Here is a 56,490-nt window from a genome sequence, read left to right on the forward strand (position 1 = left end):
CAGCCGGGCATTACCGTGGGACACGAGAACCTCCGGTTGGGCGTGGGCCTTAGACAAGCCACATCCCACTCGGAGGTTCTCGCTCGTTCAACCAGGCTCGCTGCTACCAACGTCCTGGCCGGGTACAACTAGGTCAGAAGCGCTGAGGGGAGGCGTGGTCGAGCAGGCCGAGTCGCATGGCCGTCACCAGGGCCTGGGCGCGGTTGGCAGCCCCCAGCTTCTGGTAGATGTGCGTGATGTGTGTCTTGGCCGTGGACTCGCTCATGTAGAGCGACGAGGCGATCTCGCCGGTGCCGAGACCGTCGGCGAGAAGGGCGAGCACCTCGGCCTCGCGGCCGGACAGCCTGGGCGGCGCAGGTGAGGTGGCGCGACGCATCACTGCCTGGCTGAGACCGGCACACAGGAAGGTCCGCGGCGCCACAGCAGCGTGCTTCGCGGCGCTCACCACCTCGGTCGCCCGGGTGTCCTTGCCGACGAACGCAGAGGCGCCGGCCTCCATCGCGGCGAAGATGTGGTCGTCTCCTGCGTGCATCGTGAGCACAACGACTCCGGTGGCGTCGCCAGCGGCGCGTATGGCGCGCACGACGTCCAGGCCGTGCCCGTCAGGGAGCTGGAGGTCCGTGACGACGACGTCGGGCTGCAACTGCTCCCAAGCGGCGACTCCGTCGGCGACCGTTCCGGCCTGCCCGACGACTGTCATGTCGGCGTCGCGCTCGAAGGCGCGCGCGAGTCCTTGGCGGATCAGCTCGTGGTCGTCAACCAGTAGCACGGTGGTGCCCATGGGCGGTCTCTCCTTCTGGGGTCACGGTCGACGTCGACCGGAGGCTGACGACGGTGCCACCGTCGCGTCGGGGGATGACCTCGAGTCGCGCGCCGACTCCTTCGGCCCTTTCACGCATGGTCTGGAGGCCCCAGTGGTGTTCGCGCGGCCCCGCGTTGCCGACTCCGTCGTCCGTCACCTCGAGTCGGAGGGCGGTGCCGTCGGAGTCGAAGGTGACCCACAGGTTCTTTGCCCTGGCGTGCTTCCTGACGTTGCCGATCGCCTCCTGAGCGACGCGGAGCACTTCCGTCGCCGTCCTGGGGGGGAGCGGTGGGCCGGACTCCGCCAAGGAGAGATGCACTTGCAGCCCAGAGGCATGGGAAACCTCTCGGGCGTAGTCGGCGAGCGAGCTCGACACCCGGCCGTCGGTGACCTGGTGGCGCAGATCGAAGATGGAGAACCTGATTTCGGACACCAGCCGAGTGATCTCTGCCCGCAAGGTCGACGCGAGCTCGCGAGTCTGCTCCTGGTCGCTGATCGACTCGATCTCATCCACGATGTAGCCGAGTCCGACGATCTCCTGTGCCACGCCATCGTGCATGTCCCGCGCGATGCGGTTGCGCTCCTCGGACGTGGCGAGGGAGCGCACGTCCTCGAAGAGTACGGCCGTGTCCAGCCGGAGGGCGAAGTCGTCGGCCACCTCCCGAGCGCGCTCGTCGAGCTCGTCGGTCCATCGAGGCACCCCGACGACGACGCAGTAGCCGAGCACCTGCTGGGCACCTCTTAGGGGCACGACCGCGGCGCCGGGGGTTCGATCGGACTGCTGGACGACGATCTCTTGCTGGAGGCGCTCCACGTCGGTGCCAGGATTCAGCGCTCTCAGGTCGTGGTCATGATCGACGACGAAGACCGTGCAACGGGCACCTGCAGTTGCCTTGAGCATGGCCGCCTCGAGCTCCGTCGCCAGCGACGCACTGTCGAGCCCGACGGTCCCGGACGTTGCGAGCTGGTGGATCCGCGCCATCAACTGGTGTGCAGCGGCGTAGGGCGCCTGCCGTGCAGCAAGGTCTCGGCTTCCGCGTGACTGCCAGCTCGCAAGGAGGCCAACGCCGAGTCCGATGGCGAGCCATGGCAGCACACTGACCGCCTGCTCCGCAGCATCGCCGTCGGGGTTGGCGGCCAGGGTCGCCGCCGTGGCCAGACCGGCCACCAGAGTCACATTGAGCGTGGTCACCAATCCGTGCCTTACCCCGGCCACGACGGCTGGGAAGGCCAGACAGGCCCCGAGACCCACGGTGGATTCTGTAGCGACGACGACGGTGGGAACGACGATGGCCTCGGCAACGGCATACCAGTGGGTCGGCAGGTCGCGCGACTTCCACTCGAGCAGGGACATCACCATTGCGACGAGGAAGACCACGACGAGCACCGGCGCCGAGGCGACGACGGTGCCGTCGCTGATCGTGGCCCCGATTGACAGCGCGACAGCGAAGACCCTCACCGCAGTCGTTGCCCGCCACGTGCTGACAGCCGTGCTGACCGGTGTCGACTCGTCGGCGTCACGCATGCGGGATCTGCTCATCAACGCGAACTGAAGCTCTCGGCGATGGAGATTCCAGCAGGCCCGAGGATGACGAGGAAGAGGCACGGCAGGATGAACAGCACCAGCGGGATCATCATCCGAACGGGAACCTGCTGCGCCTTCTCCTCAGCACGCTGGCGGCGCTTCGTGCGCATCTCCTGGCTCTGGATGCGCAGGACCCGTGCGATCGGGATGCCGAGACTGTCAGCCTGGACCATGGCGAGGCAGAAGGACTTGAGGTCGGGCAGAGAGGTCCGCTCGGCCATCGCCCTCATAGCATCCGCCCGGCCCCTGCCGATCTGCATCTCCTGGAGCAGGCGTGCAAACTCGTTTGCCAGCGGGCCGTCGCTGTTCTTGGCAACCCGGCTGACGGCCGCGTCGAATCCGAGGCCGGCCTCGACCGAGATCGTGAGCAGGTCCATGGCGTCGGGCAGGCCGTTGCGCATCTGGGCGGCCCGCTTGGTGCCGGCGTTGTACAGCAGGACGTTAGGGAGGACGTATCCGAAGGTCGCCACCAAGCCCGTCACCACGACCACGCGATAGAACGGCCATCCGAGTCCGAGCAGGTAGAGGAACCCGAGCACACCGAAGACGCCGAGTCCGAGGACCTTGAGCCCCAGGATGCGGTTCACGTCCCAGGCAGGCGGGTTGCCTGCCACGTTGAGCCGGTACTGGATCTTCCTTGCGGTGTCCGCCCGCACCAAGCGACGTCCCGTGACTACGAGCCGATCGCCCAGAGGTGCGATGACCCGTTCGGCGAAGGGCCGTTCGATCTCGCCCTTCAGCTCCGCGGGCGCACTGTCGATCGCCTGGATAGCCGCGACCGAGCGCGCGACACCCCGGCGCTCCGACGTCGCCACGCCAATGATGGAGAGGGCCAGGGTCAGTCCGGCACACAGCAGTGCCGCACCGGCCAGCATGATTGTCGCTCCCATGTCAGACCTCCACCTTCGCGAGCTTGGCCATGGCGAAGCCGCCGAGACCGAGCAAGAACACCGAGACGCCGAGCAGGATCCATCCCACCACAGTGGTGTAGAGCACTTCGACGTACTCAGGGTTGGCGAAGAGCATGTAGCCGAACAAGCCTGGCGGCAGGGCGGTGAGAATGTATCCGGAGAGTCGTCCTTCCGCGCTGAGGGCTCGCACCTGACGGCGGAGGTAGTCCCGCTCGCGCAGCGTGTCTGCGACCGTGTGCAGGATCTCGGCCAGATTGCCGCCCACCTCGCGCTGGATGCGGATGGCCATCACGATCCACGAGAAGTCCTCGCTCTGCATGCGCTCTCCAACGCCCTCCAGCGCATCCGTGATGTCGACGCCGAGTCGCTGCTCGACCAGTGCTCGCCGCAACTCACCGGCCATCGGCTCGTTGCCCTCACGTACGACGCTGTCAACAGCCTGGGGGAGTGAGAGCCCCGCCTGCAGGCCGCCGGCCATGAGCCCCAGGGTCTCAGCGAGCTGACCGTTGAAGGCGTTCAGCCGACGCGAGTGTCGAACCTTGAGGTAGAGCCACGGGCCCACTAGGCCCAGGACAAGTCCTAGTGCGCCCATCGGGGGGCCGGCTAGCAGGAAGGCGACTAATGCAGAGCCCACAGCGATGGCGGCGTGGAGCAGCAACCACTCCGAGGCTGTCAGCGCCGAACCGGCTCCGGCGAGCCGCTGCGAGATGCGACCTTCGAGGTCCTTGGAGACCATCTTGTCGGTCATGGCGACTGCTGATCCCCGGAGGTCGGCGCTGGCGTTGCCGCGTCGCTTGGCGCCGCCGCTCTCACCGAAGTAGGCCTCCAGTCGACGGTCCGCCGAAGAACGGTTCGGGCCTGCGATGGCCACTGCGAGGATCCCGGCCAGACCGAGTGCCAACGCCAGGGCGCCACCGAGCATGCCGGGCGTGCCCACGAGTGAGCGTCCGGACGACACGAGGTCCGGGGCGGAGGAAGCCGCGCCGAGCGAAATGAAGGCAGAGTCGGTGTACGACGAGCCGTCGGCGTCGACCGTGACGCCGAGGTTCACCTCATCGGCTGCGTCATCCGGGCGCTGGAAGGTCACCAGGAGCTGCTGTGCCAGGGCGTCCGCCTGGGCGGAGAACACGGACTCCAGAGCTCCCTGCTCCGCCGGGATCACCTGGCCGCCGGTGCCCTCGGCCAGGGACGACATGGTCTCGGCGTTCTTGGGATTGGCCAGGGAGACGACGTCGACCACGACACCGCCGTCCTGCGCGTCCTTGGCGACCACCTCGAGCGTGGTGGCGCTGTTGGTGTCACCACCGTCTGACAGCACCAGCAGCGAGCGCGACCCGTCGGTCCCGACCTGGGCGAGACCCTCGGCCATCGCGTCGTAGACCCCGGTGCCCTTGCGCAGGGTGATCTCCGCGAGCGCCGCGCGGACCGACGCGTGGTCGGTGGTGGGCTCGATCACGTCACCGAGGTCGCCCGCGAACGGCACCAGGCCGATGCGTACGTCGTCGGGGGCGGCCGCGAGGAACGCGTCGACGGCTGCTGTCGCCGACGCGAACTTGTCACCCTGCCGCATGCTGTTGCTGGCGTCGAGGACCAGGACGGTCGTGCGAGTCACGTCTCCGGCCGCGATGCTCTTGGCAGACGACTCGACCGCGCGTCCGTCCACCTCGACCCGGACCGACGCGGGGTCAACCGCCGCGTCGCCTGGGATACCGTCCACGGCGACCACCATCGACACCGTCCCGTCGACGGACTCGACGTGGTCGATGTTCACCTCGTCGGCCGCATGGGCGGGTGCCGTCGCGAACAGGACGAACAGCCCACTGGTGAGCAGCCCTGCCGCCCGTCGCGGTGCTCGCGAGCCGTGACGCAGGTTCATCGCAGGGTTCCGCCCGTGGCGAAGATGGCGGGATCGACGTGCACGCCGTGGTCGGTGAGCCGCTCGAGGAACCGCGGTCGCAGTCCCATCGACTGCAGGCCGCCCTTGAACTTGCCGTTCTCGTCGAGACCGGCCGCGTAGTCGAAGAGGAAGACGTCCTGTGTGGTGATGATGTCGCCCTCCATGCCGACGATCTCGGTGATCGCGGTGATCCGCCTGGTGCCGTCCTTGAGGCGGGTCTGCTGGATGATGAGGTCGACGGCGCTGGCGACCTGCTCGCGAATGGCGCGGACCGGCAAGTCCATGCCGGCCATCAGCACCATGGTCTCGAGTCGGGCGAGGGCGTCGCGCGGGGTGTTGGCGTGCAGCGTCGAGATGGACCCGTCGTGGCCCGTGTTCATGGCCTGGAGCATGTCGAGCGCCGCGGCATCACGGATCTCACCGACCACCACGCGGTCCGGTCGCATGCGGAGCGAGTTCTTGACGAGGTCGCGGATGGTGACGGCGCCCTTGCCCTCGATGTTGGCCGGACGCGACTCCAGCCGCAGGACGTGGTCCTGCACGAGCCGGAGCTCGGCGGCGTCCTCGATGGTGACGATGCGCTCATCGTCGGGGATGAACGAGGACAGCACGTTGAGCGTCGTCGTCTTCCCGGCGCCCGTACCTCCGGAGACCAGGATGTTGAGCCGGCCGCGGACGCAGCCCTCGAGGAGATTCGCCGCTGGGCGGGTGAGGGTGCCGAAGCCGATCAGGTCCTCGACCGTGTAGGGGTCCTCGGAGAACTTGCGGATGGTGAGCTTCGAGCCGTCGAGCGCCAGCGGCGGGATGATGGCGTTCACGCGGCTACCGTCAGGGAGGCGCGCGTCGACCATCGGGCTGGTCTCGTCGACGCGCCGGCCGATCTTGCTGACGATCTTGTCGATGGTGCGGCGCAGGTGGGCCTCGTCAGTGAACGACGTGTCGACCTTGACCAGCTTGCCGCTGCGCTCGACGAAGATGTCCTGGAACGAGTTGACCATGACCTCGGACAGAGTGGGGTCGCGGAGCAGCGGCTCGATCGGGCCGTAGCCGAGGATGTCGTCCGCGATCTCCTGCGACACGCGCGTGCGGTCGGCCGACGACATCGGGATGTCGGCGTCGGCGATGGCCGTTTGGAGGGCGAGCCGAACCTGTTGCTCGAGCTCGGACTGCGTCATGTGAGCGTCGTACAGCTTCGGGCCGAGCGCCTCGACCAGGCGCTGGTGGACGATGCGCTTCAGGTCCTGGAAGGGGTCGCCCTTGGTAGCAGCCCGCTTCCTGGCTTCGCCCGCTGCGGGTCGTGCGACGGTAGTCGTCGGGCTCGGTGCGCCGGACGCCGCTCCGGGAGCGGTGTCGGGCGACTCCGTGGTGCGGTTGCGCGCAGCCGCGAGACGGTCGGTGAGGCTCACGTCATGCCCTCCTCAGGCGGAGCCGGGAGCCACTGGACTTCCGGCCGGACGGGGTTCCCTCGTCGGTGTCGCCAGGACCGGCGACGGCTGACGCGACGCTGTCGGAGAACGCGACGAGGGCCTTCGAGTTGGGGTGGTTGGGGTATGCATTCACCAGCGCCTCGCCTCGGTTGACAGCTGCGAGGACCTCGCGGCTCGACACCAGCGAGCTGTCGGCCTTGAGTCCGAGGGTCTTCTCGAACTCGTCGACCGTGAGGCCGACCTTGCTGTCGGCCCGGTTGAGCACGAACCGCCAGGTGGACTTGGGGAAGTTGAGGACCTCGAGCGTGCTGGTCGCAAGCTTGAGCGCCTTCAGCGAGGGGATGTCGAGGGTGCCGACCAGGACGATGAGGTCGGAGCGATCCAGTGCGCAGAGCGCGTGGTCGTCGAAGACGCCCGAGGTGTCGACCACGACGAAGTCGACCATGCGGCGCAGCGCGTCGAGGAGCTTTCCGATGTCTTCCACCGACGCCTGGTCCGGCGAGTCGAGGCGCACCGGAGCGGCGACGACCGACAGGTTGTCGGAGTGCCGGGTGAGGATTGACTCGATCCCCTCGGCGTCGATGACCCCACTGAAAGTGGCCAGGTCGTTGATGGTCCGATTGGGGGTCAGCTGCAGCATGATGGCGACGTCGCCGCTGTTGACGTCCAGGTCGACCAGGCAGACGGAGCGCCCCTTGCCGGCCAGGGCCACGCCGAGGTTGGTCGCAACGAGGCTCTTGCCCACGCCACCCTTGGTGGAGAACACGGTGACGATCCGTCCTCGCGGCGCGTCGGCCTCGGCCTGCGCGACCGCGGCCGCGTGGGCGGCTTGGGCAGCGACCTCGGCCCGGGCGGACTCGGCCGCTGCCTGGGCCTCGTCCATCATCGTCTGGCCGATCGCGTTGGCGACGCTGCGTGCTCGCTGAACCGCTGTCGTGATCCCGGCCAGGTCACGTGCGGCCACCACTTCGCGCATGCCGCTGCGCAGGGCCAGGGCAAGCGCGTTGCTGTCCACCTCGTGGCGGAGCAGGATCACCCCGAGGTCGGGCCGGTGGACGCGCGCCCACTGCGCCAGGTCTGCAGCAGCGTCGCTCGGGACGGATGGGCCGATGACGACGGCGAACTCATTGGCCGTGGTGCGGATGTGCGCGTCGAGGCCCTCCGGGTCGGCGAACGCCACTGATCCGTGGAGCATGGCCTGCAGTACGGCGCGTTGTGCGCCGTCGGGCTCGAGGACGGCGGTCACGGCTGCGGGCTCCGGAACAGCTCGGGGTAGACGTCGCGGAGGTAGGCGCCCTCGTTGTCCTCCGACGCGGAGTCGTCGGTGAGGAGTGCGAAGTTGAGCTCGGAGGTCCGGTCGGCCTGGATGAGCTTCTCCGCCTGCTCCTGCGTCACCGCGACGGAAAGGATCGTGCGAGCGACTTCCTCGGTCTCCGTGCCTCCGTCCTCGGCCTGGGTGGTGCGCGACGTGACGCTGGTGGTGCCCACGCCCAGCACCAGGCTGCGGGTGAGGACGATGCGGGTGTAGCTGCCCAGCTTCTGCTCCTTGCCGTCCGGAAGGAGGCGGATCGGATCGAGGGCGGTGGCGAAGATGGCGACCTCGTTGCCAGGGTTGACGAAGCCGGCCACGCGCTCGAAGTCGGTCAGCTCGACTGAGACTGCCATCATGTCGTCCGGAATCACGAGGGTCTGGGTGTCCCCGAGGCTACCGAACTTCTTGGCGATGAGCTGCTCGCCGGAGTAGATCGTGCCGATCGCGACGAGGTCCGAGATCGACGACGTGGACGAGAGGCTGCCTTCGACCACGTCCGCCCGTCGGATCTCGGCGGTGTCGATCTTGCCGGCCTCCTGAGCCTCTGAGACCGACTCGCCGGTCTCGATCGTCTCGGTCGCGACGAGAACCTCGACGAGCTCCTGGTCCTTCGTGGCGCGGGCGTCGATGCCCTGGACGTACAGCACGATCATGGCCGTGCCGGCGAGTGCGATGAGGGCGGCGACGAGGAGGAGAACTGATCGGCGAGCCATGGTGGGTCCTTCGCGAGTCGTGGGATCCCCACGGCGAGGGTCCCGGGCGCGCAGGAGGTCTCAGGGTCGTGGTGCGAGAACCGGGCCCCGAAGCCCTCCCAGCGGTGAAAATCTAGGGGCGCGTGACGGGGCTCGCGGGCTAAACCGAGCAAACCACCCGAAAGTAGTCCGGACGCCACCCGAAGTGACTATGTGGGCCTAGTCACTGGTGCCGGTGGTGCACCTGGTTCTGGTGCGTCGTACGGACCAGGTGCGGCTCAGCCGAGGTAGAGCGCCTCGATCTCTTCGCGGGACTCCCGCATGACGACGCGTCGCTTCAGCTTCAGGCTGGGGGTGAGCTGCCCGCCCTCCTCGGTCCACTCGCCGGGGAGGATCGTGAACTTCCGGATCGCCTCGGCCTTGGAGACGGCCTTGTTGGCCTCGTCGACGGCCTCCTGGACGGCGGAGACGAGGTCGGGGTCCTCGACCATGCGAGCCAGGTCGTCGCCCTTGCCGTGCTGCTCGGCCCAGGCGGGGAAGGTCTCGCGGTCGATCGTCACGAGGGCGCCGATGAAGGGCTGTCCGTCGCCGACCACGAGGCACTGGTCCACCAGAGGGTGGGCACGCAGGCGGTCCTCGAGGACCGCCGGGGCGACGTTCTTGCCGCCCGCCGTCACGATGATCTCCTTCTTGCGGCCGGTGATCCGGACGAAGCCCTCGTCGTCGACCTCGCCCACGTCTCCGGTGTGCAACCAGCCGTTGCGGTCGAGCGCCTCGGCCGTGGCGGCCTCGTTGCCCCAGTAGCCGGCGAAGACCTGGCCGCCGCGGAAGAGGAGCTCTCCGTCGTCGGCGACCCGTACGCTCGTGCCGGGGATCGGGCGGCCGACCGTCCCGATCTTCTGCGCGTCGGGAAGGTTGACGCAGAGCGCGGCGGTCGTCTCGGTGAGGCCGTAGCCCTCGAGCACCGTCAGACCGATGCCGCGGTAGAAGTGGCCGAGCCGGTCGCCCAGCGGAGCGCCGCCCGAGACGGCGTACGTGCAGCTGCCGCCGAGCGCCTGACGGAGCTTGCCGTAGACGAGCCTGTCGAACAGCGCGTGCTGTGCGCGCAGGCGCACCGGGACCCGCTTGCCGTCCAGGGCCCGCGAGTAAGCGATCGCGATGTCCGCGGCGCGGTCGAAGATCCGGCCGCGGCCGTCGGCGGTCGCGCGCTGGGAGGCGGTGTTGAAGACCTTCTCGAAGACCCTGGGAACGGCGAGGATGAACGTCGGCTTGAACTCGCCGAGGTCGGCGACGAGGTTCTTGATGTCGGCGCTGTGCCCGAGCCGAGCGCGGCTCTTCACCGCCCCGATCTGGATGATCCTCGCGAAGACGTGGGCCAGGGGGAGGAACAGCAGGGTCGACGCCTCGTCGGTGTCGAAGAGCTCGGAGAGCTCGTCGACGGCCACACCGAGCTCGAACATGAAGTTGCCGTGGGTGATCATGCAGCCCTTGGGCTTGCCCGTGGTGCCGCTCGTGTAGATGAGGGTGGCGAGGTCGAGGGGAGTGGCGCTGGTGCGGCGCTCCTCGAGCAGCTCGTCGGAGATGTCGGAGCCGAGGCGGCCGAGGACGTCGACCGCGTTGTCCTGGACCGACCACACGTGCTGGAGCTCGGTGAGGTCACTGGCCCGGCGGGCCTCACGGATCCGCGCGAGGTGGTCAGGCCCCTCGGCCACCACGGCCCGTGCGCCCGAGTCCTGGAGGATCCAGCCGATCTGCTCGGCGGAGGACGTCTCGTAGATCGGCACGGTCACGGCGCCTGCGAACCAGATGGCGTAGTCGAGGAGTGTCCACTCGTAACGGGTCTTCGACAGCAGCGCGACGCGGTCCCCGGCCTCGACCCCGGCGGCGACCAGCCCCTTGGCGACGGCCCGGACCTCGTCGTGGAACTCCCCGGCCGTGACGTCGGCCCAGCCGTCGGGTGTGGCCCGGCTGAAGACAGCGGTGTCCGCGTGGTCGTGCGCGTTGGCGACGACGTCGTCGGTGAGGTTCCCGGTCGTCGGGATCGAGATGGAGAGCGGCGTGGAGAACTCCCGCACGATGGAACCTCCTGGGTGTCGTCGTGTGCGGACCGCAGGTTATCGTTCGGGTCCTGTGGCCGAGCACGCCCGGTGCCGTGGGCTAGGCTCCGGCCATGGCCGAACAGACCTCCTCGTCGATCACGATCGACGCTCCTCCGGCCGACGTGATGGCCGTCATCGCCGACTTCGAGTCCTACCCCGAGTGGGCCAAGGGCGTGCAGACCGCGGAGGTCACCGCGCCCGGGTCCGGCGACCGCGCCGAGCAGGTCTACTTCTCCCTCGACGTCTCGCCGATCAAGGACGAGTACACCCTCGCCTACGACTGGGACGGCGACCGCGAGGTCACCTGGACCCTCGTCGAGGGCAACATGCTCAAGGCACTCGACGGGGCCTACACACTGGTCGACCGGGGTGACGGCACCACAGAGGTGACCTACCGACTGGCCCTCGACGTCAGCATCCCGCTGATCGGCATGCTCAAGCGCAAGGGCGAGAAGATCCTCATCGACACCGCGCTGAAGGGCCTCAAGAAGCGCGTCGAGTCGCTCTGACACCCGGGTCCGGCATGCGGATCCTCCTGTTCACCGGCAAGGGCGGTGTCGGCAAGTCCACCCTCGCCGCAGCCACGGCCTGCGCGAGCGCTGCCGCTGGGCACAAGACCTTGGTGCTGTCCACCGACGCGGCCCACTCGCTGGCCGATGCGCTCGACGTGGCCGCCACCGCGGAGCCGACCGAGGCGGCACCGAGCCTCTGGGTGCAGCACGTCGACGCACAGCAGCGCTTCGAACGCTCCTGGGCCGACATCCAGGGTTACCTGATGAGCGTCCTCGACGTCGCCGGTGTCGACCCGGTCGCGGCTGAGGAGCTCACGGTCATCCCGGGGGCCGAGGAGGTGCTGGCGCTGCTCGAGGTACGGGCGCAGGCGCGGTCGGGGGAGTGGGACGTCCTCGTGGTCGACTGCGCACCGACGGCCGAGACCCTGCGTCTGCTCGCGCTTCCCGAGGCGCTCGGGTGGTACATGACGCGCGTCCTCCCCGTGGAGCGTCGGGTGGTCAAGGCCCTGAAGCCCGTCCTCACCCGCGCCGCCGGGGTGCCGATGCCCGAGGACTCCGTCTTCGACGCGATCGAGCGCCTGCACGTCGAGCTCGACGACGTACGGACCGTGCTCACCGGGCCGGACACCTCGATCCGGCTCGTCCTGACTCCCGAGTCGGTGGTGCTCGCCGAGGCCCGGCGGGCATACACGTTCCTGACCCTCTTCGGCTACAGCGTCGACGCGGCCGTCGTGAACCGGGTCTTCCCGGACGGCGGCGCGGACGAGTGGCGTGCGACGTGGGTGGCGGCGCAGCGCGCGGTGCTCGAGGAGGCGGCGGACTCCTTCGCCGGCCTGGACCTCCGGACGTCGGTCTACCGTCCCACCGAGCCGGTCGGGCGCGCGGCCCTGCTGGATCTGGCCACGGACGTGTACGACGGCTCCGACCCGCTGGCGAAGGGATCCGGTGCCGCGGGCATGTCGGTCCGTACGACGGGCAGCGGCCGGGTGCTGTCGGTGCCCCTCCCGCTCGCCGCGCAGGACGACGTACGTCTCGCACGGAAGGGCGACGAGCTCGTCGTGTCAGTGGCGTCGTATCGTCGCCTCCTGACGCTCCCGTCCGGGCTGGCGCGACACCGCGTGGCGGGGGCGCGCGTGCACGACGGAGAGCTGCAGGTCCGGTTCACCGATCCGGCCTCGACCACGACGACCCAGACCACCGAGACGCCGGAGGAGACCCTGTGACCGACGCGGGTGACGCGCACGAAGTCGGGTCGCTGGGCGAGGAGGCCGCCAAGCTCCTCGGCGCCCTTTCAGGCTGGGCGCGGGAGCATGCTGGCGACGCGGGCGAGGGGCTGTCCGGTCTGGCTGCGCAGGCAGCCGCATCAGCCCATGACCTGAACGAGCACCTCGCCACCGGTTCGGCCGAGTGCACCGTGTGCCCGGTGTGCCGGACGGTCCACGCAGTGCGTCAGCTGAGCCCCGAGGTCACCGCGCACCTGGGTGCAGCGATGACCTCGCTGGCCCAGGCCGCGGCGGCGGTCATGGCGACGACGCACGCAGGCGCGTCCCAGGACGGCGGGGTGGAGCACATCGACGTCACCGACGACTGGCCCGAGGGCGACTGAAGCCGGGTCGAGCTACTCGCCGCCGCCGGTGAGGCGGCTTCGGCGGAGCAGGCCGTCGCACTCGGCGCCCAGCGCGCACTCCGAGTCCTCGTTCGAGGCCGAGGTGCGCTCGTTGACGTACTTCAGCAGCATGAAGTTGACGTCGTTGCCGGCCTCCCACTCGTCGCTGGTGTACATCGACGGCATCCCGGCGCACTCTCCCGTGGTCGAGACGTAGCGCTCGGTCTTGCTGAAGTGGAACCCGCAGATGACCGCCGCGACCATCTTGAAGACGGGGTAGACCGCATTGGTGCCGCTGCCCTCGATGGTGGAGGCGTCGCACTGCGGCACGGCACAGAAGACGGGGAAGATCGCTGTCTCCTGGTTCCGGACCAGGATCTCCCACTTGTCAGCCGTGTGACCGGAATCGATGTTGCCGGTGTCGCCGCTCAGGCAGTTCTCGTCGTCGTCCTTCGGCGCGCACTCCCCACCGATGGCGAGGGTGAGCTCTCCCGGGGTGAGGTCGTCCTCCTGTCCGGGGATCACGGAGACTGGGTTGTCACACCCGAACTCGATCTGCTCCTCCGTGCTCTCGCCCGGCGCTTCGTCGGGGCAGTCCACGACCCACCAGTTGCCGCTGCCGGTCTTGGCAGGGCAGGTCGTCGGCAGCTTGGTGGCGTTCTTGGGTGCGTCGACCCGGACGAACGGGTACGTGCTGGGGCGGGGCACCACCTGTACCTGTGCGGAACACAAGGCGAGCGGTCGCACGCTCTCTCCAGCACCCGGAGCGACGTCGACGGTTGCTTCAGCGCGGCGCTGAGTCGTGATCGTGTCAGGCGCCTCAAGCAGCCGCGAGGTGGAAGTGTCAGTGTCGCCGGCGAGTCCGTACTTCACGATCAGGACGCCCGGGGTGCGGTCGCAGTCGATGTCGAACTCGAGCTCCGTCGACTCGTACTGTGTCTTGGTGCCGTCGTAATTGAGTTCGCCGAACCGCTGTGCGGCGGCGTGCGCCTCGGCGAAGGCCGCCGAGTTGTCCCGCACGGTAGGACAGTCGCCCGCGTACTGGGTCAGCACCTGGGCTGCCGCCAACGCGCCGGCGTCGGATGCCTTCTGCAGGTTGCGCTTGCTGACGTAGGCAGATCCCAGATCGATGGTGAACCCGGAGATGCCGATCAGAACGAGCGCGAGAACCGCCACCAGAACGGCGGTGGCACCGCGGTCGTCGTGCTCGTGACGCCGACTCATGAGAACTCGCACTGGAACTCCGCCTGACTCTCGAGAGTGATCTCCCCGGGCAGCACCGCTTCCGGAAGCGGCCAGGGGAAGAGGAACTCGCTGGTCACCTCGGCATGCACCTGCAGGCTGTCGCCCAAATCGGTGCCTTCACAGGTCGCTCGGACCGGCAGGGTCACAGTGGGGTCCGGATCCGAGGTGATCGGCCGGTACTCGTCGGCGACAATGGTCGCCGGGGTGAGACCCCGGTTGGAGTCCACCACGGTCGCACGGGCCGCCTGCCGGACCGCGTTGTCCAGCGAGATCTGGTTGGCGAAGGCCACGCCGAAGTTGACGATGCCGCCGACCACGAGCAGCAAGGGGATCACGACCAGGGCGAACTCGACCGCGGCAGCACCCCGCTCGGTGCGACCGTTCGTGCGTGTGCGCAAGCGCATGAGATCCCCTTGCCCCTTGATGTTCACCTGTCACCGTAGGAGTCGGTGTCCTCGGCTGTCGCTTCTTTGACGGCACTTTCGACCGTCCATGACGAAAGATGGCTCGTTGTGACTAGACCGCTGGTCCGATCGGCCCATGTCCCCGCGCGTGCGCAAGGATTGCGCTCGTGATCAGCGGGACGAGCAACGACACGGCGAGGGGGGTCGTGGTCGGAGTCGACATCGGCGGGACGAAGGTACTGGCCGGAGTCGTCGAGCTCGACGGCCGAGTGGGACGTACGGCCCGTCGCACCACTCCGGGCCGGAGAGTGGTGACCAGCCGTGTCGAGGACGCATTGGTGGCTGCCGTGCTGGAGGCCGCGGACGGCCGGCCGTTGGCGGGCGTCGGGGTCGCCGCGGCCGGCTTCGTCGACTCTGCCGGCGAGCGCGTCATGTTCGCCCCGCACCTGCCGTGGCAGGGCGAGCCCCTGCGTGACCTCCTCGCCGACCGACTCGGGTGTCCAGTGGGTCTCGACAACGACGCCAACTGCGCCGCGCGCGCGGAGGCCCACCACGGCGCCGCGCGAGGCGCGGCCTCGGCGCTGATGATCACCATGGGCACCGGCATCGGCGGCGCCGTGTTGCTCGACGGCCACGTGGTTCGCGGTGCCAACGGGATGGCGGGGGAGTTTGGGCACATGCAGGTCGTGCCTGATGGTCAAGCGTGCGAGTGCGGGCGACGCGGCTGCTGGGAGCAGTACTCGTCGGGCAACGCGCTCGTGCGCGAGGCCCGCGCCCTCATGGCCGACCAGCCGTCCGTGCTCGTGGAGATGAGCGGCGGGGCGCCGGAGCAGGTCACCGGTCCGATGGTCACCTCGGCCGCGGAGCAGGGCGACCTCGTGGCCCGGCAGGCTTTCGCCTCCGTCGGTGGCTGGCTCGGAGTCGGTACCGCCAACCTGGTTGCCGCGTTCGACCCGGAGGTCGTGGTGGTCGGGGGCGGCGTCTCGGCCGCGGGGGACCGGCTGCTCGACCCGGCACGCGCTGCGCTGCGTCGTACGCTCGTCGGCGCCGGGCACCGGGTCGTGCCCCTGCTGGTCGCCGCTCGGCTGGGACCGCAGGCCGGGATGGTCGGAGCGGCGCTGCTCGTGTCAGGCGATCAGGTCCGCCGGTAGTCCGCCACGAGCTCCAGCGCCAGCTGCTCGAGGAAGAGCCCCACGTCGGAGACGATGCCCCGGCCGGGATTGGTCCCGTGGTAGGTGAGCCTGGTGACCACGGCCGGGTTGATGTCCACGCACACCACGGGGACGGTCGCCGGCAGGATGTTGCCGGTGGCGACCGAGTAGAGCTGCGTCGCCATCATCAGGCAGTAGCCGACGTCGCCGATCTCGGCGCGCATCGCTCGCTGGCCCTCGACCACGTCGGTGTGGACGTCGGGCAGCGGACCCTCGTCGCGGACCGAGCCGACCAGCACGAAGCGACGTCCGCAGGTGGCGAGCGCGTGCATGAGCCCGCCGGTCAGGACCCCCTGGGCCACCGCCGCCTCGATCGAACCGGCTCGGCGGATCGTGTTGACCGCGCGGACCTCGTGCTCGTGCCCGTGCTCGAGGCCCTCCGCGGACTCGTCGGGGTTGCGGCGCCTGCCGTAGAGCGCGGCCTCGATGTCGTAGGTCGCCAAGGCGTTGCCGGCGAACAGGACGTCGACCCACCCGGCCCGGACGAGCGCCACCATCGCCGGCACGGAGCCCGCGTGCACCACCCCGGGGCCGGCGACCCAGAGCAGGCGCTTCCCGTCCGTGCGGGCCTGCCGCATGCCGTCGGCGACCTGGCGTACAAGCACGGCCTGGGGACGGTCGCGCACGACCTCGCCGTCACCGAACGCGAGCGGGGCCGCCTCGGAGTCCTGCTGCGGCACCGACACCCGTACGCCGGTCGCGCCGACGACGATCCGCATGCCGGCCCGCACGTCGGTCAGGGGGACCGTACGGACCCGTGCCGCGCCGGACGGGGCGTCGACGACGAGGCCGCAGTCCATCTCGGGGTTCTCCACGTCGTGCCACTCACCGTCGAGCTGCACGCGCGTCTCGAGGTTGGTCGTGGCGTAGAAGCCCTCGGGCAGCACTCCGTCCAGCTCGGCGGTCGCGAGGACCGCGTCGCCGTCGGAGACCTGGTTGACCCCGCGCGTCTGGAGGCGCATGAGCAGTCGCTGGAGGGAGGAGTCGTCCGCCGCCTCGACCGTGATCCGGGCGCTGCTCGGGTCGTGGGCGTCGTGGCCGACGTCGAGCTGCTCGATGACGTAGTCGCCGCCGAAGTCGCGGATGTCATCGAGGACGCGCGACAGGATGCCGCTGTCCATCAAGTGCCCCGTGACCTCGACGGTCTCATGTGGCCCCACCCCGGTGACACTACGCCCAGGCGGTGTCAGACGCGGGAGCCGTCGTCCCACGGGTCGCGGGGCGACCTCGGCATCTCGCGCACCAGGTAGGCGAAGCCACCGACGAACCACGCGACGAGCGCCCAGCCGAGCAGCGGCGTGACGTACAGCGAGAACAGGCCCAGCACGAGGGCGAGCAGGGGTGCCACGGAGAGGCCGGACCACGCCACGCCGCGCTGCCACGTCCGGGGCGCGGGGAGCGGCGGAGCCGGGGGTGGGCGGAACCGCTCGGCCTCGGCGATCGCCTGCTCGCGCCGCTCGACCGGGTCGTCGTCCTCGAGGTGCTTGGGCAGGTCGGGCGCGTCTGGGGTGTCGGACTGCTCCGCGGTCGCCGGTTCCTCCGCCGCGGGGGTCTCGTCGTCCAGCGCCGGACGCTCGCCGTAGTGCTCGACGATCTCGCGCCACGCCAGCTCGGTGCGGCTCTCGTCCTCCGGTCGGCTCACGCCGCCAACGGTAGCCCGCTTGTGGTTTCGAGGCTCGCTCCGCTCGCACCTCGACCACCGATGCATCCGGGGCGCGGTGGTGCACACTGTGCCCGTGAAGATCCCGTTCCGCGGCGCCCAGGCCGCGCCCCTCGACCCCACCCTGGTCGCGCCGATGTCGACGGCGGCGCAGCCCGAGCTCACCGGCGGGCGTCGCATCGGCGTCCTCGTGCAGCACGGCTTCACCGGCAACCCGTGCTCGATGCGTCCGTGGGCCGAGGACCTGGCGGCCCGCGGGTACGCCGTGGAGATGCCGCTGCTCCCGGGCCACGGCACCCGCTGGCAGGACCTCAACAAGGTCACCTGGGCCGACTGGGTGGCCACCGTCGAGGGCGCACTCGACAAGCTCAGCGCCGAGAACGACGCGGTGGTGGCGGTCGGCCTCTCGATGGGCGGCGCGCTGTGCCTGCGGCTCGCGGCCGACCACGGCGAGGACCTCGCGGGAGTGGTGGTGGTCAACGCCGCCGTCGACACCCTGCGCAAGGACGTCAAGCTGCTCCCGGTGCTCAAGCACCTGGTGCCCGGCATGCCCGGCATCGCCAACGACATCAAGAAGCCCGGCGCCGACGAGCACGGCTACCCGACCACGCCGCTGAAGGCCGCCGCGTCGATGTTCGCCGGCTACGCCGAGCTGCGCCGCGACCTGCCGAAGATCACCATCCCGGTCCTGTTCTTCCGCTCCGCCGAGGACCACGTCGTCGACATCTCCAGCTCGCGCGCCATCAACGCCGGCCTGTCCTCGAAGGACTTCGAGGAGCGCGTGCTGGAGGACAGCTACCACGTCGCCACGCTCGACAACGACGCCCCGCGGATCTTCGCCGAGTCCGCGGAGTTCATCGAGCGGGTCACCTCGGCCGAGCGGGGATAGGCTCGGTCCGTGCTCTATTGGTTCCTGAAGTGGATCGCCCTCGGGCCGGTGCTCCGCCTCGTCTTCCGGCCCAAGGCCTACGGTGTCGACCACGTGCCGGAGGAGGGTCCCGCGATCCTCGCGAGCAACCACCTCTCGTACGCCGACTGGCTCTTCATGCCGCTCACCCTCAACCGCCGGGTCACCTTCGTCGCCAAGGCGGAGTACTTCACCACCCCCGGCATCAAGGGCTGGTTCCAGAAGAAGTTCTTCACCGGCGCCGGACAGGTGCCCATCGACCGCTCAGGCGCCAACGCGGCCGAGGGCGCGATGAAGTCGGCGATGAAGATCCTCGCCGAGGGTGACCTGTTCGGGATCTACCCCGAGGGCACCCGCTCGCACGACGGCAAGCTCTACCGCGGCAAGACCGGTGTCGCACGCCTGGCGCTCGAGTCCGGCGCCCCGGTCATCCCGTGCGCGGTCGTGGGCACCGACGTCGTGGCGCCCACCGGCAAGGTCTACGGCACCTGGACGCGCCCGGTCGTGCGCTTCGGCAAGCCGCTCGACTTCTCGCGCTACGCCGGCATGGAGAACGACCGCTACATCCTGCGCTCGATCACCGACGAGATCATGTACGAGATCATGCGGCTCTCGGGGCAGGAGTACGTCGACCTCTACGCCAGCAAGGCCAAGGAGCTCGACAAGGAGAAGGCCCGGCAGGCCGAGCGTGACAAGGCCGAGCGGGAGAAGGCCGAGCGCGAGAAGGCCGCCGCGGACGGGCCGGAGCAGAAGGCGTCCTGAACGCCCACCCACGCCCGCTGGTCACCGGGCCGCGTGCCGACTCCGCACTCGCCGTCGAGGACCGGCTCTACTCGGCGCTGGCCATCGTCCGGGTGGTCGTGACGATCAACATGGTGGGCCTCAACGCCTACCGCCGCGACAACTTCGAGCACCCCACGGTCGGCCTGCTCGTCGTCGTCGCGCTCGCCGTCTGGACGGCCGCCGCGATCTGGCTCTACCGCGACCGGGCGCGGCGCACTCCCGTCCTGCTGGTCGCCGACCTCGCGGTGGTGCTCGCGGCCCTGGCCGTCACGCCCTGGGTGAAGTCGCCCGACTTCAACGCGACGATCCCCGGCTTCTACGTGATGGGAGCGTTCTTCGCCTGGGCCATCCACTGGCACTGGCGCGGCGGCCTGGTCGCCTCCGTGCTGATCGCAGCGTTCGACCTCCTGCCGCGGTCCGAGGTCGACCAGGGCAACTACGGCAACACCTTCCTCGTCCTCATCGGCGGACCGATCGTCGGCTACCTGTGCGAGTCCCTGCAGCGGATGGCGCGCGAGCGTGACGCGGCCGAACGCGCGGCAGCCGCGGCGGACGAACGTACGCGGCTCGCCCGTGCGGTCCACGACGGCGTGCTGCAGGTGCTGGCGATGGTCCAACGCCAGGGCTCTGCAGCCGGAGGGGAGTGGGCCGAGCTCGGGCGCCTCGCGGGGGAGCAGGAGCGCGGACTGCGCTCGCTGATCCGGCAGCAGGACGCAGTTCCGACGGAGCCCGGGGGACTGGTGGACCTGACGGGTGCCCTCGAGGCGATGGCGACGGCCCACCCCGTACGCGTCGAGGTCGCGACCCCCGGCGGTGCCGTGCTCGTCGACGAGCACCTCGCCGCTGAGACCGTCGCCGCGGTCCGGGCGTGCCTGGACAACGTCCTGGCCCACATCGGACCCGACGCCAATGCGTGGGTCCTCGCCCAGGCCGCCCCCGAGGCGGTCACGATCTCGGTGCGCGACGACGGCCCCGGCATCCCGCCGGGCCGGCTGGACGCGGCCGCCTCCGAGGGACGGCTCGGTGTCGCCTCCTCCATTCGCGGGCGCATCGAGGAGCTCGGCGGCACCGCCACGGTCGAGAGCGGGGAGTGGGGCACGGAGTGGGAGCTCACGGTCCCGCTAGCGTGACCTCGCCGTTCTTGTCCGGATCCGCATTCATGGAGGACCGACAGGCGCTACCGTCGGCGAGCGTGAGACGTCGATTGTGAGGTGGTCGAAGTGGCTGGCGAGGTGGTGTCCGCCCAGCGGTCCAGGACCACGTGGGTCCTTGCGGCGATCGTGTGCCTCCAGGTGGCCGTGCCGGTGTGGGCCACGTGGGAGGGCGTTCCACACAAGTTCGGCTTCCACATGTTCACTGGCTACGACCCGCTCGACGTGCAGGTCGTCGACGGCGACGGCTCCCTGGTGGACGTCGAGCTCTCCAGGTGGATCGTTGTCCCCCGGGAGGACATCGACTGGACCGTGCGCCTGCCTCCGCTGATCTGCGCGGACGTCGCCGAGGCCGCGACGGTCACGGTGCGGCAGTGGGGAACAGATCGGAAGCAGTCGTGCTGAGGCTGGACGACGTCGTCGACGGACGCGCGCTGGCCGTCGCGCGCATCGGGATCGGCCTGTCCGGGCTCCTGAACTGTGCCGAGTCGTGGGTCGTCTTCCTGAAGGTCGAGGAACGCGGCGCCGTGGCGGTGCGGACCTGGGACTGGCTCCCCGAGGTGTCGCCGGTGGCCGCAGCCTCGATGGCGGCCGTGGGTGCGCTGGCAGCCGTGTTCGTGCTGGCCGGCTTGGGGAGCAGGATCGCGGGGGTCGTGCTGGCGGCGACGCTGGCGACGATGATGTTGCTGGAGCAGCAGACCTACAGCAACCACGTGGCACTGTCCATGTGGTGCGCCCTCTGGTTGGCCTTCTCGCACGCGGACGCGCGGTGGTCGCTGCGGAGCCGCATCGAGGGGCCGCGGGACGTCCGCGTCGCCGACCAGCTGCTCCTCATGACCCAGGTGAGCGTCGTGTACGCGTTCACAGGCCTGTTGAAGATCAACCCGGAGTTCCTGAGCGGCCGCGTGATCCAGGAGAACTCCCACCTCGCGATCTCGGACCCGCTGGCGCAGGCGATGGCGGTCGCGGCAGTGGTGACCGAAGTCGGCCTCTGCGTCGGGTTGTGGATCCCGCGGCTGCGCTGGCTCGTCGCCCTCGCCGGCGTGGGCCTGCACGCGTCCATCCCGATCGTGATGTACCAACCGCTGCCACTGGTGTCGTTCTCCATCTCAGTCGTGTTCCTCTACCCGCTCTTCTTCGCGCGGCCCGTGCCGGACCCTCACCCGGTGGTCGAGCAGGGGGTGCTCGCTAGCGTGACCCGGTGACGATCCACACCAGCCACCCGTTCCCGACCCCCGACGACCCCGTACGCCGCCTGCGCGGACGCCTCGGGGGCGCGGTCTCGCTGTGGACGGCCGGCTCCGCCGACGACCCGGCCGGGCCGTCGGGGCTCACGGTGTCCTCGTTGCTCGTGGCGGGCGGTGAGCCCGGCCGGGTGCTCGGGCTCCTCGACCCCGATGCCGACCTCACCGAGGCGCTGCTGGACACCGGCCGTGGCGTCGTACAGCTGCTGTCGTGGGGACACCGCGAGCTGGCCGACGCCTTCGCGGGCACGACCCCTGCACCGGGGGGTCCGTGGCGGCTGGCGGACTGGGTCGCCACCGACCACGGACCCCGTCTGGCGCAGGCTGCCGCGTGGGCACTGGTGAGCGTCGAGACGGACGTCGAGGTGGGCTGGTCGCGGCTGGTGACCTGCACGATCGACGACCTGGTCGTCGGTGACGACCCCGAGCCGCTCGTGCACCGTCGTGGGCGCTACGCCACGCCCGGCGGCTAGGGGTCTACGCTTCCCCCATCTCTTGGGAGGGGGTGCCATGGTCAGGGTGATGGTGGTCGACGACCATCCGATGTGGCGCGATGCGGTCGAGCGCGACCTGCAGGCGGCCGGTCACGAGGTCGTCGCGGTCGCGTCCAACGGACGCGAGGCGATGGCCCGCTTCCCGGCGGCGGCACCCCAGGTGGTCGTCCTCGACCTCCAGCTGCCCGATCACAGCGGGGTGCAGGTGACGAGCATGATGCTCGAGCACGACCCCACCGCGCGGGTGCTGATCCTGTCGGCCAGCGGCGAGCAGGCCGACGTGCTCGAGGCGATCAAGGCCGGCGCAACGGGCTACCTGGTCAAGTCCGCCTCCAGTGCCGAGCTCATCGACGCGGTGACGCGCGTGGCCGACGGCGACACGGTCTTCACGCCCGGCCTCGCCGGGCTGGTGCTGGGCGAGTTCCGCCGCATCGCCGACGGACCCGCCGACGACCCGCGCGACCAGCTCACCGAGCGCGAGACAGAGATCCTCAAGATGGTCGCGACCGGCATGAGCTACAAGCAGATCGCGGCCCGCTTGGTGCTGTCGCACCGCACCGTGCAGAACCACGTGCAGAACACCCTGCGCAAGCTCCAGATGAACAACCGCGTCCAGCTGACCCGCTGGGCGATCGAGCACGGCCTCGACGAGGACCCTGCCTGATCGACGAGGTCTACCCCGTCCGGCGGCGTGCTGCGGTGTGCAGCCGGGCTCCCGCGCCGACGCCCGCTGCCACGGCTGCCAGGGCCACCATGCCGAGGAACACGGGCTCGCGTTCGGCCTCTCCGGAGGACGCGACGCTGTGAGAGCCGGCCGCCGTCCCGACCGGGCCGGGCACGGCCGGGGCGGCGGAGACCCGGGCGGGCAGGAGGGCCTGCGCCTCTGAGCTCGCTCCCTCGCTGGCGGTGCTCAGGCCCAGCACCGCGAACAGTGCGGCCAGGCACGAGAGAACCAGTCGACGCATCTGCCTTCACCCCCCGTGGAGCGCTCCCTGACAGGGGAGCTCTCTCCACCAGAACACCGGGGTGGGGGTGCCTCAACCCCGATATCGGGTACGCCCGGAGGGGCCGTACCCAGGCGGGGGTAGGTTGCCTCGCCATGGAGGTCGAGTGGCGGGTGGCAACCTCCTCGGACGCCGTCGCGCTGCGCGACCTGGAGCGCTCCGCGAGCCGGGTGGGGCTGGCCCACGTGTTCGGCGAGCTGCCCTACCCGGACGACGACGTGCTCGCCCGGTGGGTCCTCCTGCTCGACGACCCTGAGGTCACGGTCGAGGTGGTCGAGGACGAGCACGGCCTCGTGGCGCTGGTGGCCCACGACGGCTCAACCCTGCGCCACCTCGCCGTCCGTCCCGACCACTGGGGCGAGGGGCTGGCGCGTGAGGCCTTCGCCCGCGCCGAGGCCGCGGGCGCGCGGCGGCTGTGGGTGCTGGAGGCCAACGGGCGGGCACGCCGGCTGTACGAGTCACTGGGGTGGCGGCCGAGCGGGACCACCCAGGAGTGCCCCTGGCGCCCGTACCCGACCGAGGTCGAGTACGCCGCTCCCTAGGATCGGGGCATGCCCGACTCGCGGTCCGACCCGCTGCTGGAGATCGCCGACGACCTCTACGCGCTGCCGCTCGCCGACTTCACGCCGGCGCGCGACGCAATGGCCAAGGAGCACAAGGCCGACAAGGCGCTCGCTGCCGCGATCAAGGGTCTGCGCAAGGCGTCGGTCGCGGCGTGGATGGTGAACCTGCTCGTCCGGCGCGACCCCGACCAGGTGGACCAGGTGCTCGCGGTCGGCGAGGCGCTGCGCGACGCGCAGGAGAACCTCGACGCCACGCAGCTTCGGGAGTTCACCAAGCAGCGGCGGCAGCTGACCGCGTCGGTCACGACCGCCGCCCGGCGAATGGCCCGCGAGGAGGGCGTACGGACCACGCAGTCGGTCGCCGACCAGGTGGAGGCCACGCTGACGGCGGCGATGCTCGAGCCCGATGCCGCAAGGGCGGTGCGCAGCGGGCTGCTCGTGACGTCGCTGAGCGCCACCGGTCTCGGCGACCTCGACCTCACCGGTGCCGTGGCGGCACCGGAAGCCCTCGGCTTCACTGCGCGCGCCCGCCCGGTGGCGGCGCCCGACCCGACGCAGCGGCCCCAGCTCCACGTCGTGCCCGACCCGGACGCGGACGTGAAGGCGAGGGCAGCGGCGGACGAGCGGCTCGCCGAGGCGAGGGCGGTGCTCAAGGAGGCCGAGAAGGAGCACCGGGCGGCACGCCGGTCGGTGGAGAAGCTCCAGGCGCGGACCCTCCAGCTCCAGTCCGAGCTCGACGAGCTCCGGAGCCGGGTCGCGGCGCTCGAGGACACGCTCGAGGAGGTCGACGACGAGCTCAGCGAGGCCGAGGCCGCGCAGGCGGAGGCCGAGGAGGCCGTCGACGAGGCGCGGGTCGAGGTCGAGTCGGCGCGCGAGGCCCGCGACGGGCTCTAGTCGGCCCATCCCTTCGAGCGCTCGACCGCCTTGCTCCAGAGGGCGTACGCCGCGTCGAGGGCCGCGCGGTCGCCCGCTGGCTCGAACCTGCGGTCCAGCGCCCAGGTGTCGCGGAGCTCGTCGGTCGAGGACCAGGTGCCGGTGCCGAGGCCGGCGAGGAACGCGGCCCCCAGCGCGGTCGTCTCCACGATCTCGGGACGCTCGACCGCCCGGCCGACCTGGTCGGCCTGGAACTGGCACAGCAGGTCGTTGGCCGCGGCGCCGCCGTCCACGCGCAGCGTGGTGAGCTCGGGCAGGGTCTCGAGCACGTCGCGGACCTCGAAGGCGATGGCCTCGAGCGTGGCGCGTACGAGGTGGGCGCGGGTGGTGCCGCGGGTGATGCCGATGATCGTGCCGCGGGCGTGGGGATCCCAGTGCGGGGCGCCCAGGCCCGTCAGCGCGGGCACGAAGACGACGCCGTCGGTGTCCTCGACGGTCGCGGCGATGGCGGCGGTCTCGGCGGCGTTGCCGACGATCTGGAGCCCGTCGCGCAGCCACTGCACCGCGGCGCCGGTGACGAAGATCGCCCCCTCCAGCGCATAGGTCATCTGGCCGTCGGGGGAGCGCCACGCGGCGGTGGAGAGCAGCCCGGCGTCACTGCGCACGACCCGACCGCCGGTGTTGGTGAGGATGAAGGAGCCGGTGCCGTAGGTGCACTTGGACTCGCCCTCCTCGAAGCACGTCTGCCCGAACAGCGCCGACTGCTGGTCGCCCGCGATGCCGGCGATCGGCAGGGAGAGGCCGAGGAACGACTTCGGGTCGGTGGGGGCGACCTCGCCCCAGTTGGGCACCAGGTCGGGCAGCGCGTCGCGCGGCACCCCGAAGAGCCCGCACAGCTCGTCGGACCAGTCGCCCGCCTCGAGGTCGAAGAGCAACGTGCGGCAGGCGTTGGAGACGTCGGTGACGTGCCAGGTGCCGCGGGTCATCCGGGCGATGAGGTAGGAGTCGACGGTGCCCACGGCGTACCGGCCGGACTCGACCAGCGCCCAGGTGTGCGGCTCGTTCTCGGCGAGCCAGGTGAGCTTGGTGCCGGAGAAGTAGGGGTCGAGCCGCAGGCCGGTGAGCTCGGCGACGCGCTCCTCGTGGCCGTCGGCGCGCAGCCGATCGCAGATGTCGGCCGTACGCCGGTCCTGCCACACGATGGCGCGGCGCGGGGAGCCCAGGGTCTCGCGGTCCCACAGCACCACCGTCTCGCGCTGGTTGGTGATGCCGACCGCGGTGAGCTCGTCGGCGTCCACCTTGGTGAGCACCTCGCGGGTCGCCTCCAGCGTGGCCTGCCAGATCTCCTCGGCGGAGTGCTCGACCCACCCGGGCTGTGGGAAGTGCTGGCGGAACTCCTGGTAGCCCTTGGCCTGGATGCGGCCGTCGGGCGTGACCACGACCGCCGTCACGCCCGTCGTGCCGGCGTCGATCGCGAGGACGCTCATGCGTTCTGCCCCTCCTGCTCACCCCGGATGATCGCGAGGATCCGGCGGTCGATCCACGGAGGCCGCGCGCCCGGACCGACGCGCATCTCGTAGTTCTCCGACCCGACCCACATGTGGAAGCTGTCCTTGCCCTCGGCCTTGGCGAGCGACTCGAGCTCGATCATCAGCGCGTCGTCGACCGGCACCTGCTCCTCCGGCGTGGACGCCGTCAGGTAGAGCTCGTTGAGGTCGACGAGCCGTGCCAGCTCGGCGACGGGGTCGGCGTGGTCGTCGACGCGCAGGTCGACGGCGACGTCGTCGTGCCCGCCGTAGCCCGCTCCGTCGCGTACGACGAGCAGGGCCGCGCTCTGCCGGCCCCGGCGGTCGCCACCGGCCTCGTCGCCCGCGGCGAGGGCGGCCAGCAGCCGCCGCTCGAGCGTCAGGCCGTCACCGCCCTGCCAGGCCCGCTCCATGGCCTCGACGACCTCGGGGCCGGTGAGGATGTTGCCCTGGATCGCGTAGCCGCCGCGCTCGCCGCTGCGACCGGTGACCCCACCGGCCCAGGCGAAGCACTCGGAGCCGGTCCAGGTGGCGGCGTTTCCGTCGGAGTCGACGATCCCGGCCTGCCGGTGCTCGCGGCCCTCGTCCTCCTCGACGAGCCGGTCGAGCGCGACCTGCGCGGTCGCGCCCTCGTCGAGGTGGGCCAGCCCGAGGTACTTGTAGGCGATGTTGGCGTCGGCCTGCGTGGCGATCGCCCCCACCCCGGCCGCGGCCGCGGGCACTGCGGACCCGACGGCCAGGAACTTGGAGGCGACGGCGACCCCCCACGAATCGCCGTCGTCGGACCGGGCAACGATGGAGAACGTCATGCCCCGACCCTAGTGTGATCCCGTGCTGAACCGTCTCGGATTCCCCCGCGTCGGGGAGCATCGCAGGTTCGTGGCGGCCATCGTGGCCGACACCGTCGGCAGCGGCCTGTTCATGCCGATCACGCTCCTCTACTTCCTCGCGATGACGGACCTGTCGCTGGTGCAGATCGGCTCGGCGCTGTCGCTGTCGGCGGTGCTGACCATGCCGGGCGCGTTCGTGATCGGCAGCCTCGTCGACCGGTTCGGGCCGCGGAAGATGATGCTCGCGGGCAACCTGGTCCAGGCGGTCGGGATGATCGCCTACCTCTGGGCCGACTCGCTGCTCGTCGTCGCGCTGTGGACCACGCTGCTCAACATCGGCCGCCAGGCGTTCTGGGGGTCCTTCGGCAACGTCGTCACCGCGATCTCCGCGCCGGGGGAGCGCGAGGTGTGGTTCGGCTTCCTCCAGGCGGTGCGCAACCTCGGCTACTCCATAGGGGGCGTGCTCGCCGGAGTCGCGCTCCAGATCGGCACGGACCTCGCCTACGAGACGGTCGTGGTCGTCAACGCGGTGACCTTCGTCGTTGCGTTCGTCCTGCTGCTCGACGTGCCGGACCACCGGGCCGCGCACCCCGACGACGCGCCGGCCGAGGGCTGGGGCGTGGTCCTGCGTGACCGGGCCTACCTGCGCCTGGTGCTCGGCCAGTTCGGCTTCGTGGCCGGGATGATGGTGCTCAACTTCGCGCTGCCGGTCTACGTCGCCGAGACGATCGACCTGCCCGGGTGGGTGGTGGGGGCGATCTTCACCCTCAACACCGCGATGGTCGGGCTGGGCCAGGGCCTCGTCGTACGCCGGATGACCGGCCGCGTCCGGGCGCGGATGATGGGGCTCGCGCAGGTCGTGTTCGTCGTCAGCTACGCCCTGTTCGTGCTCGCCGGCTGGCTGCCGGTCTGGCTGGCCGTCGTGGTCATGCTGGTCGGCGCCGCCGTCTACACCTTCGGTGAGCTCATCGGCGGACCGGTGCTCAGCGCCACGGCGGCCGAGGCCGCTCCCGACCACCTGCGGGGCCGCTACCTCGGGTTGTTCCAGCTCAGCTGGGGCATCGGGGGAGCGGTGACCCCGGTGGCGTTCACCTGGCTCCTCGCCCACGGGCAGACGACCCTGTGGTGGGTGCTCGCGCTCGTCGCGGTCGCCAGCGGGGCGTACCTCCAGCGGCTGCCGCGGGTGCTCCCCGCGGCGGGGCTGCGGGTGACCGACCGGTCCGGTCAGGAGCCTGCCCCCGAGTCGGCCCCCGGACCTGCCTGAGGGTGGGCCTCAGACCTGGCCGATGCCCTCCAAGAGCTCGGTGAACCAGGCCTGGCTGTCGTCGAACGGCTTGTGACCGGCGATCCGCTCGAACTCGATCGCGCGGAGCTCGTCGCCGCGGTCCTCGTCGTGGCCGATCACGCCCGGACGGCCGGCCATGGCGGAGGCGACGGCGAGCTCGGCCATCTCCCTGATGAGGGCGAGGTCGGTGTCGTTGGCCGGCGCGGACCGCGAGAAGTAGCCGGACTTCTGGACCATCTTCTTCTCCGCGCCGATCGCCTCGGAGAACCGGTCGGCGAAGTAGCGGCCCGGGTTGATGGTGTCGATCTTGACGTGCCCGAACGGGTCGCGGCCGACCGTCTCGCCCGCCGCCTCGAGGTCGGCGACGATGTCGTCGATGCCGGCGCCCTCGGCCAGGAAGATGTTGACGCACCCGATCTCGTCCATCACCCAGCGCAGGCGCGTGGCCTCAGCGGCGAGGTCGATGGCCCGCTCGGGGACGTAGACCGCGTGGATGGCCCACTTGCGGCCGTCGAGGCCGATGCCGGGCAGCCACTCCTGCTCGGCGTGCCACGCCATGTAGTCGCGGGCCGCGGCGGCCGTCAGCCAGCCGCTGGCGCGCCCCATCACCTCGTGGACGATCAGCATCCGCGGGTTGGAGCCGTGCTCGGCCAGCACGTTCTGGGCGAAGCGCGAGGCCTGCTGCGCCGCGGTCTGGGCGCCGAGGCTCTGCCGGATCGGCACGATGTCGTTGTCGATGGTCTTGGGCAGGCCGACGACGGTCAGCTCGGAGCCCTGCGTGGCGAGGTACGCCGCCAGGTCGGCCGCTGCGGTGTTGGTGTCGTCGCCACCGATGGTGTGCAGCACGTCGACGCCGTCGGCCTGCAGCCGCGCGGCGGCCACCTCGAGCGCCGTCTCGTCCGCACCGATCAGGCCGCGCTTGCGGCAGTCCTCGTCGTTGGTCAGCTTGACCCGGCTGTTGCCGATCGGGCTGCCGCCGTAGCGGTGCAGCAGCGCGGCACCGGCGCGTACGTCGGCGCCGATGGTGACGCTGTTGCCGGTGAGCAGGCCGTGGTAGCCGTGCCGGTAGGCGATCAGCTCGATGTCGGGGTCGGTGGCGTCGTAGGTCTCGATCAGGGCGCCCACGGCGGAGGAGAGGCAGGGGGCGTACCCGCCCGCGGTCAGGAGGGCAACACGCTTCGGCATGGGCAGCAGGGTAGTTGGAACGTTCTAAGCCCGAAAGGGTGACCGCACCGCGGATGGCGGCCGCTGGACGTGACGGATCGGCCGACACGACGTTGTCAGGGCGGGCGGTGGTTGCCTCGCCCGTCCGGCGGGGCCATTGTGAGGAGAGGCCGTGCCGTGCACGGAACGACGAGGGGAGTCTCGATGAGCACGACAGAAGCCACGCAGCAGGACGTCCACGGGCAGGGGGGTGGCGACCTCAAGCGGGTGCTCGGCCCCAAGCTGCTGCTGCTGTTCATCGTCGGCGACATCCTCGGCGCCGGCGTGTACGCCGTCACCGGTCGGATCGCCGGCCAGGTCGGCGGCGTCGCGTGGCTGCCTTTCCTCGTGGCGTTCGCGGTGGCCACGGTCACCGCCTACAGCTACCTCGAGCTGGTCACCAAGTACCCCCAGGCGGCCGGCGCCGCGCTCTACGCGCACAAGGCGTTCGGCATCCACTTCATCACCTTCCTGGTGGCGTTCACGGTGGTCTGCTCGGGCATCACGAGTGCCTCGACGTCGTCGAACCTGCTCGCGGCCAACCTGCTGATCGGCTTCGGCAACGACGACCCCAGTGCCGGCGCCACGCTCGCCACCGCGCTGCTCTTCATGGTGGTGCTGGCCGTCATCAACCTGCGCGGCGTCGGCGAGAGCGTGAAGTTCAACGTGGTGCTGACGCTCGTGGAGATGCTCGCGCTCGCCATCGTGATCGGGATCGGCATCTGGGTGATCGGCGCCGGAGACGGCGACCTGAGCCGGGTCACGGTCTTCGAGAGCCCCGACGACAAGGGGCTCTTCATGGCGGTCACCATCGCGACCGCCATCGCGTTCTTCTCGATGGTGGGCTTCGAGGACTCGGTCAACATGGTCGAGGAGACCAAGGAGCCGCTGCGGATCTTCCCGCGCACGATGTTCACCGGGCTCGGCATCGCGGTCGTGATCTACATGCTGGTCGCGATCTCCGTGGTCGCCGTCATCCCGCCCGGACAGATCGCGGAGCCCACCAACGCCGAGGCCGGGATCCTGCTCGACGTCGTCAAGGTCGGCGCCCCCGACCTGCCCATCGACACGATCTTCCCGTTCCTCACCGTCTTCGCGGTCGCCAACACCGCCCTCATCAACATGCTCATGGCGAGCCGGCTGGTCTACGGCATGGCCCGCCAGGACGTGCTCCCGCGCTCGCTCGGAAAGGTCCTCCCGGGCCGCCGCTCGCCGTGGACCGCGATCGTGTTCACCACGCTCCTCGCGCTCGGCCTGATCACCGTGGTCACCCTCGACTCGGAGTCGTCGGTCGTCGCGGCGCTCTCCGGCACCACGGCGCTGCTGCTGCTCGCGGTGTTCACGATCGTCAACGTCGCGTGCCTCATCCTGCGGCGGGACCCGACGCCCGACGGCGCGTTCCGCGCCCCCTCGGCGCTCCCCGTGGTCGGCGCGCTGTGCTGTGCCTACCTCCTCGGACCATGGGCACGGCTCGAGGCCGACATGATCCAGTACCGGATCGCGGCCGGCCTGCTCGGCATCGGAGTGGTGCTCTGGGCGCTGACCTGGATGACGAACCGCGGCGTGCGTGCCAAGAAGACCGGCTTCCGCGACATCGACCACCTCGAGGAGTGAGCCGGCGGCGGGCGACACGGCCGGGTGCTGACCGGTGGTGTCGTGCCCGCCGTCTACGGTTGGCCGCGTGACACGACGACCTCTCGGGCCGGTGCTGGCAGCGCTGGTCGCCGGTGCCCTGGGCTGCTCGTCGGTCACCCCTCCCGCGCCGTCGGCGAGCGCGACGCCGACCGGGGACCACCCGGCTCCCACCGTCGACGCCTCGCCCCGCACCCCCGGTCCGGACGTCGAGCTCGACGCGCGCGGGCCGCGGGAGCGCCCGCCGGTCCCGCCCGCTCCCGAGCTGGCCGACGCCTACCGCTTCGTCTCGGCGCCCGACTTCCTCAACCAGGACGTCGCCGACCTGACGGCCGGCGGTCGTCGTACGCATGTCGTCAAGGGCACCGGGGAGGTCGCCAACTCCACCAACGCCTCCTACGAGACCGCCCTCGACCGGGTGATCGACGAGATGGCCTCCCACGGCACCCGCGACGTGCTCGTGCCGGGCGACCTCGTCGAGGGCCGGTGGGGCCGCGACGACGCGCGCACGGGCGTCTTCGGCCCCGTACGCACCGAGGCGCAGCGGATGCGTGCCTGGCGCCGCGCGGCCGACGTCTACTACCCGGCGTGGTTCGAGCGGTTCGACGACCACGACCTCCGCACCTACCCCGCGGTCGGCGACCACGAGGTGGGCGACGACCCCTGGCGCACGAGCCGGCGCAACCCGTGGGTCGACTTCAAGCGGCGCCACGTGCCGCAGATCAAGGAGATCTTCGCCGACCACGCGCTCACCCGCGCCGACGGCCGGCCGCGCTTCACCGACCGCCCGCGGCGCGGCCCGGCGCGACGCACCGCCTACGCCGTCCGGCTCGACGCCGACGTGCTCCTGGTGACGCTCGACGTCTTCGAACGCCGCGGGGGCGACGTCCACATCTCGGTCGACCCGGCGCAGCTGCGGTGGCTCGAGGGGGTGCTGCGGCGCGCGCGTCGGGCCGACGTGCCCTGGGTGATGGTGCAGGCCCACACGCCCATGCCGGGCCCGGTCCGCGTCCGCAACTCCACCCACCTGGTCTACGAGGGCGGCCTCCGCTCCGACCTGTGGCGCACGATGGTCGACGGCGGCGTCGACGTCTACCTCAGCGGCGAGGTGCACGACCAGACGGTGCGCCAGCGCGACGGGATCCTCGAGGTCTCGCACGGCTCGCTCTTCTACCGCGGCGAGGCGTCCTACGTGGTGGGCCAGGCGACGCGCGACGAGCTCGTCCTGGAGAACCGCCAGTTCCGCGGCACCGTCGGCTACGACGAGCGGCTGTGGACCACCTCGCGCCAGGGGGCCCCGGGGGAGATCACCTACCCCCTCCGGTCGATCGTCACCGGCACGCTGGTGGCCAGCCGGTCGCGCTCCGGTGGGCTCCGGGTCGAGGACGCCGACGGCGTGCTCGCGCCGCGGGGCTGACCCCGGAGCCGGTCAGCGCGCCTCCGCGCGGATCAGGCGTACGGCCAGCAGCAGGTCGATGAGGTCCTCGACCCGGCGCACGTCGCAGCCGGTGCGCTCGGCGATGCGGTCGAGGCGGTAGTAGATCGTGTTGGCGTGCACGTGGAGGTGCATCGCGGTGAGCTTGGCGTTGAGGTCGTGGGAGACGTAGGTGCTGAGCGTCTCGACCAGGATCCCGCCGGTCGCGAGGTCCTCCTCGACGAAGGCGCGCACCTCCGGGGGCACCAGCCGCGCGTTCTTCTGGCTCGAGATGAGCAGGTCGAGGGTCGACATCTCGTCCATGGCCCGCACGCCGGGACGGCCGAGCAGCGAGTCCATCGCGGTCCGGGCGTCCTCGTAGGCCCACGGGATCTCGTGGAAGCCGGTGCGCACGCAGCTGAGGCCCACGCTGGTCAGGATGCCGTCGGCCAGGAGCGAGACCACCGCCGTACGGACGCCGTCGACCACCCGGGCCGGTCCGCTCGCGCCCACCGGCAGCAGGGCGACCACCTCGTGGTGCCGCGCCACGACCATGCCACGCCCGGCCACCGTCAGCGCCGCCCGCAGCCTGGCCCGCTGCTCCGCCCCGACCAGCTTGGAGGGCAGCGTCGCCACGAGCGCGACGAGGGGCCCGTCGTCGGCGAGGCCCATCTGGGCCAGGGCGAGCTGCCGCTCCTCGACCGTCGGCGGCTTGCCGGCCAGGAGGTCCTCGAGCAGGTCGCGGGCCAGGCGGGCGGAGTCGGCCAGCTGGTACTGCTGGGCCTCGAGGTACGCCTCGGCCGCGGCCGTGCTGCCGACCTCGATGGTCCGCATCACCTGGCTGACCAGCAGGAGCGCCGCGTCCTTGGTCGAGGGCCACTCGTTGACCCCGGCGAGGATGTCGTCCCACAGGGTCAGCTGGCCGACGCGGAACGCCTTCATGAAGTCCGACAGCGTGATGCCGAGCTCGACGCGACGCATCGCGTGCTGCCCGCTCCAGGGGAAGTCGGAGCGGAGGGGATGACGGCGCTCGGTGACGCTGGCGAGGAACGCGGCGAAGACCTGTCGGCAGTGGGCCTCCACCTCGTCGCGCAGCCCGGCGTCCGCGCGGTCGCCGTACGCCGGCACCTGGTGCCAGATCGAGTTGGTCGCGTCGTGGGCGATCACCGACTCACGGCGCTGGACCCACTGGGCGAGCTTGTCCGCGCTGCGTGCCTCGCCGGCGAGCGCGACCGTGCCATCCGTCATCGAGTCTCCCCTTCGAGCTGACCGCCCATGGTGGCCTGCGGATCGCGGTTGCGCCACCCCCGAGGGTTTGTGATCCGGCCATGACCCGGCAGACGCGGCTTTGGGCTGCCGACCAGTGACAGCGGTGTCGCGGCGGGTCCACGATGTGACTCTCGTCACTCGCACCTCCCCGGAAGGAGAGTGAGGTCCACGATGCTCTCCGCCCGCAACCTCGAGGTCGTCTACGACGACGTCGTCCTGGCCCTGCGCGGGGTGAGCATCGACGTGCCCGAGGACCGGATCGTCGCCCTCCTCGGCTCCAACGGGGCGGGCAAGACGACGCTCCTGCGGGCCCTCACCGGGCTGCTGGACATCCACGACGGGGAGGTCACCAAGGGGCGGGTCACCCTCGACGACACGCCGATCCACCGGGCCAGTCCGGAGCGGGTCGTGCGTCAGGGAGTGCGCCAGGTGCTCGAGGGGCGTCGTGTCTTCGTGGAGCTCAGCGTCGAGGAGAACCTCAAGGTGGGTGCCCACACCGCCCGCTCGCGCATGGCGGACAACCTCGAGCGCGTCTATGCGCTGTTCCCGGTGCTGGGCGACCGGCGCGCCGCTGTCGCGGGCTACCTCTCGGGCGGGGAGCAGCAGATGCTCGCGATCGGCCGGGCGATGATGTCGGAGCCGCGCTACCTCCTGCTCGACGAGCCCACCCTGGGCCTGGCTCCACGGATGGTGGAGAACATCCGCGACGTGGTGCTCGAGATCAACAAGGGCGGCACCGCCGTCCTGCTGGTCGAGCAGAACGCGACGATGGCCCTCTCGATCGCCCACCACGGCTACGTCATGGAGACCGGCCGCGTCGTCCTCGACAAGCCGGCCGAGGCGCTGCTGAAGGACGACGACGTACGCGAGTTCTACCTCGGCCTCCATCCCGGCGAGGACGGCCGCAAGTCCTTCCGCGACACCAAGCACTACCGGCGCAAGAAGCGGTGGTCGGCATGACGGGACCCGTGACCGACCCGACCCCCGTGGCCCGGCTCGACGACGTGCACCTCTCCTTCGCCGGCGTGAAGGCGGTCAACGGGGTGAGCTTCGAGGTGCGCCCGGGTGAGCTGTTCGCGATCATCGGCCCCAACGGGGCGGGCAAGACCTCGCTGTTCAACGTGCTCTCCGGCGTCTACCGGCCGCAGCAGGGCTCGGTGGAGTTCATGGGCGAGAGCATCCTGGGCCGCCGGCCGCACCAGATCGCTGCCATGGGCATGGCCCGGACCTTCCAGAACATCGCGCTGTTCGAGCACCTCACCGTCCTCGACAACCTGATGCTGGGCCGTCACCAGCACATCACCTACGGCTTCCTCCAGGCGTTCGCCTGGGTGGGCACCGCGCGTCGGCAGGAGATCGAGCACCGTCGCGCGGTCGAGGAGATCGTGGACTTCCTCGAGCTCGAGCAGTGGCGCACCATGCCGGTCGGCCTGCTGCCGTACGGCGTCCAGAAGCGCGTCGAGCTCGGCCGGGCGCTCGCCATGGAGCCCAAGCTCCTCCTCCTCGACGAGCCGGTGGCGGGCATGAACCTGGAGGAGACCGAGGACACCGCCCGCTACGTCCTCGACATCCGCGACGAGCTGGACGTGCCGATCATCATGGTCGAGCACGACATGGGCCTGGTCATGGACCTCGCCGACCGGGTGCTGGTCGTCGACTTCGGCACCCCGATCGCCACGGGGACGCCCGACGAGGTGCAGCGCCACCCGGACGTGGTGCGCGCCTACCTGGGCAGCGAGGTCGGGTCATGAGCAGCCCCGTCAGCCGGATCCGGGACCACGCCGCAGCGATGCCCGACGCGGTGGCGCTGCGCGACAAGCACTTCGGCATCTGGCGGGAGTGGACGTGGGCGTCCTACTGGGAGCACGTCCAGCTGGCGGGCCACGCCTACCTGGCCCTGGGCGTCGTGCCCGGTGACCGCGTCGCCATCCACTCCGAGAACCGGCCCGAGTGGCTGATCTGCGACATGGGCGCGCTCGCCGTACGCGCGGCGTCCGTCGGGGTCTATCCCACGAACCCGGCCGCGGAGGTGGGCTACCTCCTCAACGACTCGGGCGCCAAGGTGCTGGTCGCGGAGGACCAGGAGCAGGTCGACAAGGCCTTCGCCGTGCTCGACCAGGCGCCGGACATGGTGCGGATCGTCTACCTCGAGCCGCGCGGCATCCGACACCGCTACGACAGCGAGCTGCTGCTCTCGTGGGAGGACTTCCTCGAGCTCGGCCGCGAGCACCGCGCGGCGCACCCCGACGCGATCGCGGAGGTGATGGCCGGGCAGGAGCCCGCGGACCTCGCGACGCTGATCTACACCTCCGGCACCACCGGGCCCCCGAAGGGCGCGATGCTCACGGTCAGCAACGTCGAGTGCGCGATCCAGGTCCTCGTCGAGCAGGGCGCCTTCACCGACCCGCCGCCCGGGCCGAAGGACCTGACCCTGTCCTACCTGCCCCTGGCGCACGTCGCCGAGCGGATCTTCTCCACCTGGTTCAACGCCGCAGCCGGGACACAGGTCAACTTCGCCGAGTCCATCGAGACGGTGCCGGCCAACCTCCGTGAGGTGCAGCCCACCATCCTCTTCGGCGTACCGCGGATCTGGGAGAAGCTGCTGGCCGGGGTCGAGACCCGGCTGTCCGGCGCCTCCTGGTTCAAGCGGGCGGTGTCGCGGTTCTGGCTGGGCGTCGCCGACGACATCGGGGAGCGCCTGGTCGCGCAGGGCGGTGTGCACAGCACGTCGACGCGCCTGAAGTACGCCGTGGGCTACGTGTTCTTCTACCGCGCCCTGAAGGACCGGCTGGGCATGCGGAAGGTGCGCTACGCCGCCTCCGGAGCAGCCCCCATCGCGCCCGAGGTCCTCAAGTTCTTCATGGGCATCGGGGTGCCGATGCACGAGGTCTACGGCATGACCGAGAACACGGCGGTCGCCACCGGCAACCGTCCCGGCCGGATCCGGCTGGGCACCGTGGGCGAGGTGCACCCGGGCACCGAGCTGCGGATCGACGAGGAGACCGGCGAGATCCTCACCCGCAGCGGCGCCACCTTCGCCGGCTACTGGCAGCGCGAGGAGGCGACCCGCATGGCGCTGACCCCCGACGGGTGGTTGCACACCGGCGACGTCGGCGAGTGGGTCGAGGGGACGCACGTGAAGATCACCGACCGGATGAAGGACATCATCATCACCGCGGGCGGCAAGAACATCTCCCCGTCCATGATCGAGAACGAGCTCAAGGCCTCGCCGTTCATCCGCGAGGCGATCGTGATCGGCGACGGTCGCAAGTACCTCACGGCGCTGATCGGCATCGAGCTCGACACCGTCGGCGAGTGGGCCCAGCGCCGGCAGCTCGGCTACAGCACCTACCGCGACCTCAGCGCCAAGCCCGAGGTCGTGGAGCTGGTCTCGGGAATCGTCGACGCCGTCAACGCCGACCTGGCCCAGGTCGAGCGGATCAAGGCCTTCCGGCTGCTGCCCAAGGAGCTCGACCACGAGGACGGCGAGCTGACCGCCACGCAGAAGGTCAAGCGCTCCGCGATCTCGCAGATGTTCGAGGACACCGTCGTCGAGATGTACGGGGGAGCGACCCGATGACCCAGTTCCTGGAAGTGGTCCTGCGCGGGCTCGGCTCGGGATCGATCTATGCGCTGCTGGCCCTCGGCTTCGTGATCATCTACAAGTCCACCGGGGTGATCAGCTTCGCGCAGCCGGCGATGATGCTGACTGGCGCGACGATCACCAGCTACGTCGGGCCGGCCCTCGGCGTGATGCTCTTCACCGGCTTCTCCTTCTTCGTCTCGATGGCCGTCGCGGCGCTGCTCACGGCAGCCCTCGCGCTGGTGATCGAGCGGGGGGCGGTCCGGCCGATGGTGGGACGCCCCGCCTTCGTGGTCGCGATCATCACCATCGGGATCGACATCGTGGTCCGCGTCGTGACCAGCGGCTTCATCGGCCTCGGAGCCCGCAACATCCCCAACCCGTGGGGCCTCGAGCGGGTGGAGCTGATCGGTCTCCGGGTCCAGGAGCGACACCTGGTGTCGCTGGCCACGCTCGCCGTGGTCGTGGCGGCCCTCTTCTGGTTCTACCGCTACACCCGCCACGGCCTCGCCATGCGGGCCGCCGCGTTCGACCAGGAGGCCGCCCTCACCCAGGGCGTCAGCGTCGGCAGCGTCTTCGCGCTGTCCTGGGCGATGGCGGGCGCCCTCGCGGCGGTGGCGGGAACGCTGCTCGCCATCTCGGCCGGCGTCGACCGGCAGATCTGGATCGTGGCCCTCGTCGCGCTCCCCGCGATCATCCTCGGCGGTCTCGACTCGCTCGAGGGCGCCGTGATCGGCGGGCTCGCGATCGGGGTGGTGGAGTCCCTGGTCGGCACCTACCAGCGCGACTACGCGCCGTGGCTGGGCGACAACTTCGCCGTCGTCTCGCCCTACGTCCTGATGTTGCTGGTGCTGATGGCCAAGCCCTACGGCATCTTCGGAACGCCGGAGGTGAGGCGCGTATGACCACCCTCTCGACTGGCTCGACAGGCTCGACGGGCCCGGGTTCGACGGGCTCGACGACCGCCCCGCGCGAGGCCGCGCCCCGCGCGCGTCGCACCGGGCGACTGTCCGGACGGCCGCAGTTCTACCGGTCGTACGCGCAGGAGCTGGCGCTGTTCAACACCCGGCCCAAGCGGATCTGGGTCGGCCTCATCGTCCTGGCCGCCTTCGCGCTGTCGCAGATGCTGACCGACAACCACCTCAACACCCTCGCGCTGGCGTACGCCTTCGCGATCGGCGCGCTCGGCCTCAACATCATCACCGGCCTGGCCGGACAGGTGTCCCTCGGCCACGCCTTCTTCCTCGGCGTCGGCGCCTACACCGCCGCGGCGATCTCCGGAGACCCGGACGGCCGCACCATCGGCTTCGGCATCACCAACATCCTCGTCTGGCTGCCCGCAGCAGGCCTCGTGGCCGGGATCGCGGGCGTGCTGGTGGCGCCCCTGGCGACCCGGCTCCGCGGCCTCTACCTCGCGATCATCACGCTGGGGCTCGTCTTCATCGGCGAGCACGTGTTCCGCGAGTGGAGCGACCTGACCGGTGGTGCGGGCGTGGGTCGCGAGTCGGCCGTGCCGGAGCTGTTCGGCCTCGAGTTCGCCCGCGACGGCGACTACCTGACCTCCGACCAGAAGTTCTACCTGCTGATGCTGGTGCTGATGCTGGTGTTCGCGCTGGGGGCGCGCAACCTGGCGCGGTCGCGCACCGGGCGTGCCTTCGCCGCGGTCCGGGACCGCGACATGGCCGCGGAGATGATGGCCATCAACCTGCCCCGCGCCAAGACGGTGGCGTTCGCGATCTCCTCGTTCTACGCCGGCTGCTCCGGCGCGCTGATCTACAGCATCATCGGGTTCTTCGAACCGTCCACCTTCGGCCTGCTGCTGTCCGTGCAGTTCATCGCGATGGTGCTGATCGGGGGAGCGGGCACGGTCAGCGGCGCCATCATGGGCGCGCTGTTCATCACGCTCCTGCCCACGCTGACGCGCGAGCTGCCGGCGTACGTGCCCTTCATCTCCGGGCAGGTCACCGACACCCCCAACGTCTTCCAGCTCGAGCAGGTGCTCTACGGCCTGCTCATCGTCGGCTTCCTGCTGTTCGAGCCGCGGGGACTCTTCGGCATCTGGATCCGGATCCGCAACTACTGGAAAGGCTGGCCCTTCAGCTACTGAGCGGCCGGACACACACAAAGGAGAGCACCGTGAAGTCAAGGAAGACAGGAGTGCTGCTCGTCGCGCTGGCACTGCTCGCCACCGGTTGTCGCGGTGGCGGGGAAGCGGAGGGCGAATCGGCCGTCAACGCGCCGGGGGTCACCGACGAGGCGTGCCCCGAGGCGGTCAACGCCGACAACGGGTGCATCTACCTGGGCACCATCTCCGACCTCACCCAGGGTCCGTTCGCACCGCTGGGCGTGCCGATCACCGAGGCGCAGGCGGCGTTCTGGAACCGCGTCAACGAGGACGGAGGCATCGGTGGCTACGACATCGACGTGACCACCTACGTCAAGGACAACCTCTACAACCCCCAGACCCACCAGCAGGTCTACGGCGAGATCGAGGGCGACGTGCTGGCGCTCGCGCAGACGCTGGGCTCGCCGACCACGCTGGCGATCATCCCCGACATGGACCGCGACGAGATGATCGGCGCCCCCGCGTCGTGGACCTCGCTGTGGGCCTTCGAGGACGCGATCCTCGAGTCCGGCGCCAACTACTGCGTCGAGGGCATGAACGCCGTCGACTACATGGTCGCCGAGAAGGACATCTCCTCGGTGATGGCGGTCGGCTTCCCGGGCGACTACGGCGGTGACGGCGCAGCGGGTGCCGAGATCGCCGCCGAGGCCAACGGGCTCGAGTTCACGGGGGTCGAGACGGCGCCCGGCCAGGAGGCGCAGGCGGGCGCCATCAGTGCCATCGTGAAGCAGAAGCCCGACCTCGTCCTGCTCGGCACCGGACCGACCGAGACCGCTGTCATCGTCGGACAGGCCGCCGCGCAGGGCTTCCAGGGACAGTTCATCGGCCTCGGTCCGACGTGGAACCCGGCCCTGCTGGAGACCCCCTCCGCACCGGCGCTGGAGGCGCTCTACATGCAGTCCGGCTACTGGGGGCCGTTCGGCACCGAGACGCCCGGCCACCAGGCGATGCGTGACGCGCTGGGCGAGGTCGCCCAGCCCAACGACGGCTACACGGCCGGCTGGGCGTGGTCCTACCCGCTGAAGGCGGCCCTGGAGGAGTGGCTCGACGGCGACTACGACAAGGACCGTGCCGGCCTGCTGGAGGCCGTCCAGTCACTGGAGACCATCGACTACGAGGGCATGCTGCCCGAGGAGGCCGGCAACCGGACGGGTGACCCCGACGAGACGATCTTCCGCGAGTCGGTCCTGAGCAAGGTCGACCCCTCGGCGCCGTCCGGCGTGACCATCGTGTCGGACTTCACGGCCGGCCCGACCGCGTCCGAGCACACCTTCGAGGGAGCGTGCTTCGAGGGCTGAGTCGAGCCTGAGCCGAGCCCGAGCCGAGTGCGTGCCCGGACCCCGACCGCCCGGAGAGCGGTCAGGGTTCGGGCGCGCGGGCGCACCCGCCGTACCCTTGGGGGGTGACCGCCATCCCCACCCTCGAGCAGCTGCACGCGCTCGGGCCCCTCCAGCAGCCCACCTACCCCGACTCCGGGGCGGTCGACGCTGCCGTGGCCCGACTGAGGACCGCGCCGCCGCTGGTGTTCGCGGGCGAGTGCGACGACCTCACCGAGAAGATCGCCGCCGTCACGCGCGGCGAGGCGTTCCTGCTGCAGGGCGGCGACTGCGCCGAGACGTTCGCCGGCGTCACCGCCGACAACGTCCGCAACAAGCTGCGGGTCCTGCTGCAGATGGCCGTCGTGCTGACGTACGCCGCGTCGGTGCCGGTCGTGAAGCTCGGCCGCCTCGCCGGCCAGTACGCCAAGCCCCGCAGCAGCGACTTCGAGACGCGCGACGGCGTGACGCTCCCCGCCTACCGCGGCGACGCCGTCAACGGCTACGACTTCACCCCCGAGGCGCGGGTGCCCGACCCGCAGCGCCTGGTCGACGTCTACAACTCGTCGGCTGCGACGCTCAACCTCGTGCGTGCCTTCGTCACCGGCGGCTACGCCGACCTGCGCCAGGTGCACACCTGGAACACCGACTTCGTGCAGTCCTCGCCGTTCGGCCAGCGCTACGAGGCGATGGCCGACGAGATCGAGCGCGCGCTGACCTTCATGAAGGCCATCGGCGCCGACCCCGACGAGTTCCACCGCGTCGACTTCCACTCCAGCCACGAGGCGCTGCTGCTGGAGTACGAGCAGGCCCTGACCCGCATCGACTCGCGCACCGACCTGCCCTACAACGTCTCGGCCCACTTCGTGTGGATCGGTGAGCGCACCCGTCAGCTCGACGGCGCCCACATCGAGCTGCTGTCGAAGATCCGGAACCCGATCGGCATCAAGCTCGGGCCCACGACGACGCCCGACGACGCCCTCGCGTACGCCTCGCGGCTCAACCCCGACAACACCCCGGGCCGGCTCACCTTCATCACCCGCTTCGGCGCGGGCAAGATCCGTGACGGGCTCCCCGCGCTGGTCGAGAAGGTCACCGCCGAGGGCCTCAACGTGGCCTGGGTCTGCGACCCCATGCACGGCAACACCTTCGAGGCCTCCTCGGGCTACAAGACGCGCCGCTTCGACGACGTCATCGAGGAGGTGCAGGGCTTCTTCGACGTGCACCGCGGCCTCGGCACCTGGCCCGGCGGCGTGCACGTCGAGCTCACCGGCGACGACGTCACCGAGTGCGTCGGCGGTGGCGAGGAGATCGACGAGGCCGGCCTGGCCAACCGCTACGAGTCCGTCTGCGACCCGCGCCTCAACCGCGTCCAGTCCCTCGAGCTGTCCTTCCTCGTCGCGGAGATGCTGCGGAAGGCCTGACCCGCCGGCTCGATTCGTGACCTGATCGTGAGCAGGTCGTGGCTCGCCGCGACCCCCGAGCGCCGATGCTGTCCCGATGGGGGACCTGTCGAGGCCGCTGCGCGCGCTCGCGCACCCGGGATCCGTGCTCGCACTCGTGGTGCTGGTCCTCAACGACCACCTGCTCAAGCGGGCGTGGCCCGGCTGGGTCACCGGCAAGCTGAGTGACGTCGCCGGGCTGGTGGTCGCGCCGTTGCTCCTGGCGGCGGTGCTCGCCCTCGTGCGCGCGCCCCGGAGCCTGCCGGTGTCGCTGGCGGCGACCGGGGCGGGGTTCGTGTTCTGCAAGACCTCGGACATCGGCGCTGCGGTGACGAGCAGTGTCTGGAGCCTCTTCGGCACGCCGACGATGATCCGTGCCGACGTCACCGACCTGCTCGCGCTGCCGGCGCTGTACGCCGCCTGGTGGATCCACCGGACGGCGCGCGACGCCGTCGGGAGCGGATGGCGGCGTACGGTCACCGCCGCGGTCGGCGCGGCGTTGCTGCCGATCGGGGTGCTCGCGACCGCGGCCACCAGCTGCGACGGTGACGACGGGTTGTGGACGATCGATGCAGTGCAGGGACGCTTCACCGGCACCCAGAGCCGGCAGGCGTTCGTGGTGTCCGACGACGCATCGGGGTACGTCCGCATCGATCCACTCAGTGGACGGGTGGACGGGCTCGCCGACCGCGATGTGGCCCGTCTGCACGACGAGCATCCGATCGGGTCGTGCGACAGCACCGGCGTGAGGTGCTGGCGCGTCGAGGACTTCGACAAGGTCCAGTCCTCCGTCGACGGAGGCGTGACGTGGCGAGACGACCTGGTGGTCAGCCCTGAGGAGCAGGCCGAGTCGGTCGAGGACGTGGACGCCGGCTGCGGCCGCGAGGCCTCGGCGCGGTTGACGTTCCTCGCGGCGGCGGAGGTGGACGGCGTCCCAGCGGTCGTGGTGACTGCGACGCACCTGGGTGTGTGGTGGCGCGACGCGGACGGGGACTGGCGCCTGATCACCCGGGCCGAGATCGCGGCGGCCCCGACCAGGGAGCCGAGCGGACCTCTGCCGCGGGGCAGGTTGCGGGTGGTCGCCACGCCGCCACGGTCGGAGCACGGCCAGTACCGGCCGACCAGCACCACCCCGCCTCCGCCCGGCTGCGCGAACCCCACCACCTCCACCGTCACCCCGAACCCCCTCAACGGTCCGCCCACCACCCGCGAGGTCTGCCCCTGACGACGGGTAGGTTCGCCCCGTGATCGACCTGCGCTCCGACACCCTGACCCGCCCGACGGCCGAGATGCGCGAGGCGATGGCCCGCGCAGAGGTGGGCGACGACGTCTACGGCGAGGACCCGACGGTCACCGCGCTGCAGGAGCGGGTCGCGGGGATGTTCGGCCACGAGGCGGCGCTGTTCACGCCGACCGGGTCGATGGCCAACGTGCTCGCCGTCGCGAGCGTGGTGTCGCCGGGCGAGGAGGTGCTCTGCGAGTCCTCCGCGCACATCGCCCGTGCGGAGCTCGGCGCGCACGGCGCGATCAGCGGCATCACGATGCGGACGTGGACGCACGCCCGCGGCCAGGTCGACCTGGCCGCGATCGAGTCGATGCACGCCCCCGACATGGGGCCGTTCTTCGTCCGGACCGCGGCGGTGTCGGTGGAGAACACGCACAACTTCGCCGGCGGCGCGGTGCTCCCCATCGACGACCTGCGCGCGCTGCGTGCGTGGGCCGGCCAGACCGGCACCCGGGTCCACCTCGACGGCGCCCGGCTCTGGAACGCGCACGTCGCGACCGGCATCCCGTTCGCCGAGTACGGCCGGGTCGCCGACGTGCTCGCCGTGTGCCTGTCCAAGGGGCTCGGCGCCCCGGTCGGGTCACTGATGGTCGGCTCGGCCGACGCGGTCGCGGAGGCCCGCGTTCGGCGCAAGCGGCTCGGCGGCGGGATGCGGCAGGTCGGCGTGCTCGCGGCGGCAGGGGCGTACGCGCTCGACCACCACGTGGAGCGGTTGGCCGACGACCACGCGCACGCCCGGCTGCTCGGCGAGGCGCTCGGCCTCGACCCGGACGCGGTCGAGACCAACATCGTCGTGGTGGAGCGCCCGGACGCTGCGTCGTTCGTGGAGCGGGCGGCCGCGGAGGGGGTGCGGATCGCGGCGGTCGGCCCGCGCACCGTACGGCTCGTGACCCACCTCGACGTCACGCCCGCCGACGCCGACCGGGCGGCCGTCGTGCTCAGCCGGCTCGCTGCCCGATGATCGAGACCTCGCTGATCGCGGTGTAGTCGCGCCCGAGGTCGCCGCTGCCCGGCGGCGTCACGGCGTTGATGGTGATCGAGAGCGTCCTCGTCGCCACCGGCGGCACCTTCATGGTCTGCAGGCCGGGGCGCTCGGCGAAGCTCTGCTCGATCGCCGAGCCGTCGGCGAACTGCCACGTCACGGTGAGGATGCGGCGGTTGTTGGGGTACCACGCCACGCCCTCGACGTTCTTGGCGTAGCCGTTGACGATGCCGAGGCGGTGGATCACGGCGGTCTCGGGCAGGGTCATCGTGATCTTCTGCCCGGTGGCGTCGCCGCCGATGCGCCACGCCGTGCTCGGGTCGCCGTCGCCCATCTGGTCGGCCTCGTAGGCGACCAGGCTGCCGTCGAAGTCCTGCGTCGGCGGGGCGGTGCCCGGCACGTCGAAGGTCGCGGTGCCTGCCAGCTCGCGGCGCTTGCCCACTCCCTGCGGAGCGCTTCCCGCGTCCTGTCCCGCGCCGGTCTCCTCGGTCGCTCCCGCGTCTGCCGCGGACTCCGTGGAGGAGGCGCCGTCCACGGCGGCGGTCGCGTCGACGGCGGCGTCGTCGGACTCGAAGACCTCCAGCAGCACGAGGACCAGTGCCACGAGCAGCACGGCACCGGCGACCCAGTACAACCAGGCGTGGCCCCGGACGGCCGGGAGGTCGACCTCGTCGACCTCCTCGTAGGGCAGCAGCTCCTCGCGCGGGTCCCACTCGGGGCGGGGCGGACCGGCAGGGGTGGGGGCCGACCGCTCGACCGGGGGCTCGACCGGGGGCTCCACACGGGGCTGGACCGGGGGCTGGGCCCGGCTCTCGTCCGGCACGTCGGGCGGGCTGGTCGGCGCGACGGGGGTCGGGTCGGCTGCCTGGACGGGTGGTGCGATCGGCTGCTGCTCGGCCGGTACGGGTGCGGGGGACGGCGCGGGGGACGGCGCAGCGGACGGCGCAGCGGACGGCGCAGGGGAGGGCGCAGGGGCCCCGATCGGGTGGCCGCAGTTGAGGCAGAACCGGCCCACGCCGAGCTCGGCCCCGCACGACACGCAGCTGTCCACGCGCCCCACGATAGGGGGACGCGCCCACCCGGACGCGTGGAAATCGCGATCGTGGCGCGTCACACCGCGATGTGCGGCACCTCGCCCTCGACCACCCGGCGGGGCGCCAGCTCGACGGCCAGCATCGCGACGAGCACCATGCCGCCGCCCAGCAGCAGGCGGGTGGTGAGGTCCTCGCCGCCCAGCCAGACCGCGAAGAACGAGGCGAAGACCGGCTCCATGCTCATGATGATCGCGCTGCGCGTGGGCGGCAGGTGGGCCTGCGCCCACGTCTGCCCGAGCAGCCCGGCGGCGCCGACGACGACCGCCATGTAGCCCACCGACAGCCAGTCACCGGTCCGGTCGGGCAGCACGATCCCGTCGTGCACGGTCGCCAGCGTGCAGACGACCGCGATGACCATGATCTGCAGGATGGTCATGCCGACCGCGTCCTGCGCGCTCGACCAGGCACCGAGCCCGACGATGTGCAGGGCGTACAGCACGGCCGAGGCCAGGGTGATCAGCTCGCCGTAGCCGATGCTGAACCCGTTGAGGGCCAGCACGCCCAGCCCGACGGTGGCGAGCGCGACGGCGGCCCAGGTGACCGGCGGGATCCGGGTGCGCAGGATCGCGGCGGCGAGCAGCGGCGTGCACACGACGTACAGGCCGGTGACGAAGCCGCTGATGCTGGCCGGCGTGTGCGCGAGGCCGGCCGTCTGGAGGATCTGGGCCACGCCGTAGAGGAGCCCGAGGACCACCGCGTGGCGTCGGACGACCGGCGAGAGCCGGCCGAGCGCCTTCGGCGCGACGACCAGCAGCGCGAGCGAGGCGATCGTGAAGCGTACGGCCAGGAAGTCGAGCGTCGGGACCCGGTCGAGGAGGTCCTTGATCATGAAGAACGTCGACCCCCAGCTCGCGGCCAGCGCCAGCAGCACCAGCGCTGCCAGCAGGGTCGTACGGCGGGTCTGCTGGTCGTGCACGGACGAACGCTAGGGCCTCACACGAGGAACAGCGTGATCGTGGAGCCCTTCGGGACCTCCTCGCCCTGGTCGGGGTCGCTGCTCGAGACGAAACCGAGCCCGAGGTAGGTGTCGGACTGCTCGGTCTCGACCTGGAAGCCGAGCCCCTCGAGCAGCTCGGTGGCCGCCTCCACGCCCATCGCCCGCACCCGCGGCACCTCGACGAGCTCCGGTCCGAGGGAGACCACGAACGACACGGTGTCACCGCGGAAGAGGGTGCCCGAGGTGGGGTCCTGGGAGATGACGTCGCCCTCGGCGACGGTGTCGCTGTACTGCTCGCCGACCACGCTCACCTGGAGCCGGCGCTTCTCCAGCGCAGCCCTGGCCGCGTCGAGCGACTGGCCGGTGAAGTCCTTCACCTCGATCGGCTTGCGGCCGCGGCTCAGCACCAGGTCGACGGTGGCGCCGGGCTTCAGCGTGGTGCCTGCCTTCGGGGAGGTGCGGATCACCTGGCCCTCCGGCACCGTCTCGCTCCACCGCCCCCTGCTCTCGCCGAACGCGAGGTTGGTCGCGGCGAGCGCGTCCTGTGCCTGGTCCTCGGTCTGCCCGGCCAGGTCCGGCACGTCGTAGCGCTCCGGGCCGAGGGACAGCACGAGCGTCACGGACCCGCCGTCGAGCACCCTGCCGCCCGGCCCGGGGTCGGTCGCGATGACCAGTCCGGCGGCCACGTTCTCGGAGTAGGCCGGCTCGCCCGCCTCGGCCTCCAGCCCCGCGTCCTCGAGCTCGGCGGTGGCGGCGGCCTCGTCGAGGCCCAGCACGGCCGGGGTCGTCGTCCAGCGCTCCCAGCCGAACCACCACGCGCCGGCGGCCACGCCGCCCAGCAGCAGGACGGAGAGCAGCAGCGCGACCGGTCCCTTCACCGAGCGGCGGCGCGCGGTCGTGGCGACGGGCGCCACCCGGGTGGGGGCGCGACCGGGCGGCTCGGGGCGTACGACGGTGGCGGCGGTCGCGGTCGTGGCAGCCGCGGCGACGGCGGGCGTGGTCCGCATCGGCTCGGTCATCGGTGCACCGACCGGCCCGTCCGGCCGTGCCGGGTGGCGCTCGAGGGCGGTCGTGCGGTCGGGGCTGCCGTCGTCGACCAGGCCGGAGTCGCGGGGGTCGACCTCGGTGAGCAGGGCGAGCGCGCTCGCGTCGAACGGCTCGGGGGTGGTGGCCTCGCCGGTGTCGCCCGTCGCGTCGGACGGCGTACGCCGGGGGAGCAGGTCGGCCGCCAGCTCGGGGTCGGACGCGAGCCCCTCGCGCAGCGCCTGCTCGACGCGGTGCAGGTGGTGCAGCAGCACCGTGGCGTCGGCGGGCCGCTGGCCGCGGTCGCGCGAGGTCGCCCGGGCCACGAGGGCGTCGACGTAGTCGGGGATGCCCGGCTCGAGGAGCGAGGGCATCGGCACGTCGTGGTGCACGTGCCGGTAGGCGACCTGGATGGGCGACTCGCCCTCGTGCGGCTTCTTGCCGGTGAGCAGCTCGTAGAGCACGACTCCGGCGGCGTAGACGTCGGCCCGCGCGTCGGAGCGGCCGTCGACCACCAGCTCGGGGGCGAGGTAGGACACGGTGCCGATCAGCACGCCGCCCGTCGCGGTGTGCTGGGTGTCGGCGCTGACGGCCTTGGCCAGGCCGAAGTCGGCGACCTTCACCCGGCCGCCGTGCGCCTCGTCGGCGATGAGGACGTTCTCGGGCTTCACGTCACGGTGGACCAAGCCGGCGCGGTGGGCGGCGGCGAGCGCGGAGACGACCGGCTCGAGCAGCGCCAGCGCCCGCGCCGGGGACATCGGCGCCTCCTTGCGGACGACGTCGCGCAGGGTGTGCCCGGGGACGTACTCCATGACGAGGAAGACGGTGTCGGTGCCGTCGGAGTCGTCGTCGCCCTGGTCGTAGACGCCCACGACGTGGGGGTGGTTGAGGCGGGCGGCGGCGCGCGCCTCGCGGACGAAGCGCTGCGCGAACTCCTGGTCGTCGCCGAGGCCCGGGTGCATCACCTTGACCGCGACCAAGCGGTCCAGGCGGGTGTCGGTGGCCTCGTAGACACTGGCCATGCCACCACGGGCCACCCGGGCGCCGATGCGGTAGCGACCGTCCAGCAGGCGTCCGACCAAGGGGTCGCCAGCAGCGCCGGACGCGGTTGCGCGGGCGTGCTCGGATGGCTCCACTGATCGACCTCCAGCGCCGGACCACGGGAGAACGGGGAAGGATCCGGCCGCCCCATCGTACGGAAGCGTCGCCTCCCGCCACGCTCAGGCGGGGCTCCGGCGTGGCGTCACGCCGGGGGCCGGCCCGCCTCCAGCCGGTGCTTGATGGCCTCGACGTTGTCGACGTAGGTCCGGGTCTCCTCGTAGAGCCCGTGCCGACGCACGGCGCCCAGGCCCTGGTAGTAGGCGCCGATCTTGTGCGCCCGCCGATCGGTGTGGCGCGAGAGCACGCGGAGCAGCAGCACGCCGGCCTTCGCGTTGTCGCCGGTCCGGCGCAGGTCGAGGTCGCGGCCGGCGTAGTGCTCCATCCAGCGTCCGGTCGACGGCAGCACCTGCATGGCGCCGATGGCGTCGGCGCTCGACACCACGCCCATCTGCCAGCCGGACTCCTGCCAGGCGACCGCGAGGGCGAGCTGCGGGTCGACGCCGTGGCTGCGCGCGGCGCCGGCGATGACCCGGCGGACCTTCTCGCGGTCGCGGTCGGGGTGCTGCCACATCCGGGTGCGGGTCGTGCCGTCCTGCCTGCCGCCCTCGCGGCCCACCACCGGGACCTCGATCCGCTGGCCGACCCGCAGCCCTCCGCTCCGGTCGAGGTGGTTGTGCGACACGATCTCGGCCGTCCAGGCGCCGAAGCGCACGGCGAGGCCCGAGGCGGTGTCACCCCGCTCCACGACGTACGGCACGAGCGTGCGGTCGGCAGGCAGCCGCTCGTGGTCGGCGTGGGCCGGTGCGGCGTGGACGGTCAGCGCGGCGGCCGCGAGGACCAGTCCGATCGTGCAGCGTACGGCGCGGTCGAGGGGGCGGCGGGGGGATGGGCCGGAGTGTGGGGTCACGGGCGTGCTCCTCGTCCCGTCCGCTGCGCCCGGGGGCCGAGGTCCACCGAGGGGGAAGCGCGCGGACGAGCGATCGACGTTACCGACCGGCGTACGACGACGCGAGGCGGCGGCCGGGTCGGGCGTGTCGCGCGACCGGCCGCCGCCTCGCGGTCGGGCAGGGGCGTCAGGCAGGTGCGGGCTGCCTCAGCAGGCGCCGTTGAACCTGCTGAGCTCGAGCTGGGGCGCCTTGATGGACTTCTCGTTGGGGGCGCGCATCGACCAGTAGCGCATCCAGTCCATCTGCATCCGCGCCGGGTCCATCTTCTTGCCGCCCTTGGCGCGCAGCTCGAACTTCAGCTGCCGGGGCACGGGGTCGAGGGCGTCGGCGCGGCGCTCGGTGTTGATGACGTGGCCGTCGACGAACCAGGAGACGTGGTCCTTGGCGACCTCGACGCCGTAGGTGTGCCACCGGTCGTTGCGCAGGTGACGGCCGAGGAAGCCGCGGTAGGAGTTGTTCGGCAGCGTGTGGACGTAGGACTTCACCGTGTTGGTGCCGAGCGTGAAGTTCTCGATGCCGATGTCACGGCCGCCGCAGTGCTGGTCGCGGGTGCCGCCGGGGACGAGCTCGGTGACGACCTTGAAGGGCTTGCCGCCCTTGACCTTCGACATCGTGCGGGCCCGCATCCGGATCTCCCAGCGACCGTAGGTGTGGCCCTTGAGGTCGAGGGTGGCCGACACGCTGCCGCGCTGGGTGCTCATCAGCGTCAGCATGCCGTTCTGGGTGCGGACGACGCCGCGGCCCTTCTTCTTCCAGAACGCCGGCTTGGGGCCGATGAACTCCTGGCGGAACACGCCGTGCTGGTACCAGCCGAACGTGTTGCCGGCGTGGACCGGGCCGGGGGCGCCGTCGTAGTGGTCGGCCGCGGCGGGGGAGACCGACGTGGAGAGGGTGAGCGCCAGCAGGCCGGCGAGGGCGGCGGCGAGTGCGGATCGCAGGGGGTGCATCCGCGACACGCTACGGAACGCTCCCCGGGCCGACAACTCCGGCGCCGACCTCCCGCGTGCGCCGCGACTCCCGGCCCGTACGGCTCCTCACCTAGGCTGCGCGCATGACCGACGTCCCCCTCGCCGACCGTGACCTGGCCGCCCTCGTCCCCGAGTGGCTCGACTGGAGCCAGGCCGCCGAGCTGCTCGGCGTGACGCCCGGCAAGGTCCGCACCATGATCCGTGAGCACGAGCTCGCCGCCGCCGTCCCCGAGCCGGGCGCCGGCCCGAAGATCCCGGCCGACTTCATCCAGGACGGGCTCGTGGTCAAGGGCTTGCCGGGCCTGCTCACGCTGCTGCACGACCACCGCTTCGACGACCGCGAGTGCATCGCGTGGCTGTTCACCGACGACGACCTCCCGGGACGTCCCATCGACGCGCTGCGCGAGAACCGTGGCAGCGAGGTCAAGCGCCGCGCGCAGGTGCTCGAGTACTGATGACCGCCTCGCCCGGGCGCAGGCGCTACCGGCTGTTCCTGCTGCTCGTGGCGGCGGCCGCGCTGGTCGTCTGGTTCCTCACCCCGGTCGACCAGGACGACCCGCCCGCGAGCAGCGGAGACACGACGACCTCGTCCGACTCGCGCTCGGGGTCGCCGTCAGGGTCGCCGTCCTCGTCTCCCACGCACGAGCTCACCCAGACCAACACCCCCAGCACCGAGCCGACCACGTCCCCCTCCACGCCACCGGCCGGCGAGGGCACCGACCCCGCCAGCGGGCTGCCCGTCGTACGCCTCGCGGACCTGCCGCCCGAGGCGGCCCGCACCGTGCGGCTGATCGACGCCGGCGGCCCCTTCCCGGAGCCCGAGCACGACGGCGGCACCTTCGGCAACCGTGAGGAGCTGCTGCCCGACGAGCCCTACGGCTACTACCGCGAGTACACCGTGCCCACGCCCGGCCTCGCGACCCGCGGCGCCCGGCGTATCGTGGCCGGACGGGCCGGCGACCTCTACTGGACGGCCGACCACTACAGCTCCTTCTCACGCATCAGGAGGTAGCCACATGAGTGGACTCGCTGCAGTCCTCGCGGGGCGCGAGGCGCCCGGCATCCACCTGTGGCACGGCGCGTTCGACGTCGCCGACGTGCGCCACTCGGTCGAGCACGCGGGGTGGGGCTTCGGGCACGTGGACGGCTGGACGGGCGCCGACAGCAAGGCCGCCTTCCTCGCCGCCGTCGGCGAGGCGCTGGACTTCCCCGACCACTACGGGCAGAACTTCGACGCGCTCGCCGACTGCCTGCACGACATCGGCGCCGGCCGGGACGGGGTCGTCCTGCTCTGGGACGGCTGGGCCACGCTGGCGCGGGCCGACGAGAAGGCCTTCAACATCGCCCTCACGGTGCTCGGCTCCCGCGTCAACGCCGACCGTGGGGTGCCGTTCTCGGTGCTGCTGCGCGGCGACGGGCCGCCCGTGCCGGGCATCACCAGCCTGGACTGAGCGCCGACACCTGTCGTAGCGCCGGACGGGACACGACGTCATGGTCCCCGGCCGCCCTGACAACCGCGGGCCATGACGTCAACGCTGCCGCGCGCCGGGGAGGGTAGTCCAGTGGACTGCGGTCGTCGTTCGCGTCGCCGGACAGCCACTTCCCACTGGACTACCGCTGGGGGCAGCCACCTCCCACTGGACTACCGGTGCTCGGAAGGGCGCCGCGCGTCGTCAGACGGTCCGCTGGGTGGCCGCTGCGGCCAGCTCGGTCAGCACCTCGCGTGCCCGCTCGTCGACGTCGGCCGCTCGCAGTGCCTCCACGGCGTGGTCAGCCAGCTGGCCGATCACGGCCTCGACCTGCGCGCGGGCGCCGGAGTCCTCGATGATCCCGCGCAGCCCGTCGACGTCGGCGGTCGTCAGGGGAGTGCCCAGCGCCGCGTCGAGCCGCGCGGCCGCCGCCGGGGGAGCGGCGTCGAGCGCGAGGGCGACGAGGACCGTGCGCTTGCCCTCCACGAGGTCGTCGCCGGCCGGCTTGCCGGTCGCGGCCGGGTCGCCGAAGACGCCCAGCAAGTCGTCGCGCAGCTGGAAGGCCTCGCCGAGCGGGAGCCCGAACCTGGTCAGCTGCTCGATCTGCTGAGGCGTGGCGCCGGCCAGCCCGGCGCCGATGTGGAGCGGTCGCTCGATCGAGTACTTCGCCGACTTGTAGCGCAGGACGGTCATCGCGGTGTCGACGTCGGCCCGTCCGCGCGCCTGCACGGACACGTCGAGGAACTGCCCGGCGATCACCTCGTTGCGGCACTGCTCGAACAGCGCTAGCCCCGGCGCCACGTCGTCGGCTGCGAAGCCGCTGCGGCGCAGCATGTCCTCGGCCCACCCGAGGAGCAGGTCGCCGAGCAGGATCGCGGCGGCGGCGCCGTACTGCTCAGGGTCGCCGCGCCACCCCGCGGCACGGTGCTCGGCCTCGAACGCGCGGTGCGTCGCGGGGCGACCGCGGCGGGTGTCGGAGGCGTCCATGTAGTCGTCGTGGACCAGGGCGCTCGCGTGGAGCACCTCCAGCGACGCGCAGGCCCGGGCGAGGGCCAGCTCGTCGGCGACGTCGGGCCGGATCGCCCGGTGCCCCCAGTGGCAGAACGCGGCGCGGAAGCGCTTGCCGCCGCGCACGGCCGTACGGGCTTCCGCAATCAGCCGGCCGGCGTCGGGGCCGAGCGGGGCGAGCTCGGCCTCGCGGTCGTCGAGGAACGCGTCGAGGACCCCCTGGACCTGGTCACGGAAGGCGGTGGGGTCCCAGGTCGTCACCAATCCAGCCTAAACAGTGGGACGGGGAGCCCGTCGGCCGCGGTCGTCCGTAGGCTGTTGCGCATGACGCACGGATGGAGCCCGAACCGGGACCTGAGCATGCGCGAGCGCCTCGACAGCGGCGAGCGCTCGTTCTCGTTCGAGTTCTTCCCGCCCAAGGACGCCGCCGGCGAGGAGCAGCTCTGGCAGGCGATCACCGAGCTCGAGCCCTACGGTCCGACCTTCGTGTCGGTGACCTACGGCGCCGGCGGCACCACCCGCGACCGCACCGTCGCGATCACCGCGCGGATCGCGCGCGAGACGAGCCTGCTGCCGGTCGCGCACCTCACCTGCGTCGGCCACACCACCGATGAGCTCACCGCGATCCTCCGCGACCTGGGCGCGGCCGGCGTACGCCACGTGATGGCCCTGCGCGGCGACCCGCCGGGTGGCCCGGGATCACCCTGGACGCCCACCGACGGCGGCCTCACCTACGCCAACGAGCTGGTCGCGCTGATCCGCGAGCGGACCGACCTGCGCATCGGCGTCGCCGCGTTCCCCGAGGGCCACGTCGAGGCCACCGACCTCGACCACGACGCCCGCGTGCTGAAGGCGAAGTACGACGCCGGCGCCGAGTTCGCCGTGACCGACATGGTGCTGCGTGCCTCCGACTACATCGGCCTGGTGGAGCGCGCCGAGGCCGTCGGGGCCGATCTGCCGATCATCCCCGGCATCATGCCGATCCTGAACCTGCGCTCGATGGAGCGCATGGCCGAGCTCTCCCGCCGCCAGCTGCCGACGGAGGTCGTCGCCCGCCTCACCCCGTACGCCGACGACCCGCAGGCGCTGCGCGCCGAGGGCATCGAGATCGCGACCGAGCTGTGCGAGGCCCTGCTCGACGCGGGTGCGCCCGGGCTGCACTTCTACACGCTCAACCGGTCGAAGGCGACGCGGGAGATCTTCGGCAACCTGCGGATCACCGTCTGAGGCCCTCGCCACTACGGTGACCTGCATGCACACCGTCACCGTCACCGGGACCGGCACCAGCCGGGTCGCTCCCGACAGCGCCGTCGTCCGGCTGGGCGCAGTGGCGCGGGGGAGCGGTGTCGCCGAGGCCTACGCGGCGATGACGTCGGCCGCCGCCGCGGTCGTCGAGGTCGCCCGGCGCCACACCGACGAGCGGCGCATCGCCTCGACCGGCATCACGGTGTGGCCCTGGCACGACCACTCCGGCACGCGGCAGGGCTTCGAGGCCCGCCACTCCTACGTGATCGGGTGCGCCGACCTCGCCGGTGCCGGCACGATGCTCGCCGAGCTCGCGGCCGAGGTCGGCGACGGCCTCGCGATCGACAGTGTCGGGCTGGAGGTCACCGAGGACCACGGTGCCGGCGACAAGGCACGCGAGGCGGCCTTCCACGACGCCCGCGACAAGGCCGCCCAGCTCGCGCGGCTGGCGGGAGCCGGCCTCGGTGCCGTGCAGACGCTGGTCGAGGGAGACGCCGGACGCGAGCCGTCGCCCATGGCCAGGGTGGCGATGGCGCGCGACTCCGCCGGCGGCCTGGAGGCGGGCGAGACGACGGTGACCACCTCGGTGACGGTCGTGTGGGAGCTGGCCTACTGACGTGCCCGACCGACGACCTCGGCGACCAGCGCGGCGCTGAGCCCGGCGAACGGCAGCCCTGACCCCGTGGTGGCGTGGGCGCCCGCAGTGAGCACGCCCGCGATCGGCGTACGCGGACCGAGCCGGGTGCGGGCGGTCCGCGGCCCCTGCCACTGCACGCCGTGCGGCGAGCCGCCCCACGCGTCGACGAGGTCGCGGGGCGTCCGGTCGACGCGCGTCACGACCCGGCGGCGCACGTCGATGCCGCGCCGGGCCAGCGCGACCAGGACGTCCTCGGCGATGCGACCGCGAGCCAGGACCGTCCAGGCCGCGCTGCCGGCCGGCGCGCGCCCGCCGGTGCGCACGACGAGGAGCGGGTCGCCGTGCAGCGCGACCTCGTGCGGCAGGTCGGGCAGCTCCTCGCCCGTGCCCTCGAGACCGACGTGGCACACCACCGGGGGGAAGGCGGGAGCCGTGCGTCGGACGTACGCCGCCAGCGCGGGCAGGCGACGCGGGTCGACGGCGACGACCACCTGGTCGGCGTCGACCTCGCCCGCTGCCACCTGCACCGCTGCGACGCGACCGTCACGGACGACGAGGTCGGTGGCGCTCGTCCCGGTCAGGACGGTCACGCCGCGCAGGGCGAGCCGGTCGGCCATCGCGGTGCCGAGCGCCGCGAGCCCGCCGGGGACGGTCCAGGCACCGAAGCGCTGCTCGAGGTAGACGTCGACACCGGCCAGGACCGGTGCGTCCCGCAGGTCGTGGCCGTCCATGACGAGCCGGTGCCCCGCGACCAGTCGCAGCCGCTCGTCGCGGAAGGCCCGGCGCAGCCGCCGGTGCAGCGACTCGCGGCTCCCGAGCAGGGCAGTCAGCTCGCGTGGGGCGACGTCGGGGTCGAAGGGGCGCTCGTACCACTCCTTGCGGAGCAGCTCCCACGTGTCGCCGTACGACGCCACGTGGTCGACCCACTGCTGCCCCAGGCCGGGCCCCAGCGCGTCGAAGGCGTCGAGCTGCGCGGCCCGCGAGCCGCCCGGCAGTCGAAGGGAGGTGCCGTCCTCGAAGCGGTGCTCGCGGACGAGGTCGAGGGGCTGCAGGTCGACCTCGCGCTCCAGGGGCCGACCGGACTTGCGGAAGAGGTCGCGCACGACGGCAGGCAGGAGGGTGCTGCTGGGCCCGGCGTCCCAGACGAAGCCGTCCTGCTCGACCGTCGACAGGGCGCCGCCGAGGTGGTCGGAGCGCTCCAGCAGGGTGACGTCGTGGCCGAGCTTGGCCAGGCGCGCGGCGGCAGCCATGCCGCCGAAGCCGCCGCCGACCACCACCACGCGAGCCACGGGGGAACCCTAGGGCCCGCGACCGTGGTCCGGGTCAGGCGACCCGGTGGAGCGGCTCCTCCTTGCGCCAGCGGCGCCACCCGCGGCGCACCAGCCGGGCCAGGAGGAGGACGGTGACGAGGCCGAGCAGCAGCAGGACGCCGGCGACGGCCGCGGCCGTACGGGGGTGCTCGATCGCGAACCACACGACGACCAGGACCGCGGCGTCCTCGGTGAGGCTGGCGACGACGTTGGTCACCGGCTCGGGCGAGGTGTTGATGGCCAGGCGACTCCCGGCCTTGACGAGGTGGCTCACCAGGGCGGTGCCGCCGCCCACGACGCCGAGCACGGCCTGGTCGAGGGAGGAGGCGTCACCGGCGAGCAGCACGCCGATCACCGCGCCCGCAGTGGGGCGTACGGCGGTGGAGATCGCGTCCCACGTCGAGTCGATGTAGGGGATCTTGTCGGCGATGAACTCCATCGCGTACATGAACCCGGCTGCCGCCAGCACGTCCCAGC

The 56,490-nt window shown here is 71.4% G+C and carries 55 protein-coding genes and 1 pseudogene (1 of these 56 only partly in view); 30 read left to right on the top strand and 26 right to left on the bottom strand.

Features of this window, described 5'->3' with window-relative positions:
- Positions 1–133: 133 nt before the first annotated feature.
- From IEZ24_RS15245 to IEZ24_RS15280, 8 genes are all read right to left on the bottom strand, one after another.
- Positions 134–781, bottom strand: a complete 648-nt coding sequence (locus IEZ24_RS15245) for a response regulator transcription factor (RefSeq protein ID WP_129455032.1) — start codon at positions 779–781, stop codon at positions 134–136.
- Positions 756–2,327, bottom strand: coding sequence for a sensor histidine kinase (locus IEZ24_RS15250; RefSeq protein ID WP_165356074.1), 1,572 nt, complete (start codon positions 2,325–2,327; stop codon positions 756–758). The genes IEZ24_RS15245 and IEZ24_RS15250 overlap by 26 nt, the downstream gene beginning before the upstream one ends.
- 14 nt (positions 2,328–2,341) lie before the next feature.
- Positions 2,342–3,277, bottom strand: a complete 936-nt coding sequence (locus IEZ24_RS15255) for a type II secretion system F family protein (RefSeq protein WP_129455034.1) — start codon at positions 3,275–3,277, stop codon at positions 2,342–2,344.
- Between the two features lies 1 nt (position 3,278).
- Entirely contained in the window at positions 3,279–5,174 is a 1,896-nt protein-coding gene (locus IEZ24_RS15260; protein WP_129455035.1) for a type II secretion system F family protein, read from the bottom strand.
- Entirely contained in the window at positions 5,171–6,601 is a 1,431-nt protein-coding gene (locus IEZ24_RS15265) for a CpaF family protein (RefSeq protein WP_207206804.1), read from the bottom strand. Before IEZ24_RS15265 ends, IEZ24_RS15260 begins: the two co-directional genes overlap by 4 nt.
- A gap of 1 nt (position 6,602) precedes the next feature.
- Positions 6,603–7,868: an AAA family ATPase gene (locus tag IEZ24_RS15270; protein ID WP_129455036.1), complete on the bottom strand. Its 1,266-nt coding sequence runs from the start codon at positions 7,866–7,868 to the stop codon at positions 6,603–6,605.
- The gene (gene cpaB, locus IEZ24_RS15275) at positions 7,865–8,647 is read right to left on the bottom strand and encodes a Flp pilus assembly protein CpaB (protein ID WP_129455037.1); all 783 of its coding nucleotides are present in this window, start codon (positions 8,645–8,647) and stop codon (positions 7,865–7,867) included. Before cpaB ends, IEZ24_RS15270 begins: the two co-directional genes overlap by 4 nt.
- A gap of 257 nt (positions 8,648–8,904) precedes the next feature.
- Positions 8,905–10,701, bottom strand: coding sequence for an AMP-dependent synthetase/ligase (locus IEZ24_RS15280; protein ID WP_129455038.1), 1,797 nt, complete (start codon positions 10,699–10,701; stop codon positions 8,905–8,907).
- Positions 10,702–10,796: 95 nt separating this feature from the next.
- On the opposite strand from IEZ24_RS15280, the gene IEZ24_RS15285 reads away from it, so the two are divergent.
- From IEZ24_RS15285 to IEZ24_RS15295, 3 genes are read left to right on the top strand one after another with little or no spacing between them, the layout of a single operon-like run.
- Entirely contained in the window at positions 10,797–11,234 is a 438-nt protein-coding gene (locus tag IEZ24_RS15285) for an SRPBCC family protein (protein ID WP_129455039.1), read from the top strand.
- A 14-nt stretch (positions 11,235–11,248) separates the two neighbouring features.
- A complete protein-coding gene (locus tag IEZ24_RS15290) occupies positions 11,249–12,460 on the top strand; it encodes an ArsA family ATPase (protein WP_129455040.1) in 1,212 nt (403 codons plus the stop codon).
- Positions 12,457–12,843, top strand: coding sequence for a hypothetical protein (locus tag IEZ24_RS15295; RefSeq protein ID WP_129455041.1), 387 nt, complete (start codon positions 12,457–12,459; stop codon positions 12,841–12,843). Before IEZ24_RS15290 ends, IEZ24_RS15295 begins: the two co-directional genes overlap by 4 nt.
- Before the next feature lie 12 nt (positions 12,844–12,855).
- On the opposite strand, the gene IEZ24_RS15300 is transcribed toward IEZ24_RS15295, so the two are convergent.
- Complete coding sequence (locus tag IEZ24_RS15300) at positions 12,856–14,067, bottom strand: pilus assembly protein TadG-related protein (RefSeq protein ID WP_129455042.1); 1,212 nt, start codon at positions 14,065–14,067, stop codon at positions 12,856–12,858.
- Positions 14,064–14,519, bottom strand: coding sequence for a TadE/TadG family type IV pilus assembly protein (locus tag IEZ24_RS15305; RefSeq protein WP_207206806.1), 456 nt, complete (start codon positions 14,517–14,519; stop codon positions 14,064–14,066). Before IEZ24_RS15305 ends, IEZ24_RS15300 begins: the two co-directional genes overlap by 4 nt.
- 140 nt (positions 14,520–14,659) lie before the next feature.
- On the opposite strand from IEZ24_RS15305, the gene IEZ24_RS15310 reads away from it, so the two are divergent.
- The gene (locus IEZ24_RS15310; RefSeq protein WP_242498466.1) at positions 14,660–15,643 is read left to right on the top strand and encodes an ROK family protein; all 984 of its coding nucleotides are present in this window, start codon (positions 14,660–14,662) and stop codon (positions 15,641–15,643) included.
- On the opposite strand, the gene IEZ24_RS15315 is transcribed toward IEZ24_RS15310, so the two are convergent.
- The gene (locus IEZ24_RS15315) at positions 15,628–16,863 is read right to left on the bottom strand and encodes an ornithine cyclodeaminase family domain (protein ID WP_129455043.1); all 1,236 of its coding nucleotides are present in this window, start codon (positions 16,861–16,863) and stop codon (positions 15,628–15,630) included. The genes IEZ24_RS15310 and IEZ24_RS15315 overlap by 16 nt on opposite strands.
- A 26-nt stretch (positions 16,864–16,889) precedes the next feature.
- Complete coding sequence (locus tag IEZ24_RS15320) at positions 16,890–17,345, bottom strand: hypothetical protein (RefSeq protein ID WP_129455044.1); 456 nt, start codon at positions 17,343–17,345, stop codon at positions 16,890–16,892.
- Between the two features lie 94 nt (positions 17,346–17,439).
- On the opposite strand from IEZ24_RS15320, the gene IEZ24_RS15325 reads away from it, so the two are divergent.
- From IEZ24_RS15325 to IEZ24_RS15355, 7 genes are all read left to right on the top strand, one after another.
- Positions 17,440–18,252, top strand: a complete 813-nt coding sequence (locus tag IEZ24_RS15325; RefSeq protein WP_242498468.1) for an alpha/beta hydrolase — start codon at positions 17,440–17,442, stop codon at positions 18,250–18,252.
- Between the two features lie 9 nt (positions 18,253–18,261).
- The gene (locus IEZ24_RS15330; protein WP_129455045.1) at positions 18,262–19,032 is read left to right on the top strand and encodes a lysophospholipid acyltransferase family protein; all 771 of its coding nucleotides are present in this window, start codon (positions 18,262–18,264) and stop codon (positions 19,030–19,032) included.
- Positions 19,033–19,049: 17 nt separating this feature from the next.
- Complete coding sequence (macS, locus tag IEZ24_RS15335) at positions 19,050–20,183, top strand: MacS family sensor histidine kinase (RefSeq protein WP_207206810.1); 1,134 nt, start codon at positions 19,050–19,052, stop codon at positions 20,181–20,183.
- Between the two features lie 90 nt (positions 20,184–20,273).
- Positions 20,274–20,609 carry a hypothetical protein gene (locus tag IEZ24_RS15340; RefSeq protein ID WP_129455046.1) on the top strand — a complete coding sequence of 112 codons (336 nt, stop codon included), beginning with the start codon at positions 20,274–20,276 and terminating at the stop codon, positions 20,607–20,609.
- Entirely contained in the window at positions 20,603–21,409 is an 807-nt protein-coding gene (locus IEZ24_RS15345) for an HTTM domain-containing protein (RefSeq protein ID WP_129455047.1), read from the top strand. Before IEZ24_RS15340 ends, IEZ24_RS15345 begins: the two co-directional genes overlap by 7 nt.
- Positions 21,406–21,921, top strand: a complete 516-nt coding sequence (locus IEZ24_RS15350) for a flavin reductase family protein (protein ID WP_129455048.1) — start codon at positions 21,406–21,408, stop codon at positions 21,919–21,921. The genes IEZ24_RS15345 and IEZ24_RS15350 overlap by 4 nt, the downstream gene beginning before the upstream one ends.
- A 37-nt stretch (positions 21,922–21,958) precedes the next feature.
- Positions 21,959–22,606, top strand: coding sequence for a response regulator (locus IEZ24_RS15355; protein ID WP_129455049.1), 648 nt, complete (start codon positions 21,959–21,961; stop codon positions 22,604–22,606).
- A gap of 10 nt (positions 22,607–22,616) precedes the next feature.
- Here the strand turns inward: IEZ24_RS15355 and IEZ24_RS15360 are convergent, their stop codons facing one another.
- Complete coding sequence (locus tag IEZ24_RS15360) at positions 22,617–22,907, bottom strand: hypothetical protein (protein WP_129455050.1); 291 nt, start codon at positions 22,905–22,907, stop codon at positions 22,617–22,619.
- 134 nt (positions 22,908–23,041) lie between these two features.
- On the opposite strand from IEZ24_RS15360, the gene IEZ24_RS15365 reads away from it, so the two are divergent.
- Together IEZ24_RS15365 and IEZ24_RS15370 are read left to right on the top strand one after the other, a co-directional pair.
- Positions 23,042–23,488, top strand: a complete 447-nt coding sequence (locus tag IEZ24_RS15365) for a GNAT family N-acetyltransferase (protein ID WP_129455051.1) — start codon at positions 23,042–23,044, stop codon at positions 23,486–23,488.
- A gap of 9 nt (positions 23,489–23,497) precedes the next feature.
- Positions 23,498–24,403 (top strand): hypothetical protein, encoded by a 906-nt coding sequence (locus IEZ24_RS15370; protein ID WP_129455052.1) that lies wholly within the window; start codon positions 23,498–23,500, stop codon positions 24,401–24,403.
- Here IEZ24_RS15370 and glpK read toward each other — a convergent pair.
- Entirely contained in the window at positions 24,400–25,869 is a 1,470-nt protein-coding gene (glpK, locus tag IEZ24_RS15375; protein ID WP_129455053.1) for a glycerol kinase GlpK, read from the bottom strand. The genes IEZ24_RS15370 and glpK overlap by 4 nt on opposite strands.
- Positions 25,866–26,717, bottom strand: a complete 852-nt coding sequence (locus IEZ24_RS15380; RefSeq protein ID WP_129455054.1) for a DUF1028 domain-containing protein — start codon at positions 26,715–26,717, stop codon at positions 25,866–25,868. Before IEZ24_RS15380 ends, glpK begins: the two co-directional genes overlap by 4 nt.
- Before the next feature lie 22 nt (positions 26,718–26,739).
- Here IEZ24_RS15380 and IEZ24_RS15385 point away from each other — a divergent pair, with 22 nt between their 5' ends.
- Entirely contained in the window at positions 26,740–28,002 is a 1,263-nt protein-coding gene (locus IEZ24_RS15385; protein WP_242498470.1) for an MFS transporter, read from the top strand.
- A 9-nt stretch (positions 28,003–28,011) separates the two neighbouring features.
- On the opposite strand, the gene IEZ24_RS15390 is transcribed toward IEZ24_RS15385, so the two are convergent.
- Positions 28,012–29,208: a pyrophosphate--fructose-6-phosphate 1-phosphotransferase gene (locus IEZ24_RS15390; protein WP_129455055.1), complete on the bottom strand. Its 1,197-nt coding sequence runs from the start codon at positions 29,206–29,208 to the stop codon at positions 28,012–28,014.
- Positions 29,209–29,391: 183 nt separating this feature from the next.
- Between IEZ24_RS15390 and IEZ24_RS15395 the strand changes: the two genes are divergently transcribed.
- Both IEZ24_RS15395 and IEZ24_RS15400 read left to right on the top strand, forming a co-directional pair.
- Positions 29,392–30,840 carry an APC family permease gene (locus IEZ24_RS15395; RefSeq protein ID WP_129455056.1) on the top strand — a complete coding sequence of 483 codons (1,449 nt, stop codon included), beginning with the start codon at positions 29,392–29,394 and terminating at the stop codon, positions 30,838–30,840.
- A 67-nt stretch (positions 30,841–30,907) separates the two neighbouring features.
- The gene (locus tag IEZ24_RS15400; protein ID WP_129455057.1) at positions 30,908–32,275 is read left to right on the top strand and encodes a metallophosphoesterase family protein; all 1,368 of its coding nucleotides are present in this window, start codon (positions 30,908–30,910) and stop codon (positions 32,273–32,275) included.
- Between the two features lie 12 nt (positions 32,276–32,287).
- Here IEZ24_RS15400 and IEZ24_RS15405 read toward each other — a convergent pair whose 3' ends face one another.
- Positions 32,288–33,520: a PucR family transcriptional regulator gene (locus tag IEZ24_RS15405; protein ID WP_129455058.1), complete on the bottom strand. Its 1,233-nt coding sequence runs from the start codon at positions 33,518–33,520 to the stop codon at positions 32,288–32,290.
- 192 nt (positions 33,521–33,712) lie between these two features.
- Here IEZ24_RS15405 and IEZ24_RS15410 point away from each other — a divergent pair, with 192 nt between their 5' ends.
- From IEZ24_RS15410 to IEZ24_RS15450, 9 genes are all read left to right on the top strand, one after another.
- Positions 33,713–34,501 (top strand): ABC transporter ATP-binding protein, encoded by a 789-nt coding sequence (locus IEZ24_RS15410; protein ID WP_129455059.1) that lies wholly within the window; start codon positions 33,713–33,715, stop codon positions 34,499–34,501.
- Positions 34,498–35,292, top strand: a complete 795-nt coding sequence (locus tag IEZ24_RS15415; protein ID WP_129455060.1) for an ABC transporter ATP-binding protein — start codon at positions 34,498–34,500, stop codon at positions 35,290–35,292. The genes IEZ24_RS15410 and IEZ24_RS15415 overlap by 4 nt, the downstream gene beginning before the upstream one ends.
- Positions 35,289–37,121: an AMP-dependent synthetase/ligase gene (locus IEZ24_RS15420; RefSeq protein WP_129455061.1), complete on the top strand. Its 1,833-nt coding sequence runs from the start codon at positions 35,289–35,291 to the stop codon at positions 37,119–37,121. The genes IEZ24_RS15415 and IEZ24_RS15420 overlap by 4 nt, the downstream gene beginning before the upstream one ends.
- Positions 37,118–38,029, top strand: coding sequence for a branched-chain amino acid ABC transporter permease (locus tag IEZ24_RS15425; protein WP_129455062.1), 912 nt, complete (start codon positions 37,118–37,120; stop codon positions 38,027–38,029). Before IEZ24_RS15420 ends, IEZ24_RS15425 begins: the two co-directional genes overlap by 4 nt.
- Entirely contained in the window at positions 38,026–39,231 is a 1,206-nt protein-coding gene (locus IEZ24_RS15430; protein ID WP_224745397.1) for a branched-chain amino acid ABC transporter permease, read from the top strand. Before IEZ24_RS15425 ends, IEZ24_RS15430 begins: the two co-directional genes overlap by 4 nt.
- Before the next feature lie 29 nt (positions 39,232–39,260).
- Entirely contained in the window at positions 39,261–40,547 is a 1,287-nt protein-coding gene (locus IEZ24_RS15435; RefSeq protein WP_242498471.1) for an ABC transporter substrate-binding protein, read from the top strand.
- A 104-nt stretch (positions 40,548–40,651) separates the two neighbouring features.
- On the top strand, positions 40,652–41,989 hold the full coding sequence (locus IEZ24_RS15440) for a class II 3-deoxy-7-phosphoheptulonate synthase (protein WP_129455063.1): 1,338 nt from the start codon (positions 40,652–40,654) through the stop codon (positions 41,987–41,989).
- 76 nt (positions 41,990–42,065) lie between these two features.
- Positions 42,066–43,232 (top strand): hypothetical protein, encoded by a 1,167-nt coding sequence (locus IEZ24_RS15445; RefSeq protein WP_129455064.1) that lies wholly within the window; start codon positions 42,066–42,068, stop codon positions 43,230–43,232.
- A 19-nt stretch (positions 43,233–43,251) separates the two neighbouring features.
- Entirely contained in the window at positions 43,252–44,253 is a 1,002-nt protein-coding gene (locus tag IEZ24_RS15450; protein ID WP_129455065.1) for a threonine aldolase family protein, read from the top strand.
- Here the strand turns inward: IEZ24_RS15450 and IEZ24_RS15455 are convergent.
- From IEZ24_RS15455 to IEZ24_RS15475, 6 genes and pseudogenes are all read right to left on the bottom strand, one after another.
- The gene (locus IEZ24_RS15455) at positions 44,231–45,325 is read right to left on the bottom strand and encodes a zinc ribbon domain-containing protein (RefSeq protein WP_191192870.1); all 1,095 of its coding nucleotides are present in this window, start codon (positions 45,323–45,325) and stop codon (positions 44,231–44,233) included. The two genes, IEZ24_RS15450 and IEZ24_RS15455, sit on opposite strands and share 23 nt — an antisense overlap.
- 59 nt (positions 45,326–45,384) lie before the next feature.
- On the bottom strand, positions 45,385–46,284 hold the full coding sequence (locus IEZ24_RS15460; RefSeq protein ID WP_242498472.1) for a DMT family transporter: 900 nt from the start codon (positions 46,282–46,284) through the stop codon (positions 45,385–45,387).
- 17 nt (positions 46,285–46,301) lie between these two features.
- Positions 46,302–46,520 (bottom strand): PASTA domain-containing protein, encoded by a 219-nt coding sequence (locus tag IEZ24_RS22615; protein WP_439116360.1) that lies wholly within the window; start codon positions 46,518–46,520, stop codon positions 46,302–46,304.
- Positions 46,515–48,464 (bottom strand): annotated as a pseudogene (pknB, locus tag IEZ24_RS15465) (Stk1 family PASTA domain-containing Ser/Thr kinase); the annotation flags it as partial. The pseudogene pknB and the gene IEZ24_RS22615, both read right to left, overlap by 6 nt.
- 107 nt (positions 48,465–48,571) lie before the next feature.
- Positions 48,572–49,336, bottom strand: a complete 765-nt coding sequence (locus tag IEZ24_RS15470) for a transglycosylase SLT domain-containing protein (RefSeq protein ID WP_129455066.1) — start codon at positions 49,334–49,336, stop codon at positions 48,572–48,574.
- 186 nt (positions 49,337–49,522) lie between these two features.
- Entirely contained in the window at positions 49,523–50,323 is an 801-nt protein-coding gene (locus IEZ24_RS15475; protein ID WP_129455067.1) for a glycoside hydrolase family 16 protein, read from the bottom strand.
- A gap of 104 nt (positions 50,324–50,427) precedes the next feature.
- Here IEZ24_RS15475 and IEZ24_RS15480 point away from each other — a divergent pair, with 104 nt between their 5' ends.
- The 3 genes from IEZ24_RS15480 to IEZ24_RS15490 are packed head-to-tail and all read left to right on the top strand — an operon-like array spanning position 50,428 to position 51,795.
- On the top strand, positions 50,428–50,799 hold the full coding sequence (locus IEZ24_RS15480) for an Rv2175c family DNA-binding protein (RefSeq protein ID WP_129455068.1): 372 nt from the start codon (positions 50,428–50,430) through the stop codon (positions 50,797–50,799).
- A complete protein-coding gene (locus tag IEZ24_RS15485; protein WP_129455069.1) occupies positions 50,799–51,356 on the top strand; it encodes a ribonuclease domain-containing protein in 558 nt (185 codons plus the stop codon). The genes IEZ24_RS15480 and IEZ24_RS15485 overlap by 1 nt, the downstream gene beginning before the upstream one ends.
- Before the next feature lie 4 nt (positions 51,357–51,360).
- Positions 51,361–51,795 carry a barstar family protein gene (locus tag IEZ24_RS15490; RefSeq protein ID WP_129455070.1) on the top strand — a complete coding sequence of 145 codons (435 nt, stop codon included), beginning with the start codon at positions 51,361–51,363 and terminating at the stop codon, positions 51,793–51,795.
- A 222-nt stretch (positions 51,796–52,017) separates the two neighbouring features.
- On the opposite strand, the gene IEZ24_RS15495 is transcribed toward IEZ24_RS15490, so the two are convergent.
- Positions 52,018–53,082 carry a polyprenyl synthetase family protein gene (locus tag IEZ24_RS15495; protein WP_242498474.1) on the bottom strand — a complete coding sequence of 355 codons (1,065 nt, stop codon included), beginning with the start codon at positions 53,080–53,082 and terminating at the stop codon, positions 52,018–52,020.
- Positions 53,083–53,145: 63 nt separating this feature from the next.
- On the opposite strand from IEZ24_RS15495, the gene metF reads away from it, so the two are divergent.
- Together metF and IEZ24_RS15505 are read left to right on the top strand one after the other, a co-directional pair.
- Positions 53,146–54,048: a methylenetetrahydrofolate reductase [NAD(P)H] gene (gene metF, locus IEZ24_RS15500; RefSeq protein WP_207206807.1), complete on the top strand. Its 903-nt coding sequence runs from the start codon at positions 53,146–53,148 to the stop codon at positions 54,046–54,048.
- A 25-nt stretch (positions 54,049–54,073) separates the two neighbouring features.
- Positions 54,074–54,682 (top strand): SIMPL domain-containing protein, encoded by a 609-nt coding sequence (locus tag IEZ24_RS15505; RefSeq protein WP_129455072.1) that lies wholly within the window; start codon positions 54,074–54,076, stop codon positions 54,680–54,682.
- On the opposite strand, the gene IEZ24_RS15510 is transcribed toward IEZ24_RS15505, so the two are convergent.
- Positions 54,676–55,992 (bottom strand): phytoene desaturase family protein, encoded by a 1,317-nt coding sequence (locus IEZ24_RS15510; RefSeq protein ID WP_129455073.1) that lies wholly within the window; start codon positions 55,990–55,992, stop codon positions 54,676–54,678. The two genes, IEZ24_RS15505 and IEZ24_RS15510, sit on opposite strands and share 7 nt — an antisense overlap.
- A gap of 34 nt (positions 55,993–56,026) precedes the next feature.
- Positions 56,027–56,490, bottom strand: partial view of a DUF4126 domain-containing protein gene (locus tag IEZ24_RS15515; RefSeq protein ID WP_129455074.1) — the 3' portion only. It continues 127 nt past the right edge of the window; the window shows 464 of its 591 coding nt (coding positions 128–591); the start codon falls outside the window, past its right edge; its stop codon occupies positions 56,027–56,029.

The sequence above is a fragment of the Nocardioides ganghwensis genome (assembly GCF_014779655.1).
Lineage (GTDB): Bacteria > Actinomycetota > Actinomycetes > Propionibacteriales > Nocardioidaceae > Nocardioides > Nocardioides ganghwensis.

What these genes read in the sequence shown, in the direction of transcription:
- IEZ24_RS15285 (WP_129455039.1), top strand. Translation starts at nt 10,797, where the DNA reads ATGGCCGAACAGACCTCCTCGTCGATCACGATCGACGCTCCTCCGGCC.
- glpK (WP_129455053.1), bottom strand. Translation starts at nt 25,869, where the DNA reads ATGAGCGTCCTCGCGATCGACGCCGGCACGACGGGCGTGACGGCGGTC.
- IEZ24_RS15260 (WP_129455035.1), bottom strand. Translation starts at nt 5,174, where the DNA reads ATGAACCTGCGTCACGGCTCGCGAGCACCGCGACGGGCGGCAGGGCTG.
- IEZ24_RS15245 (WP_129455032.1), bottom strand. Translation starts at nt 781, where the DNA reads ATGGGCACCACCGTGCTACTGGTTGACGACCACGAGCTGATCCGCCAA.
- metF (WP_207206807.1), top strand. Translation starts at nt 53,146, where the DNA reads ATGACGCACGGATGGAGCCCGAACCGGGACCTGAGCATGCGCGAGCGC.
- IEZ24_RS15490 (WP_129455070.1), top strand. Translation starts at nt 51,361, where the DNA reads ATGAGTGGACTCGCTGCAGTCCTCGCGGGGCGCGAGGCGCCCGGCATC.
- IEZ24_RS15430 (WP_224745397.1), top strand. Translation starts at nt 38,026, where the DNA reads ATGACCACCCTCTCGACTGGCTCGACAGGCTCGACGGGCCCGGGTTCG.
- IEZ24_RS15415 (WP_129455060.1), top strand. Translation starts at nt 34,498, where the DNA reads ATGACGGGACCCGTGACCGACCCGACCCCCGTGGCCCGGCTCGACGAC.
- IEZ24_RS15480 (WP_129455068.1), top strand. Translation starts at nt 50,428, where the DNA reads ATGACCGACGTCCCCCTCGCCGACCGTGACCTGGCCGCCCTCGTCCCC.
- IEZ24_RS15445 (WP_129455064.1), top strand. Translation starts at nt 42,066, where the DNA reads ATGGGGGACCTGTCGAGGCCGCTGCGCGCGCTCGCGCACCCGGGATCC.
- IEZ24_RS15420 (WP_129455061.1), top strand. Translation starts at nt 35,289, where the DNA reads ATGAGCAGCCCCGTCAGCCGGATCCGGGACCACGCCGCAGCGATGCCC.
- IEZ24_RS15360 (WP_129455050.1), bottom strand. Translation starts at nt 22,907, where the DNA reads ATGCGTCGACTGGTTCTCTCGTGCCTGGCCGCACTGTTCGCGGTGCTG.
- IEZ24_RS15380 (WP_129455054.1), bottom strand. Translation starts at nt 26,717, where the DNA reads ATGACGTTCTCCATCGTTGCCCGGTCCGACGACGGCGATTCGTGGGGG.
- IEZ24_RS15290 (WP_129455040.1), top strand. Translation starts at nt 11,249, where the DNA reads ATGCGGATCCTCCTGTTCACCGGCAAGGGCGGTGTCGGCAAGTCCACC.
- cpaB (WP_129455037.1), bottom strand. Translation starts at nt 8,647, where the DNA reads ATGGCTCGCCGATCAGTTCTCCTCCTCGTCGCCGCCCTCATCGCACTC.
- IEZ24_RS15365 (WP_129455051.1), top strand. Translation starts at nt 23,042, where the DNA reads ATGGAGGTCGAGTGGCGGGTGGCAACCTCCTCGGACGCCGTCGCGCTG.
- IEZ24_RS15410 (WP_129455059.1), top strand. Translation starts at nt 33,713, where the DNA reads ATGCTCTCCGCCCGCAACCTCGAGGTCGTCTACGACGACGTCGTCCTG.
- IEZ24_RS15250 (WP_165356074.1), bottom strand. Translation starts at nt 2,327, where the DNA reads ATGCGTGACGCCGACGAGTCGACACCGGTCAGCACGGCTGTCAGCACG.
- IEZ24_RS15505 (WP_129455072.1), top strand. Translation starts at nt 54,074, where the DNA reads ATGCACACCGTCACCGTCACCGGGACCGGCACCAGCCGGGTCGCTCCC.
- IEZ24_RS15405 (WP_129455058.1), bottom strand. Translation starts at nt 33,520, where the DNA reads ATGACGGATGGCACGGTCGCGCTCGCCGGCGAGGCACGCAGCGCGGAC.
- IEZ24_RS15475 (WP_129455067.1), bottom strand. Translation starts at nt 50,323, where the DNA reads ATGCACCCCCTGCGATCCGCACTCGCCGCCGCCCTCGCCGGCCTGCTG.
- IEZ24_RS15355 (WP_129455049.1), top strand. Translation starts at nt 21,959, where the DNA reads ATGGTCAGGGTGATGGTGGTCGACGACCATCCGATGTGGCGCGATGCG.
- IEZ24_RS15425 (WP_129455062.1), top strand. Translation starts at nt 37,118, where the DNA reads ATGACCCAGTTCCTGGAAGTGGTCCTGCGCGGGCTCGGCTCGGGATCG.
- IEZ24_RS15395 (WP_129455056.1), top strand. Translation starts at nt 29,392, where the DNA reads ATGAGCACGACAGAAGCCACGCAGCAGGACGTCCACGGGCAGGGGGGT.
- IEZ24_RS15300 (WP_129455042.1), bottom strand. Translation starts at nt 14,067, where the DNA reads ATGAGTCGGCGTCACGAGCACGACGACCGCGGTGCCACCGCCGTTCTG.
- IEZ24_RS15370 (WP_129455052.1), top strand. Translation starts at nt 23,498, where the DNA reads ATGCCCGACTCGCGGTCCGACCCGCTGCTGGAGATCGCCGACGACCTC.
- IEZ24_RS15255 (WP_129455034.1), bottom strand. Translation starts at nt 3,277, where the DNA reads ATGGGAGCGACAATCATGCTGGCCGGTGCGGCACTGCTGTGTGCCGGA.
- IEZ24_RS15485 (WP_129455069.1), top strand. Translation starts at nt 50,799, where the DNA reads ATGACCGCCTCGCCCGGGCGCAGGCGCTACCGGCTGTTCCTGCTGCTC.
- IEZ24_RS15390 (WP_129455055.1), bottom strand. Translation starts at nt 29,208, where the DNA reads ATGCCGAAGCGTGTTGCCCTCCTGACCGCGGGCGGGTACGCCCCCTGC.